Consider the following 42,239-nt stretch of genomic DNA (forward strand, 5'->3'; position numbering starts at 1 on the left):
TACAGCCGCCTCGCGCTGCGCCTCAGACAATGAACTACGTGCATGCATAAAACTGCTCCCCGGAAGTCGGAACTGAATTTCTCAGTCCAACTTCCGGGGAGCAGTTCACCCTCCACAGGAAGGTGATAGAGCGTCCGAGGTTTAGCGACGTTAAGTGAGAGAGCGTCCGTGTTTAAGCGACGTTAAGTGAGAGAGCGTCAGCCGACGGGCCGGTGCATCTCCACAATCTCCTCATGCCGGGGGCTGTCGGGATTCATCAGCGAGTTCTTCTTGCCATAGAAGAAGTAGATGGCAAGGCCGATGACGAGCCAGACGCCGAACCGCGCCCACGTTTCCCAGTGCAGCTGGAACATCAGGAATGCGGAGGCCAGCACGCCGAAGGCCGGGACGAGCGGCATGAACGGGAGGCGGAACGCGCGCGGGGCATCGGGCTTCTTGTAGCGGAACACGATGACCGAGAAACAGACGACGACGAACGCCGCCAGGATGCCGATGTTGGTCAGGTCGGCGACTGCCTTGATCGGGAACACGCCCGCCAGGAGCGCGGAGGCGACGCCCGCGATCCAGGTCACGCGCTGCGGCGTGCCGTGCCGGTCGGTCTTGGAGAACCAGCCGGGCAGCAGCCCGTCGCGGCTCATGGAGAACCAGACGCGGGTAACGCCGAGCAGGAACGTCAGCATCACGGTGAGGATGGACAGCACCGCGAAGACGGAAATGATGGTGGCAATGACCGGCAGCCCCACACCGGTGAAGGCTGACGCGAACCCGGCCTTCGGGTCGATGTCCTTGTAGTTCTGCATGCCCGTGAGGACCAGGGTGGCTGCCACATAGAGCAGCATGGCGATAATGAGCGACAGGATGATGGCCTTGGGCATGTGCTTCTTACCGTCGGTGGCCTCCTCCGCTGCGGTACTCATGGCGTCGTAACCGAAGACCGCGAAGAATACGGTGGCGGAACCGGCAAGAACCGGGCCGAAGCCGGACGGCATGAACGGGTTGTAGTTGTTGGTGTCGATGTAGAAGACACCAAGGCCGATGATGAAGAGGATCAGGACCACCTTGATGGCCACTGCCACCAGTTCGAACCGGCCGAACGCCTTGGTTCCCCGCGACAGGATCCAGGTCACGATCAGGCAGACCACGATGGCGGGGATGTTGACGATTCCGCCCTTGCCCTCATCCGGGGTGGATGTCATCCAGACCGGCATGTGGATGCCGATTCCGGAGAGGAAGGCATCAAAGTAGCCGGAGATGCCGATGGCCACCACGGCCACAATGGCGATGTATTCCAGCAGCAGGTCCCATCCGATGAACCAGCCGATGATCTCGCCCAAGGCCACGTACCCGTAGGTGTAGGCGGACCCGGCGCGCGGAATCATGCCCGCGAACTCCGCGTAGGACAGTGCTGCCGCTGCCGACGCGAGGCCGGCAATCAGGAACGAAATCAGTACCGCGGGCCCCACCCCGGGTGTGGTTTCGCTACCGGCGGCCACCAGCCCCGCGAGGGAGAAGATGCCGACGCCGATAATGCCGCCAACGCCGATTGCCGTCAGCTGCCAAAGCCCGAGTGACTTAAAGAGGCCACTATGTTTGTTCTCTTCTTCAATGTCGTCAATCGGCTTGCGCCGCATGATCGACTGGGTCATGTCTCGTGTGCTCATCAGGAACTCCTGCTTGGGGGGTGCGACCCCGCCACGGCGCGCGAAAAATCGCTTGTGACGGGGGTAACTCGGTCCCAACAGTATGCAAGGGGGCTTGCATTAGATAAAGTGACTACTTCTAACCTATATTCGTTAGTTTCGGTAAGGATTTCCTCATGCTTGACGTCCGCCGGCTGCGCCTGCTCCGGGAATTGAGCATCCGGGGGACGCTCGCGGAGGTGGCTGAAGCACTCCAGTACAGCCCGTCGTCAGTCTCCCAGCAGCTGGCGCTGCTGGAAAAGGAAGTGGGCGTGGAGCTGCTGCGCAAGACGGGACGCCGGGTGCAGCTCACCCCGCAGGCGGAGGTCCTGGTGGCCCACACCGCAAGCCTGCTGCAGACCATGGAACAGGCCGAGGCGGACCTTGCGGCGTCCCTGACCACCGTGACCGGCACAGTGCGGATCGCAGTGTTCCAGTCGGCCGCGCTGGCGCTCATGCCCGAGACCCTGACGCGCATGGCCAGTACGTATCCCGAAGTTCGCATCGAGATGATCCAGCGTGAGCCGGAAACGGCGCTGCACGAGACGTGGGCACGCGACTTCGACCTTGTCATCGCCGAGCAGTACCCCGGGCACGCCGCCCCGCGCTATCCCGAACTGGACCGCGTCAAGCTCACCACCGACGCCATCCGGCTCGCCGTTCCCCCCGCGTCCGACGGCGGTCCCGCCATCTCCTCGATCGAGGACACCGCGGAACTCGCCTGGGTCATGGAACCACGCGGGGCGGCATCCCGCCACTGGGCCGAGCAGGCCTGCCGGAGCGCGGGGTTCGAGCCCGACGTGCGTTTTGAAACCGCGGACCTTCAGGCACAGATCCGCCTCATCGAGTCCGGGAACGCCGTGGCGCTGATGCCGGACCTGGTGTGGACGGGGCGCGGCACCACCGCCCGGCTCCTTGACCTGCCAGGCAAGCCGCACCGCACGGTGTTCACCTCCGTCCGCCGCTCCAGCGCCCAGCGGCCCGCGATCCTCGCCGCGCGGGAGACCCTTGCGGCGACCGCAGCGGCTGTGGCACAGCACGACGGCGGGTGACCGGCCGCCGTCGCGCGTGGCCTTCCAACAGTGGTACCGTCCAGCGCAACGACGCGCTCCGTCACTGCGCAGGAGCCGCCCCGGCGTCACTGTTCCCTGCGTCACTGCGCCGGCGGGCCCCCAACGCTAGACTGATGCCGTTATGAATCGCACAATGTTCAAGTCCAAAATCCACCGGGCCACCGTCACGCACGCCGACCTGCACTACGTAGGGTCGGTCACCGTTGACCTGGACCTGCTCGAGGCCGCCGACATCCTTCCCGGCGAGCTCGTCTCCATCGTGGACGTGACCAACGGCTCGCGGCTTGAGACCTACACCATCGCCGGCGAGCGCGGCTCGGGCGTGATCGGCATCAACGGTGCAGCGGCGCACCTCATGCACGAGAACGACGTCGTCATCCTGATCACCTACGCCCAGATGACCACCGAAGAGGCCAAGGCCTATGAACCGCGGGTGGTCCACGTGGATGAAAACAACCGGGTGATCCAGCTGGGCAATGACCCGGCCGAGGGCCTCACGCCGGGAATGATGCGGCCCCCTTTCGCGCTTAACAACGCCACCCTGTAACCGGAGAGTGCTTTCCGGCAGACCGCTCCCCCGCACCCCCCGGGCTGATCCCCTGCGGATTGTCCCTTGCTAGGGGTACTCGCCGGGTTCTTTGTGGTCTGGTGCATCATCCTGGTGGGCTGGTTCGTGGGCCGGCAGAAAATCCTGGGCGACAACGCCCGGCAGGTCCTCAGCTCCCTCACCTTCTTTGTGGCCAGCCCGGCCCTGCTTTTCGAAACGCTGAGCAAAGCCCGCCTCGCCGAGGTTTTCGCGGCGCCACTGCTGGTCGCTGCGGTCTCGGCAGTGGCCACCGCGGCCATCTTCTTCGCCATCGCCAGGTTCTGGCTCAAACGCTCGCTGCCCGAGTCCCTGATGTCCTCCATGGCCGCGTCACTGGTGAACTCCGCCAACCTGGGCATCCCCATCGCGGTGTACGTCCTGGGCGACGCAAGCTACGTGGCGCCGCTGCTCATCTTCCAGCTCGCCTTCTTCACGCCGCTGTTCCTGATGCTCCTGGATTCAAGCACCAGCTCCCACCGCACCACGCCGCTGAACTTCATCGTGATGATCCTCCGGAACCCCATGATCGTGGGTTCGGCCCTGGGCCTGGCCGTGGCCGGGACGGGCTGGCAGGTCCCGCAACTGGTGATGGAGCCCATCCACCTGATCGGCGGTGCGGCGATTCCGGCCATGCTGATCGCTTTTGGCATGAGCCTGAACGGCACCCGCCCGCTCCAGGCCTCGGCCTGCCGGCGCCTGGACACGCTGCTGGCCAGCGGCTTCAAGCTGGCCGTCCAGCCCGCGCTGGCCTATCTCTTTGCCCGGTTCGTGCTGGGGCTTGAAGGCCATGTCCTGTTCGCCGTGGTGGTCACCGCCGCCCTGCCCACAGCGCAGAATGTTTTTGTGGCTGCCAGCCGGTACAAGACCGGCCTCACCGTGGCGAAAGACACCGTGCTGATCACAACCGTTGTGGCCGTGCCGGCGATGATCGGCGTAGCACTGCTGCTGACCTGACCCGAGTTTGGAGGGCTGATGAATACTGTTCTGGACACCGTGGTGATCGGCGGCGGCGCCATGGGCTCGGCCGCCGCGTGGGCGCTGTCCCGCCGGGGCCGGCATGTGACTTTGGTGGAGCAGTTCGGGCCGGGGCACAAGATCGGGGCCTCGCACGGCACCACCCGCAACCTGAACCCCGGTTACCACCGCCCCGAATATGTGGCCATGCTGGCAGAGGGGCTGGCCCTGTGGGATGAGCTTGAGCAGGAAAGCGGTGAGACGCTGCTGGCGCGGACGGGGGTTGTGAACCACGGCCCGGACCCCCGGCTTCCGGACATCGCCGAGGCATTGACGCAGGCGGGCATCCGCGCGGAGCTCCTGTCCCCGGCGGAGGCCGGGGAGCGCTGGCGCGGCATCCGCTTCGACCAGCAGGCACTGCACATGCCCGACGGCGGCCAGCTCAACCCCGAAGCGGCGCTTCCTGCATTCCAGCGCCTCGCCGCAGCCCGCGGCGCCGAGATCCGGCACCACACCAAGGTGGTGGACCTGCAGGTGACGGACGACGGCGTCCGGCTGGGCCTGGAGTCCGGCGCCGGCATCGAGGTGGTCACCGCTGCGCAGGTTGTGGTCACGGCCGGCGGCTGGACGGACAAGCTCCTGGGCCCGGTGTTCAGCAACAGCACCGGTACGGGGCTGCAGATTCCCAGGCTTCGGGTCACGCAGGAGCAGCCGGCGCACTTCCGGGTGGCGGACGCGCGCGCAGTGTGGCCCGGCTTCAACCACTGCCCCGGCACCGGGGCGGACTATCAGGGCTGGTATTCCCCCGTGTACGGCATGGAGACGCCCGGTGAGGGAATCAAGGCCGGCTGGCACGGAGTGGGACCGCTCGTTGATCCTGACCGGCGCTCCTTCCAGCCCGAACCCCGGCAACTCGCCGCCCTGCAGGACTACGCGCGGAGGTGGCTGCCCGGGGTGGACGCCGATTCCTTCGAGGCCATCAGCTGCACCTACACCACCACCCCGGACGAGGACTTTATCCTGGACCGGATCGGCCCCGTGGTGATCGGCGCCGGGTTCTCCGGGCACGGGTTCAAGTTCACCCCCGTGATTGGCCGCATCCTCGCCGACCTCGCCACAGGCACCCGTCCGGCGCCGGAGATCTTCCGCGCTTCCCGCTAAAAGCGCCTACCGCGTCTTGTCCTCTGCTTCGGCGAGGGCCGGCTCCCCGCCCGTGCCGCCGTCGTCGTCCTTTCGGGAGGCGCCCGCCTTCACCGCCGGCATTGCCAGCACGGCCGCCACGGTGAGGATGCCGCCCACCAGCGCGGCCAGGAACACGGCGCCGGACGCAGCCACGACGGCGGGTGCCGCGCCTTCGCCGGCCGTGGTGGCGTAGACCGCGTTGGCCACCGCGCCGAAGACCGCCACACCCAGCGCGCTCCCAATGGACCGCGCGAACATGTTGCTGCTGGTGACCACGCCGCGCTCATTCCACTCAACACTGGACTGGGCAGAGATCAGGGTGGGAGTGGCAACCAGCCCCAGGCCGAGCCCCACCACGAAACAGCTGGCGGCCACCAGTGCCACGTTGGGGGTGGCGGCCGTGAGGGCCAGTGCCAGGAGTCCCGCCACGGTAACGGAGATCCCGATCAAGGCCGTGGCCTTGAACCCGATCCGCAGGTAGAACCGGCCCGCCTGCGAGGCACTGAGGGGCCAGCCAAGGGTCAGGGCCGCGAGCGCCAGGCCGGCCATAAAGGGCGAAGTGTCCAGCGCCCCCTCCAGGAACGTGGGCACATAGGAGGTCAGCCCGATCATCACCGCCCCGACGCCGAAGGACACCAGCGTGGTGGTGCCCAACAGCCGGCGCGAAACCACCCAGGACGGCAGGACCGGCTCCGCAGCCCGCCGTTCCACCATCAGGAACACCGCCAGCAGCACGGCGCCCACAACAAAGATGCCGATGCTGATCGGGGAATTCCACGCCCAGCCCTGGCCGCCCTGGAGGGCACCAAGGATCAGCAGGCCCAGTGACACCGCCAGCAGGGCAGCCCCGGCGTAGTCCACCCGGTGCTTGGCGCGTTCAACATTTTCGTGCAGGGTCCTGAACAGCATCCACCCGGCAAGGAGGCACAACGGAATGTTGACCAGGAAGATCCCGCGCCAGATTCCCAGCGAGGAGAAGATGCCGCCGAGGCTCGGGCCCACCACCGAGGAGACAGCCCAGACGCTGGCCAGGTAGCCCTGGACCTTTGCCCGCTCCTCGAGCGAGTAGATGTCCCCGGCGATGGTGATGGAAACCGGCAGGACGGCCCCCGCACCGAGGCCCTGCAGGGCGCGGAACGCGATCAGTGCGGGCATGCTCCAGGCGATGCCGCAGAGGACGGACCCGAGCAGGAACAGCCCGATGCCCGCCAGGATGATGGGCTTCCGGCCAAGCATGTCGGACAGTTTGCCGTAGATGGGCACCGAGACGGCCTGGGCCAGCAGGTACGCGGAAAACAGCCAGGGGAAGGACTCGAAACCGCCCACATCCCGGACGATCGACGGGACGGCGGTGGCCACGATCGTGGAATCGATGGCCACCAGGCCGGTGGACAGCATCAGGGCAATGAGGATGGGGCCCCGTTCGGAGCGGAACCCCACCCCTTGGGCGCGCGCGGTCTTCATGAGTCTCGTTTCAGTCTTTTTGGGTCCCTGCTACCTCCACTCTAGGTACCCGCGGCCGACCCCGACTATCGCCTGCCCTGGTGTGCGTCCAGGAGCCGCGCGCAGCGGATGAAGCCCAGGTGCGAGTACGCCTGCGGATGGTTCCCCAGGTGTGTCTCCGTGCCGGGGTCGTACTCCTCCGGCAGCAGCCCGGTGGGACCGAAGAGGTTCACCAGCTGGTCGAACAGGTCCCAGGCCTCATCGATGCGGCCCACGGCCACATACGCTTCGATCAGCCAGGTGGTGCAGATGTGGAACCCGCCCTCCAGGCCCGGCAGGCCGTCGTCGTACCTGTACCGGAAAACGGTGGGACCCACGCGCAGTTCCCGCTCCACCGCGGTGACGGTGTCCAGGAAGCGCTGGTCCGAAACGTCCAGCAGGCCGGAGAGGCCGATGTGCAGGACGGCGGCGTCGAGGTCCGGGCTGTCGTAGGCCACGGTGTAGGACCTCGCCGATTCGTCCCAGCCCTCGCGCAGCACCTCCTCGCGGATGGTGCCTGCCATGGGTGCCCAGGCCGGGTCCGGCTCCCGGCCGTGGCGGGCAGCCGTCCGCAGCGCCCGGTCCAGCGTCACCCAGCACATCACCTTGGAATAGACGTGGTGGCGCGCTGCGCGCCGGGCCTCCCAGATGCCGTGGTCCGGCTCGTGCCAGCGGGCCAGGACGGCCGAGGCCATCTGGACCATCAGCTCCCAATGGTCGTCGGCCAGCGCGCCCTCCCGCTCACTCAGGGCATGGATCAGTTCGGCAACCGGGCCAAAAACGTCCAACTGGACCTGGTGGTCCGCGGCGTTGCCGATCCTGACCGGACGGGAGCCCGCGTACCCCGGGAGGCTGTCGACGACGGCCTCCGTGGAAAGCGGCGCGCCGGTCACCGAGTACAGGGGGTGCAGCCACTCGGGGCCGGGCGCATGTTCGAGGATCCGCCCCAGCCATGCCAGGAAGCCGGCGGCCTCCGCCGTGGAGCCGAGGTCCACCAGCGCGTTGACCGTCATGGACCCGTCCCGCAGCCAGCAGTACCGGTAGTCCCAGTTCCTTGTGCCGCCGATTCCCTCCGGCAGCGACGTCGTGGGGGCCGCGAGGACGGCGCCGGTGGGCTCATGGACCAGGGCGCGGAGCACCAGGGCTGACCGCCGCACCAGGGAGGGTTTGACGGAGGGCAGGGCAAGTTTCTGCACCCACTGGCGGGCATGCAGGGCCACCCCGGCCCGCCGCTCCGTCTCCCCGCCGGGGTTCGCAGGCTGCGGTTCGGTATCGCCGCAGCGCAGGTTGAGCACCACCGGACCGTCCTGCAGGTTCACCGCCGCCGTGGCCGTGGCGTGGCGCCCGTCCGAGGTGATGCTGAAGGTGGCGCCCGGCGCGAACAGGATGATGGGCTCCGAGGTCCCCACCACGTGCAGTTCCCCGCCGCGGGCCTCCATGCTGAACGGGGCGTTGGCGTAGTCCGGCCGGGGAGCAAAAGTAATCCGGGCGGCACCATGGCCGGTCAGCACCCGGACCAAACTGGTGATGCCCTCGGGCGCGGGCTCAAGGTAGTCCGTGACCGTGACGTCCGCCCACCGGGTTTCAACGATCATGGTGCTGTCCACGTACCGCTGCCCCAGCACCTGGGAGGCTTTCACCGGCTCCACGGAGAAGTGGCCTGCCGCGTCTCCGCCCAGGATGTGGGCGAAAAGTGATCCGGAATCCGGCAGCGGATGGCTCATCCAGCAGATCTTCGCGTCCGGCGTCAGCAGTGCGGTGGAGGATCCGTTGCCGATCATCGTGTGCCGTTCAAGGCCCACCGCGTCCTCGCCGAACAGCCAGGCCCGCCGCAGCTCGAAGAGGAGGGCCAGGACCCGGGCGAAGGCTTCGGGGTCGCGGACGCGGTGCGCCGCGGCGGTCTCCCCCGGGCCGACCTTGAGTCCGAGGTCCGGCCCGCGCAGGGTGGCGATGGCCAGTTCGTCGCTGTGGGCGTCTCCGGCGAACATCGCGGCGCTGGCTCCGAGCCGGGACCGGAGGGTTTCCAGCGCCTCGGCCTTGGACGGTTCCACTACGGACAGGTCCAGCACGGAACCGTCCACAATGAAGAACAGTCCGTGGGCGCGGGCAATCTCCCGGGCGGTTTCCGTCACGGATTCCACCACGTCCGGCGGCGCCGGGCGGGTGTGGACGGAAACGGCCACCGGTTTGCGTTCAATCCAGATGCCCTCCTGGAACCCCACGGCTTCATTGAGCGCCGCGTTGACCTTCTGCAGGACTGATTCGGTGGCCAGGGTCTGCGCGTGCGCGAAGCCCATATCCGACTCTGCGCCATGCGAACCGATCAGGTGCACCTCAACGGGCAGCCGCGACACCGCCGCAAGGTCGCGGAGCGAGCGTCCCGAAATGATGGCGGCGTGGGTATTGGGTAGGGCAGCCAGTGCGCGCAGGGCTATCGCCGCATTGCCCAGGGGCAGGATCTCGGTGGAGATGCCTTCGGCGTCGCACAGGGTCCCGCCGTAGTTGCAGGCCACCAGCAATCCCGGAACCCGTGCCAGCACTTTCAGTTCGGCCAGCAGCGCAGGCGTCAGGCCGTTGTCCGCCGCATCCGACTGGATGAAGGCGCGGAGCATATCCAGCGGAAGGGACCGGGTGAGCAGTGCGGAATCCGCCACGCTTTGGTTCAACGGCGTAGGCATGCAGGTACCCCTTTGAGGCCGGACCAGGCCGGGACTACAGCCGCTGGATCGCCTGCGGACTACCGGTTGGTGCCCCTCCCGGGAATCCCAGTAATTCCCGAGGGGGCAGTTCCCATGCTCAGCCCCGGCCGTTTCCCCCGAAAGTCCCCTTTATTGCGTATGTGTAAAAGTCCGACGGACAGCGCCGTTGTCATGGAGAGCCGGCGTCACGCAGGGCAGCTTTCTGGACCACGACGCCGGCGCCTGCCGCCCGGAACCGGGGAACCCGCCGTCGTGCCTCCCCAAAAGGGTGCTGGGCGTGACGCGCAGGACCCCGCCCGCTACACCCGGACCAGCCCGGCAGCCTCTGCCAGGAGTTCCACGGAGCGCAGCCGCGCCTCGGTGCCGGTGCTCTGGTGGGCCACAATGAGTTCGTCGGCGTCGGCGTGCCGCCCGAAACCGTCCAGGTAATCAAGGACCACGTCGGGCGTTCCCACCGCGGAGTACGTCATCATCTGGCTCACGTGCTGGCCCTGCGGGGAGTCGAGGATCATGTCCGCTTCGTCGTCGGTGAACTCGCGGCCGCCGCCGAAGAACAGGGACACGCGGGCGCGCTTGGTGGCCTGCAGCATGGCCTGCGCTTCCGAGGCGGAATCCGCCGCGATGACGTTGACGCCGGCAATGACGTGCGGGGCATCCAGCTGCGCGGAGGGCTTGAACTCGCGGCGGTACAGGGCCACGGCATCCTGCAGGGCGTTCGGCGCAAAGTGGGAGGCAAACGCGTACGGCAGTCCCAGCTGGGCGGCGAGGCGCGCGCCGAACAGGGAGGATCCCAGGATGTACAGCGGCACGTTGGTGCCCTTGCCTGGCGTGGCCTCAACGCCCTGGATGCGGGTGGGACCGGTGAGGTAGCCCTGGAGTTCCAGGACGTCCTGCGGGAAACTGTCCGCGGACATGGGGTCCCGCCGCAGCGCGCGCATGGTGTTCTGGTCACTTCCGGGCGCGCGGCCCAGGCCGAGGTCGATGCGGCCCGGGTGCAGGGTCTCCAGGGTTCCGAACTGTTCCGCGATGGTCAGCGGCGAGTGGTTGGGCAGCATGACGCCGCCGGCACCCAGCCGGATGCTTTCGGTGTGGGCGGCCACATGGGCAATCAGCACGCTCGTGGCGGAGGACGCGATGGAGGACATGTTGTGGTGCTCGGCGTACCAGACCCGCCGGTACCCGAGCTTCTCCGCGCTCTGCGCCATGGCCACGCTGCCCGCGAAGCTCTCCGCCGCCGTCTGGCCCTTGCCGATGGTTGCCAGGTCAAGGATGGAGAGGGGGAGAGTCACGGTAGGTGCCGGCCTTTCGGGAACGTTTCGCAGGGATGTGCCCGCCGGGTCGCGGCGGGCACGAAAGGCATAACGACGGCGGCGCCCGGCTTATTTCTGGAACCTGCGGAATACTCAGCAAACTTATGACGTTGCCGCCCCTATGAGCCTAGAGACAACGAACCAGTTGGAACTGTCCGAAACGATCGATTTGAAGGATCTGGGAACCGTGAACCGGCTCGGCTTCGGTGCCATGCGCATCGTGGGTGACGGCGTCTGGGGTGAGCCCGCGGACCGCCGGGCGGCGGTGGCGGTGGTGCGCCGCGCCGTCGAACTCGGTGTTGACTTCATCGATACGGCAGATTCCTACGGCCCCAACATCAGCGAGGAAATCCTCGCCGAGGCACTGTACCCGTACAAGGACGGGCTGAAGATCGCCACGAAGGTGGGCTTCACCCGCACCGGGCCAGGCAAGTGGATCCCGGTGGGCCGCCCGGAGTACCTCCGCCAGCAAACAGAACTGAGCCTGCGGAAGCTGAAGGTGGACACCCTGGACCTGCTCCAGCTGCACCGGATCGACCCCAAGGTGGACGCCGAGGAGCAGTTCGGCGTGCTGCGCGAGCTCCAGGACGAGGGCAAGGTCCGGGCGCTGGGCCTCTCGCAGGTGAGCGTGGAGGAGCTCGAGGCGGCCGGGAGGCACTTCACCGTTTCCACGGTCCAGAACCGGTACAACCTGACGGACCGGAGCTCCGAGGACGTCCTGCGCTACTCGGAGGAGAACGGCATCGGCTTCATCCCGTGGGCTCCCATTTCCGCGGGTGAGCTGGCGCAGCCGGGAGGGCCGCTGGACGAGGCCGCCAAGCGTTTGGGTGCCACCACTTCCCAGGTTGCACTGGCCTGGCTGCTGCGCCGCTCTCCCGTGATGATGCCGATCCCCGGCACCGGGTCAGTGAAGCACCTGGAGGAAAACATGGCCGCGGCCGGCGTCACCCTGGACGAGGAAACCTACGCTGAACTTGAAGCAGCAGGCGAGTAGAGAAGCACAGACAGGAGCAGCACTATGGCAAACATTCTGATGGTCGTATCGGCCGCCGATTCGCTCACCATGAAGGACGGCAGCCAGCACCCCACCGGCTTCTGGGCGGAGGAACTGGTGGTGGCACACCAGACCCTGCTGGATGCCGGCCACACTGTCCACATCGCGACCCCCGGGGGCGCGAAGCCCACCGTGGACCAGGTGAGCCTGGCTCCCGAGTCAGCAGGCGGCGAGGAACGGGCGCAAGGTTTCCGCGACTACCTCGACTCAATCGACGGCGAGCTCTCGCGGCCGCTGGTGCTGGCCGACGTCGACCCGTCCGGCTACGACGCCGTTGTGATGCCCGGCGGGCACGGGCCCATGGCCGACCTGTACCAGGACGCCGACCTCGGCCGACTCCTGGCGGCGGCGGACAAGGACGGCAAGGTCATCGCTCCCTTCTGCCACGGTCCCGCAGGGCTGCTGAGTGCAACGGACGACGGCGGCGCTTTCGTTTTCGCGGGACGTCGCCTCACGGTGTTCAGCAACGAGGAGGAACTGGGCGGCGGCACCGGCGAGAACACGCCGTGGCTGGTGGAGGACGCCCTGAGGGACAAGGGTGCGGTGATCGAAAATGCTGCCGCCTGGACGTCAAATGTTGTGCGGGACGGCAACCTGATCACGGGCCAGAACCCGCAGTCCAGCGAGGATGTGGCCAAGGAGGTCATCAAGGCGCTGGGCTAGTCCCACACTTCAGGCAGAGAAGGGGGCCGGTCTGGTGACCGGGCCCCTTCTGTGCGGCGCACGTCCTTGGGCGCCGCCGCCGTTGGCGCTACTTCAGCTTGAAGTTGGCGCTGATCGAGGTACCGTCCTTTGCTGTCATCGTGAGCTGGTAGCAGCTGCCGGGGCTTGCAGGCGTCTTCCAGTTGTAGATGAACTGGCCGGCGATGGCGTCATAGCGGACAACGGTGCTGCCGGCCGCCGCTGTCGTCTCGATAGCATCGGTCTGGGCGTTCGGTGCACAGACGATGGTTCCCATGGTGAACTTCATCAGGTTGGGGTCCGTGATCTCGGTTTCGCCCGCAAAAACCTCGAACTTGGCCGGTACAGCGCTGCCGCCCTTGACCGTGTTCAGGACACCGCCCATGTCGATCGGCTGGTAGAAGCCCTTCATGGTCCAGGCCTTGACTTCGTAGGAGTGGGTAACGGTGGTGGTGTTGCCGGCGAGGTCCGTGGCCGTGGCCCTGAGGGTGTATTTCCCAACTCCCGTGCCGTAACCGGTAACCTCGCAGGTCCCAAGCACTCCGGACAGTGAATCGGAGGCCGAGCAGGTCGGCTCCGCGGGCGTCGACCCGTAGTAGCCGTCCGCGATGACCGAATCGAAGGTCACCGTGGGGGCCGTCTTGTCGATCTTGAGCGTGGTGGAGGTTGCGCCCGCAGCACGGACGTTGCCGGCGCGGTCCTTGAACTCGGGGCTTTGGACCGTCACCGTGTCCCCTTCGTCCGACGCTGTCACGCTCTTCGTCGCGTCAACCGGTCCGGACACGAGATCGGTGGCGCCGAAGGTGACCTCGACGTCCGTGTTGTACCAGCCGTCGTGGTTGGCTGCGGGGCTCGTGCCCACGTAACCTACCGTCGGCGCCGTCTTATCGATCTTGAAGGACTGCGACGTAGTCCCGGCTGGGGTGATGTTGCCTGCGTTGTCTACGAAAACCGGGCTGGGCACCTTGACTTCAGCTCCCTCCCCGCTGGAGTACACCGTCTGCGAGGACGTCAGCAGTCCCGACGTCGCATCCGTTGCCGTAAAGCGGGCCCCGACGTCGGTCACGTACCAGTTGTTCTCCCCCAGCGTGCCTGATGCGACCCCGTCGTAGCCAACGGACGGCGCCGTCTTGTCGATCTTGAATTGCTGGGAAGCGGCGCCGGCAGGTGTGGTGTTGCCGGCGTTGTCCGAGAATGCAGGACTCTGGACAGTCACGGCTTCGCCTTCCCCGGACGAGGTCACCGTCTGCGTTGCGCTGAGGGGCCCGGAGGTGAGGTCCGTTCCTTTGAAGCTGGCCTGGACATCGGAGGTGTACCAGCCGCCAAAGCCTGCGGTTCCGGTTGCAGCGTCATAGGTGACGCTGGGGGCTGTCTTGTCGATCTTGAACGACTGGGAAATGGTTCCGTCGGGCACGGTATTGCCCGCGTTGTCCGTGAACGCAGGGCTCAGGACCCTTACATCGGCACCCTCGCCGCTGGAGGACACCTCCTGGGAGGACGGGGCCAGTCCGGATGTGGCATCTGTTGCAATGAAGCGGGCCAGTACGTCGGAGGTGTACCAGTTGTCGTTGCCGGCCTTTCCTGTCGCGTCGGCGTAGCTCACCGTCGGCGCCGTGCCGTCTTTCTTGATGGGGACGGTGACTGTGCCGGCCGAGCCGCCGCTGCTGCTCGCGGAGCATGAGTAGTCAGCAGGCAGCTGGTCCAGCGCCACCGTCACGTCGTTGCAGCCGACCTTGTTCAGGGTGCTGGTCGAGTCGCCCTCGGTGACGGTCCACTTCAGCGTGACGGCGTTCCGGTACCACCCGTTCAAGCCGTCCGGCTGCGCCGCGTCGAGGGTATAGCTGATCCCGGGGGCCGTGCCGTCAACGATGTTGTACGTTACCGAACTCGCGGCGGTGAGCCCACCCTTGTCGGTGTAGCTGCAGGACGCTGTCTGGGAGCCGAGGCCGTTGGCGGCGTCCGGTCCGGAGAGCGCACCAAGCGTGGCGTTGAAGGAACTGGCGCCATCTTCCTTATCCGCCACCTGGCAGACAACGGTGGGGGCTGACCCCTTCGTGTAGGAGGTACCGGGCGTTACGCCGGACATGGTGAGGACAGGAGCTGTGTTTGAAGGGGCTGGAGCCACCACCGTCACGCCAAAGTTGACCGGCGTGACGTCGTAGGGTTCGCCCGTAGTGTTGGTCCCGGGCGTGGCAACGATGTTGGTGGTGCCAAGTCCCTTGGGCGTAACGGTGAGAGTGGTCTCCGCTCCACAGCTCCCGAAAGTCGCGGTGGCCGGAGATACTGTTGCCACGTCCGGATCGCTTGATACCAGGCTGAGGCTAATGGCTTCCCCGCCCTGGATCGTGCAGCCATTCGTACCGTAATCCGGGAGTTTGACCACGTACAGCTGGGTTGTGCCGTTAGAGCCACCGAGGTTCAACGTCATGGCTTCCGCGACGGTGTCCACCGTGGTATCCAGCCTGTTCGCGATCGCGTCTGCCCAAGCGACGCCGCCTCCAGCCAGCACCAGCCCCGCAGCCGCAACCGCCGCGGCCACCCGGGTGCCCGTCCGCCCCAGCAGGCTCCTATCCCCAGCAGCAGTCGTCCTACCTGGCGAATTCATCATGTGCGTCTCCCTAAGACCATGTGCCCACTGCGGGCGCAACGTACTTCAAGGTATGGGCTGAGGGGGCAACAGCACACGCGTAGTCGCACACCTGTCTTTGCTCTTTGAGTACTCGTTTTCTGAAGCGCACGCTGACCGGCACTACTTGGTTTTGGGCCTGCGGCCGGCCCGACGGCGACCGCAGAAAGGGCCAGGCCAGCCCCACGGCGTGAACCTCAAAGTGCACTCGTGAAGGGTTTGGCAATAGTCTGGCCAGATGGGGACAACCACCGTGAACAATGGCGAACAGATCGACAGGCAGTCCCGCATCCTCGAAGCAGCGCTCGATCTGCTGTCCCGTCACGGTATCTCAGGGGTGAGCATGCGTGCGGTGGCGCGTGAAGCCGGGGTGGCCCTGGGCCTGGTGAACTACTACTACGACGACAAGACCAGCCTGATCCGCGCGGCCCTGCGCCGGGTGGACGAGCACGATCTCCTGCTGGTCGCGCAGGATCCGTCGTCTCCCCCGGACGAGCAGCTGCGCAAGTCCCTGCGGCGGGTAGCGGGCGCCGACCTGCTGACCACCCGCTACCTGTCCCTGCGCCTGCACCTTTGGGCCCTCGCCCAGGCAGACGAGGACTATGCACAGATCAATGCTGCCGCCTTCGACCGCTATATCGACGGCCTGGCGGCGCTGGTGTCCAATGCCCTGCCCGGGCTCTCCTGGGAGGAATGCCGCGCGCGGTCATCCGACATCGTGGTCATACAAAACGGCATGTGGTTGACGTCGCTCCTTGGCGTGGACAAGGAATCCATCCAGCGGAGCATCGCACGCACGGAGCAGATCGCCTTCGCCCCGCCGGGCGACGCCAGCAGCAGCCGGGACGCGCTCCAGGGGCAGTAAGGCACATCCCATCCCGGCGGCTTCCGCCTCCTCCGTAATCTTGAACGCCTGTTCAAGTTAGGTATTGAACACTCGTTCAACCTCCGCTACTGTCCTCCGTATGACTTACGCCACACCGTCTAACGACGAGACAGCATCCACCCTCTTCATCAACGGCGCGTGGGAGCCGGCAGCCTCCGGCGCAGTACGCCAAATCCACAACCCCGCCGACGGTGAACTGGCCGCCACGGTCTCCGAGGCCGGCCGGGAAGACACCGAACGGGCCATCGCGGCGGCCCGGGCTGCCTTCGACTCCGGAGTCTGGTCAAGTGTTCCGGCGCCCGGGCGCGGAACCTTCCTGCTCCGGGTCGCCGCGGAACTCCGTGAGCGGCGGGAGAAGTTCGCCCGCGCCGAGTCACTGGACACCGGGAAGCGGATCGCTGAAAGCCGCATCGACATGGACGATGTCGCCGCCTGCTTCGAATACTTCGGCCGGCTCGCCGGGCAGCAGTCCGGCCGCGTGGTGGACGCCGGGGACCCCGCCGTCGTGAGCAAAATCGTCTACGAGCCCGTGGGCGTCTGCGGCCTCATCACTCCGTGGAACTACCCGTTGCTCCAGGCCGCGTGGAAGATTGCGCCCGCACTGGCCGCCGGCTGCACCTTCGTCCTCAAGCCGTCCGAGCTGACGCCGTCCACCGCCATCCTGGCCATGCAGCTGCTGCAGGACCTCGGCCTGCCGGACGGCGTGGCCAACCTCGTCACCGGCCCCGGCGCGGAGGCGGGTGCACCGCTTTCGGAACATCCCGCCGTCGACCTTGTCTCCTTCACCGGCGGCCTGGAAACCGGCAAGCGGATTGCCGCAGCTGCTGCCGGCACCGTCAAGAAGGTGGCGCTGGAGCTGGGCGGCAAGAACCCCAACGTGGTGTTTGCTGACGCGGACTTCGATGCCGCCGTGGACAACGCCCTCAACGGCGCCTTCGTCCACTCCGGGCAGGTCTGCTCGGCCGGCGCCCGGCTGCTGGTGGAGGAATCCATCGCCGAACGCTTCGTGGACGAGCTGGTCCGGCGCGCACAGGACATCCGGCTGGGCGGCCCGTTCGACGAGACCGCAGAAACCGGGCCGCTGATCTCCGCAGCCCACCGGGACAAGGTCCACGCCTACGTCCAGCGCGGCATCAAGGAGGGTGCCCGGCTGCGGTGCGGCGGCGCGGCGCCGGCGGGGGAAAAGTACGACGGCGGCTTCTACTACCAGCCCACCGTCCTGGACCGCGTGACAAGGGGAATGTCCGTGGTCGTGGACGAGGCCTTCGGCCCGGTGGTGACCGTGGAGACTTTCCGCACGGAGGACGAAGCCGTGGCCACCGCGAACGACACCATCTACGGACTGGCCGGCGCCGTCTGGACCCAGGATGCCGGAAAGGCGCAGCGCGTGGCGTCCCGGCTGCGGCACGGCACCATCTGGATCAACGACTACCACCCCTACCTCCCCCAGGCCGAGTGGGGCGGCTTCGGCCAGTCCGGCGTCGGCCGCGAGCTGGGCCCCACCGGCCTGGCGGAATACCAGGAAGCCAAGCACATCTACCAGAACACCAGCCCCCAGGTCACCGGCTGGTTCGCTGGCCACGGCAAGGAGAACTAGATGCACTTCGACAACATCGAGGACCTCCGCGAGCGCGGATTCGACTACGTCGTCATCGGCGGCGGATCCGCCGGCGCCGCCGTCGCCGCCCGGCTGAGCGAGGACCCGGACGTGACCGTGGCCCTCGTGGAGGCCGGCCCGGACGACCGCAACATCCCCGAGATCCTGCAGCTGGACCGCTGGATGGAGCTGCTGGAATCCGGCTACGACTGGGACTACCCGGTGGAACCGCAGGAAAACGGCAACTCCTTCATGCGCCACGCCCGCGCCAAGGTCATGGGCGGCTGCTCCAGCCACAACTCGTGCATCGCCTTCTGGGCTCCACGGGAGGACCTGGACGAGTGGGAGTCCAAGTACGGCGCCGCCGGCTGGAACGCCGACGCGGCCTGGCCGCTCTACCGGCGGCTGGAAACCAACGAGGACGCCGGCCCGGACGCCCCGCACCACGGGGACTCCGGCCCCGTGCACCTGATGAACGTGCCCCCGGTGGATCCTGCCGGCGTCGCGCTCCTCGATGCCTGCGAACAGGCTGGCATTCCCCGCGCCAAATTCAACACCAGGACCACCGTGGTCAACGGCGCCAACTTCTTCCAGATCAACCGCCGCGCGGACGGCACCCGGTCCTCCAGCTCAGTCTCCTACATCCACCCGATTATCGAGCGCGAAAACTTCACGCTCCTGACCGGCCTCCGCGCCCGCCAGCTGGTATTCGACGCGGACAAGCGCTGCACCGGCGTGGACGTGGTGGACTCGGCGTTCGGCCGGACCCACCGGCTCTCCGCGCACCGCGAGGTCATCCTGTCCACCGGCGCCATCGACTCCCCCAAGCTGCTGATGCTCTCCGGCATCGGCCCCGCAGCGCACCTCGCCCACCATGGGATCGAGGTCCTGGTGGACTCCCCCGGCGTGGGTGAGCACCTGCAGGACCACCCCGAAGGCGTCGTGCAGTTCGAGGCCAAACAGCCGATGGTGCAGACGTCCACGCAGTGGTGGGAGATCGGCATCTTCACCCCCACCGAGGACGGCCTGGACCGCCCGGACCTGATGATGCACTACGGCTCCGTCCCGTTCGACATGAACACCCTGCGGCACGGCTACCCCACCACGGAGAACGGCTTCAGCCTCACCCCGAACGTCACGCACGCCCGTTCCCGCGGCACCGTCCGGCTGCGCAGCCGCGACTTCCGCGACAAGCCGATGGTGGACCCCCGCTATTTCACGGACCCCGACGGCCACGACATGCGCGTCATGGTGGCCGGCATCCGCAAGGCCCGCGAAATCGCCGGGCAGCCCGCCATGGCGGAATGGACCGGGCGTGAGCTTTCGCCCGGCATCGAGGCACAGACCGACGAGGAACTGCGGGAGTACATCCGCAAGACCCACAACACCGTCTACCACCCGGTGGGCACCGTCCGGATGGGCCCTTCCGACGACGACATGTCACCGCTGGATCCCGAGCTGCGGGTCAAGGGCGTCACCGGCCTGCGCGTCGCCGATGCGTCGGTCATGCCGGAACACGTCACCGTCAACCCCAACATCACCGTCATGATGATCGGCGAGCGCTGCGCGGACCTCATCCGCGCCGGCCGGTCCGGCGACACCATGACCATGGAAGAAATGGAGCTCACCGCGTCCCTCGCCTAAGCGGCAAGGTCCCGGCGGCGGGCATCAGCCTTCCATGCGCCACAGCCGGCCGGTCATCATCATCGTGCTTTTCTGATTTAGGAGTCCACATGGCGGAACCCAGCAAGAGTATTGATTCAAGCGGCATGGACGAGTTTGGCTACACGCAGACCCTGGACCGGAGCATCGGCAAGTTTGCCAGCTTCGCGGCAGGCGTCAGCTACATCTCCATCCTCACCGGCGTATTTCAACTGTTCTACTTTGGCTTTTCCATGGCCGGCCCGGCGTACGCCTGGTCCTGGCCCCTCGTCTTCGCGGGCCAGCTGATGGTGGCATTGTGCTTTGCCGAACTGGCGGGCCGCTACCCGGTGGCCGGATCGGTGTATAACTGGGCCAAGCGGCTCGCCTCCGGGACCTGGTCCTGGCTGGCGGGCTGGCTGCTGCTCATCTCGTCCATCGTGGCGCTCGGCGCCGTGGCCCTTGCCCTGCAGCTCACCCTGCCCCAGCTCTGGTCCGGCTTCCAGTTCGTCGGTGATGGCACCGGCCCGTACGATTTCGCCATGAACGGTGTGGTGCTGGCCAGCATCATGATCGGCATTTCCACAATGATCAACGCCTTCGGCGTGAAGCTGATGACCAGGATCAACAGCATCGGCGTCTTCGTGGAACTGATCGCCGCCGTACTCCTGATCCTCGCACTGGGCTGGCACGTGATGCGTGGGCCTGAGGTCTTCTTCGACACCGCAGGCTTCGGGGAGAGCCACGACCTTGGCTTCTTCGGCGTGTTCCTGATCGGCGCCATGGCCTCCGGCTACGTTATGTACGGTTTCGACACAGCCAGCTCCCTCGGAGAGGAAACCAAGGACCCCAAACGCACGGCACCCAAGGCCATCCTGCGTGCCGTCACTGCATCCTTCGTGCTGGGCGGGCTGATCCTGCTCTTTGGCATCCTCGCGGCTCCGGACCTGGCCGACCCCAAGCTCGGGGCGGCCGACGGCGGGCTGCAGTACCTGGTGCTCTCCGTCCTCGGGGGCCCCTTCGGCAAGGCATTCCTCGCCTGCATCGTGGTGGCCGTGGTGGTTTGCACCCTCGCCGTCCACGCCGCCGCGATCCGCATGATGTTCGCCATGGCGCGGGACAACAACCTGCCGTTCAGCCGGCAGCTCGGCAAGGTGTGCCCGGTCCGCCGGACCCCCACCGTCGCTGCCATCGTGATCGGCGTTATGGCCGTCATCCCGCTGCTGGTCAATGTGATGCAGCCGGCAATCTTCACCATCATGTCCAGCATCAGCATCGTCCTGATCTACCTGTCCTACCTGCTGGTCACCGTTCCCTTGCTGCGCAACCGGCTCCTGAAGAAGTGGCCGCTTGCTGAGGACGGCTCCGAGCCCGGCTTCAGCCTGGGCACGTGGGGACTGCCCGTGAACATCCTCGCGGTCCTGTGGGGCGGCGCCATGACGGTGAACCTGGTGTGGCCGCGCCAGGAGATCTACAACTCGGTGCCGCCGTTCGAGTGGTACCTGCAGTGGGGCGGGGTGCTCTTCGTGGCGGCGGTCGCCGGAGGCGGGGCCCTGCTGTACCGGCTGAAGATCCGCCATCAGACCGGGGTGCTGGCGGAGCACGCCGCGGCAGTCGCGGCGCACCCGTCGTCAGGTCCGGTAGTTCCGGCGGCTCCGGAAGAACTGGACGTGGTGGACGCCAAAGTGCATTAGGGCAAGTGTCCTAAACCGTCAGCTGACGGTCTTCAAGGAAGGGGCGACGACGGCACTCACCTCAGTGCCGCCGTCGCCCCTTCCTTTAGCGTTCCGCCAAGGCCTCCATTGATAGGCGAACCACCGTCACACGGATCGCTACCCCTGCCAGGATTCTGTCCTAGTCCAGTAACAATGCAANCCCTTCCTTTAGCGTTCCGCCAAGGCCTCCATTGATAGGCGAACCACCGTCACACGGATCGCTACCCCTGCCAGGATTCTGTCCTAGTCCAGTAACAATGCAAAGGCGTGGTCAAGCGCGACCCGGACTGCCCCGCGGAGGGCCGCATGGTCAGTGAGTGTCGAGGCGGCGAGGCGTGGGTGAGCGGAATTAAGCCCTTTCAGCTTTTCGTCGAGCGACGGGATGAGGACATCCCCCGCCCCTGCCGGGCCGCCGGAGAGTACGATCAGCTGGGGATCCAGGAGGGTAGCTACAACAGCAATGGCACGGGCTGTGCGCTCCGTGACTATATCGATCACTTCGGATGCTGCGGGGTCGCCCTTCCGGGCCGCCTCGATCACCATCTCGGCGTTCACCGCGGCCGGAACTCCGCCGCAGAGACGCAGCAGCTCGCTGCTGTTCGGGGATCCCGGCCGCTCGCCGTCCAGTATGTCTGCGGCAGCAATAGCCCCCAGTTCCCGGCACATGCCGCCAATGGCGTCTGTATTCCCTACGCCTTCCACCAGTTCGAGGAACCGCATTTCACCGGCTGACCCTCCGCCGCGAATGAGCCGGCCGCCAATGTAGATCCCGGCACCCAACCGCTCGCCGGAGAGGAGCACCACGACGTCATCGAGGTCCTGGGCTACGCCGATCCAGCGCTCGGCGATGACAGCGAGGTTGGCGTCATTGTCGACGATCAGTGGCCAGTTGAAGTCCGGTCGGAGGGCTAGGCGGAGGTCCAGGGAGGAAAGCCCCGGCAGGTATGACTCCAGCGCAACCGCATGTCCGTTTGGCCTGACGGGGGCAGGCACTGCCATCCCGGCCGCCATCACCTTGGACGGATCCACGCCGGACCGGGCCAGGACTTCCCGTGTGGCCTTCCGTGCGACCAGTAGGCGTTCAGGCGCCCCGAGGTGCTCGTCGCGCCACTTTTCTGACCATTCGGCGACGATGGTGCCAGCGAGGTCGGACAAGCACAGCTGCAGTTTTGTGGCTCCGAGGTCGATCCCCAGCACGTAGCCGGCCCTGGCATTCAGCCCGAACCGTCGTGATGGGCGTCCGCTTCGCGTGGGCAATCCCGGGCGGGTCCCGTCTTCGGTCAGCCATCCCAGCTTGAGCAGTTCGTCGCAGACGGCCAGGACGGTAGGCCGTGAAAGGCCGGTCGCTTCCATGAGGCCGCTGGCATCCAGTTTGGCGCCGGAAACGAGGGCTCCCATCACGGCCGAGGCGGAGATCTTGCGGAGCACGGGGAGCGTGGCCTCCGTTTTTCTTGTGCTGTTTTTCAACGCCATCCCTTGACCGGCTTATCTACTGCTCACCATACTAGGGGTGCGTTTATTAACGGCTTTTATATATTCGTCCCGAGAGCACTGATGGGGATACCAGGTGCTCAAGAACCGAGGAGAGCAATGAAGCATCACCTTAGAACGGGCTGCGCCGCCGTCGCCCTTGCAGTTGCGGCGTCGACTGTCGCCTTTTCCCCTGCCAGCGCAGAAGCAGAACCCGCGCCGGGGGCGCCGGGGGCTTCCGCGACGTGGACAAAAGGCGACAAGGAGGGCGTTGGCTCGTCCGTCAGCACAGCTTCGAAGGTCTGGTACACCCTGACAGAGGGGACCCTCAGCGAGGTGTACTACCCGCGCGCAGACACCCCCAATACCCGCGAACTCCAGTTTGCCGTCAGCGACGGATCCCGCACCCAGCGTGAGAATGAGGACACGACCCGGCGGGTGGAGCTCGCTGACCCGCAGGCGCTGAGCTACCGGCAGATCACTGAAGACAGTGCCAGTCGCTGGCGGTTGACGAAAACCTATGTGACAGACCCGCAGCGCTCTGCTGTGATGCTCGGGGTTACCTTCGAGGTGCTCGACGGCGGGAATTACCAGCTCCATGCCCTGTTCGATCCTTCCCTGGCCGGCACTTCCGGCGGGGACTCCGGCAGGACTGTCGGTAATGCCCTGGTGGCAGAAGACCTTTCCATTCCGGACACCCCGGTTGCCTCCGCAGTGGTTTCAAGCTCAGGATTCAGCGCCACCAGCACCGGATATGTCGGCACCAGCGACGGCGGAACGGACCTTGGTGCAGATGGCAGGCTCGACGGCGCCTACACCGGCGCCGGGCCCGGGAATATCGCCCAGACGGGAACGATCGCGCTGACGGGAGCAAAGACGGAATTCTCCCTTGCCCTGGGCTTTGGCGCGAATGCGCAGGAGGCCCTCGAGACCGCAAACGCGAGCGTGAAGCAAGGCTTCCCCAGAGTGTCGAAGGAGTACACCAAAGAATGGAAGCAGTACCTGCAATCCCTGGACAAGCCGGCCAAGGCCCTGGACGGTGATCTTCTGACGCAGTACAACGTCTCCCTGATGACGGTCAAAGCCCATGAAGACAAGACCTTCCCGGGGGCCTTCATCGCATCGCTGACCACGCCGTGGGGGCAGGTAGCGAACGCCGAGCAACACCGTGAGGGATACCACGCGGTGTGGGCACGTGACATGTACCAATCGGTGACTGCCCTGCTCGCTGCCGGGGACGAGGAAGCTGCCCGCCGCGGCGTTGAGTGGCTGTTCAAGTATCAGCAGTTGCCGGACGGACATTTCCCGCAGACGTCGAAGGTTGACGGAACCGTGGGCCAGAACGGGATCCAGTTGGATGAAACAGCGTTTCCCATCCTGCTAGCGAGCCAAATTGGACGCACAGATGCTGACTTCTACGCCAAAGAACTCAAGCCCGCAGCGGACTATCTTGTTGCCGCCGGCCCCAAGACCCCGCAGGAACGCTGGGAGGAAACAGGCGGATATTCAACGTCGACCCTGGCGTCGCAGATCGCCGCCCTGGCGGCTGCCGGAGACATAGCAAAAGGGAATGGTGACGCCGGTTCCGCTGCGATTTATCGGGCCACTGCGGACGAGTGGCAGCGCAACACGGAAAAGTGGATGTTCACGACCAACGGACCGGTAGGTGACGGCAACTACTACTTGCGCATCAGCGGAAGCGGCGACCCCAACGATGGCGCTGTCCGCGACTGGGGCAACGGTGCAGGCATCCATCCGGAGAACGCCGTGCTGGACGCCGGCTTCCTGGAGTTTGTCCGGCTTGGCGTGAAGCCGCCCGCCGATGCGCACGTCGCGGATTCCCTTGCCGAGACAGACGCCTCCATTTCACAGGACACCCCAGGCGGCCGCATGTGGCATCGCTACACGTACGACGGCTACGGGGAAAAGGCCGACGGTTCGCCATGGGACGGGACCGGAATCGGACGACTCTGGCCGCTGCTGACCGGTGAGCGGGGCGAATACGCGCTGGCTAACGGTCAGGATGCGCTCCCGTACCTGGCAACCATGCACTCCGCAGCCAACGACGGATTCATGATTCCCGAGCAGGTTTGGGACCAGGATGAACCGACAACTTACCGCCACGAACTGGGTCGCAGCACCGGCTCCGCCTCGCCGCTCTCGTGGGCAATGGCACAGTACGTGCGGCTTGCTGCGGGCATGGAAAACGGATCACCGGTTGAGACACCGCAGAACGTTGCTCGGCGGTACGGTTCAGGCGCTGTCGCCGAACCCGCACTTACGGTCGAATCACCTGCCCAGCTCAGCACTTCCGACTCCCCCAGCACCACTGTCGCTGGCATCACGGCTGCAGCCAAGGTATACGTTTCCGTCAACGGTAATGTTGCCGAGGCCCCGCTTACCCCGACGGGCGACGGCACATCCAAGTTCTCATTGGACGTATCCCTTACCGGCACCAAGAACACAGTGACCGTAGCCGCCGTGGGAGCCGACGGCGGCACTGCCGTCGAGGACCGGACCGTCCTGCATTACGGCACCCGCATCGGCGGACTGCAGGACCCGTCTGGAGATGACAACGGTCCTGGAAGCTACACCTACCCGAGCAACCCGGCCTACGTCCCCGGCGCCTTCGACCTCACTGGCGTCGACGTCTATGATGCCGACGATAACTACGCGTTTGTCACCACCATTGCAGGCGAGGTCACCAACCCTTGGGGCGGTCAGGGCATCTCACACCAGCGGATCAACGTCTACCTCAGCAACGGCGATACGACCCCCACCCCGGCCCTGCCGGGCACAAACATGAACGTCGAAGATGCCTGGGATTCCGTCGTTGTCACCGACGGTCGCTTCGACGGGGCGGGCGTTTATGCTCCTGACGGAACCCGCACGTCAGCCGTGACACTGCTGACGGTGCCGGAAGCCCGCCAGATCGTCACCATGGTGCCCAAGGCTGGCTTGGGCAACCTGAATCCTGCCTCCGCAAAATTCGCCGTTGCCATGTTTGGAAACGCCGAACCAGGTGAGGGCATCGGCAACGTACGTCCCGTCTACGACGGCGGATACTGGGCGGCCGGAGATCCGTCCTGGATCAAGGAGTGGCGCTTCGGCGGCGGCGCCGGCGTATTCGACGGCAGCACACCTTCACGGGATACCGACACCAGCGATCCAAATGCCCTGGATGTGGTTGTCCGCGAGGGCCAAAGCCAGGCCGCGGTTCTTGACTGGCAAGCAGCATCACCCGTTGTGGTTCCCATGGTCGGGCTGAAACCATAAGTCCTAATCTCAAGGCGGGGCCGGAAAACTCCGGCCCCGCCTTCCTCATTCGGCATACCGGTTTCACTGGAGTTTGCCCCGCAGCTCTTCAGGAACGGGCGGCCGCGGGAGGAACGCGCCAGGTTCGTGCTTGATCCGTGTCAAAGCGGACTCGATGGCGCCTTTGACCACCACCTCCGCTCCCAATGTGCTCGCAACGAGTTCCGGCAGCGGCAGGTCCGAATCCGTGCGCAGCAGGGTGCGTGCGTGTTCGAGGACAGGTTCGATGGCCCGTGAAATCCCTCCTGCGATGATGACGCGTTCAACGTCCAGAAGGCTGGAGAGCACAACCGCAATCCGCGCCAGTCGGTCGCCGAGCCGGGCGATGATGTCCGCCGCGAACGGATCTCCCTCGCGGGCTGCCTGGAAGACGTCCTCCGCGGTGATTTCCCCCTCGGGGATGTGCCGCAGCATGGTTTTGCCCTCGTATGAGTGAACGCGCGAGCGTGCCCATTTCCGCGCTAGTGCGCCAAACCCGTCCGTGCCCCCTTCGTCGGGCACGAACTTGCCGGCGGTAAGAGTGTCGAGGAATCGCATCTCGCCTGCGCCGCCCCGCGGTCCTCGCAGCAAGTGCCCATCGACGATCAGGCCGGCGCCGAATCGCTCGCCTGTCAGCAACGTTGCTTGATTAGCTGACGGGTCGTGGGCGCGTTCGGCAATAGCGGCGAGGTTGGCGTCATTCTCGACGATGACCATGCCCGGCAGATGGGAGGCGAAGCCGGAATTCATCAGATGCCAGAAGTCGCCTTCGGGGGACATGCCATGAGCGTCGATCGGCGCGGGAACGCCGACGACGGTGAGTAAGACGTCGTCGAGGGTGCGTCCGATGTCGCGGAGGGTCAGACGGATCATCTCCCGTGCACTCGCACCGCGGCCGGCACGCCCCAGCGCATGCGAGTCAATACTTTGTCGACGCGTGTTCAGCTCGCGGCCGCGCAGGTCGGCGACGATCGCCGTGAAGTAGGACTCCCCCGCGTCCAGCCCAACAACAACACCGGCAGCCTCACGCACTTGGTAGCGGCGGGCCGGCCGGCCTTTGTGAGTACGGCCATCGGACTGCCCGTCCTCCACTTCCTCAAGCCAGCCAATGTCGACCAGACCGTCGCAGACGCCGAGTACCGTGGCGCGTGTCAGCCCGGTCGCGGCCATGGCCTCTCCGGCTGTGAACACCTGTTCCTCGAGGGCGAAGCGAAGCAGTGCATCGGAGTTGATTTGCCGCAACAGCTGCGTTGAGCTCGCCGACGTCGTATTCATCCCTTGACGATATCGCCCGCATCCCCCATCCTCATATAGGACCTAAATATAAGATCCAAATAAATTCGACTTAGGAGCCGATGTTGCCACCTTTGACGTTCGCCGGGACGCGAGTCTCCCGTCGCACCTTCCTTGCCGCTTCCGGGGGGGCGCTGGCCGCTTTCGCCCTGGCCGGTTGTGCACCGGGAGGCACACGCCCCACCGTCACGTTCCACCAGTCCAAACCTGAAGCTGTCCCATACTTCCGCGATCTGGCGGCAAAGTTTTCCGCGTCGCAGGACCAGGTCCGCGTCCTGCATGACATGGCGACGAATCTTTCTGCCAGCTTTGTGCGCAGCAGTCCGCCGGATCTCGGTTGCCTCAACTACAACCTTGAGATGGCCAGGTTCATGGAGCGCGGGGCGCTCTCGGACCTTTCGGATCTTCCTGCAGCAGCTTCCATCCGGGACGACGTCCTCGACCTTACGAACTGGTATCCCACCTACCCGGGCCGTACGAGCGTCATCCCCTACTCGGTCATGGCTGCCTCAGTCATCTACAACCGCCGCATCTTCGAACAGAACGGGCTGTCCGTCCCGACAACCTGGGATGAACTGATCGAGGTCTGCGAGGTGCTCAAGGCAGCCGGCATCACACCGATCTACGGCACTTTCCGCGACCCCTGGACGATTGCCCAGGGCCTGTTCGACTACACGGTCGGCGGCATGGTCGACGTGCGCGACTTCTACAAGGCAATGCACCGGATCGGCGAGAAGGTCGGACCGGATTCCGAGGTGTCGTTCCAGAAAACGCTGCTTGAGCCAGTGAAGCGCATGGTCCAGCTGACGTCGTACGTCAACCCCGATGCGTCCAGCCGCGGCTACGGGGACGGCAACACTGCCATGGCGCAGGGGCAGGCAGCGATGTACTTCCAGGGGCCGTGGGCCTTCGGAGAGATTGAAAAGGCCGGCACAGACATGGATCTCGGCACCTTTCCGCTGCCGATGACCGGCGACCCCGCCGATCTGAAGGTCCGCGTTAACATCGACCTTTCGCTCTGGGTTCCCGAAGTCGCCAACGCCCAGGAGGGCGCCCGGGACTTCCTTCAATACCTCATGGAGCCGGAGATCCAGAACTCCTACAACGCCGAATTCCTGGGCTTCGGCACCACCAAGGACGCGCCGGCGGTGACCGACCCCCGGATCGTTGAGATGCAGAAGTACTACGACGACGGCCGCTTCTACATGGGAGCCTCACAGTTCATTCCGAACTCCATTCCCGCCGCGAACTATCTTCAGGCGATCATCGGCGGCGCCGACGTCGAGAGCACGCTGCGCCGGCTTGACGCCGACTGGGCGCGCCTGGCTTTCCGCGCGTGACCACCACTTCCGTTCTAATGCACGAAACGAGGACCATTCATGTCATCGACGACTAAGCCTTCCACTAGAGCGGTGGTGACGGCCCCGGCAGCGACCAGGGCGACGGTTGCGCGAAAGCGCCGCCTCGATCCGATCTACTACTTCTTCCTGTTCCCGGCGCTGGCGATTTTCACCCTCGCCGTCACGCTGCCGGCTGTACTCGGATTCGTCTACAGCTTCACGAACTCCGTCGGCTTCGGCGACTTCGACTTCATCGGCATCCGGAACTTCATAGCGGTTTTCCAGGATGAAGGGGTCCTCAGCGCCTACGGCTTCACGCTCGCCTTTGCGCTCGTGACCGTCATCGCCGTCAACGCCGTGGCCTTCCTCCTGGCGCTGGGACTCACGTCCCGTGTCCGCTTCCGCGCTGCACTGCGCACGGTATTCGTTATCCCCATGGTGATTTCGGGCATCGTCATCGCGTTCGTCTTCCAGTACCTCTTCTCGAACTCGCTGCCGCTTGTGGGCCAAAGCATGGGAATCGAACCGCTGGCGACGAGCATCCTCGCCAACCCCGATCTGGCGTGGCTGGCGATCGTCTTCGTCGCGGCGTGGCAGTCCATTCCGAGTGCGATGCTGATTTACATCGCAGGGCTTCTCACGGTTCCTGCCGAGGTCTACGAGGCAAGCTCCATCGACGGAGCTTCGCCCTGGCACAACCTGCGGCACATCACCCTGCCGCTGGTCGCCGGATATGCGGTCATCAATATGGTCCTTGGCTTCAAGAACTACCTCAACGCCTACGACATCATCGTTGGCCTTACCGACGGCGGCCCCGGAGTCGCCACACGCAGCGTCGCGATGTCGATCTTCCGTGGCTTCGAAGGCGGCGACTACGCGTACCAGATGGCCAATGCCGTGATCTTCTTCCTCATCAGCATCGTCATCGCACTCATCCAGCTTCGCTTCACTCGTGGCAAAGGAGGGGTCGCAGCATGAGCAGCGCACCCAGCACCATCACAGCAGGACCCACGCCCGCCGGGAAGAAACATCCGATCCGCGCCGGCAAAAAACGCAGCAACTGGCCTGCAACCATCGTCCTCATCGTCTGCACGCTCAGCGTGCTCGTCCCGCTGTACGTCACGATCTGCATGGCGTTCAAAACCACCGGCCAGGCGGTGGACGGCAACGCCTTCTCGCTGCCGAGCCCCCTGACCTTCGACAGTTTCGTCCAGGCATGGACGCTCACGAACTTCCCGCGCGGCTTCGGAATCTCGGTGTTCGTGTCCGTGACCGCCGTCGCGGGGGAAATCATCGTGTCGGCGCTGGCAGCCTACGCGATCGTCCGCAACTGGGACCGCCGGCTCTTCCGCTGGTCCTTCTTCTACCTGCTCGCGGCGATGTTCATCCCGTTCCCCGTGGTGGCGCTGCCGCAGATCCAGCTTACGGGCCTTGTCGGACTGGACAATCCACTCGGCGTCGCGATCCTGCACATCGTGTTTGCCCTGGCGTTCAACACGATGCTTTTTACAGCCTTCCTGCGCTCCATCCCGCTGGAGCTGGAGGAAAGCATGCGCATTGACGGCGCCGGCACGTGGCAGGTGTTCTGGAAGCTCATCTTCCCCCTGCTCGGGCCGATGAGCGCAACGGTGGGCATCTTCGCCTTCATCGCGTCATGGAACGACTTCATGATGCCGTCACTCATCATTTCCGACCCGGAACTGCAGACGATCCCGGTGCTGCAGAAGATCTTCCAGACGCAGTTCAGCAACAGCTACAACGTCGCCTTCGCCTCGTACCTGATGGCGATGGCGCCGGCGATCGTCGTCTACCTCTTTACCCAGCGCTGGGTAATGTCCGGCCTGACCCAGGGCGCAGTCAAGTGACCCCAGCCGCCAAACCGACCACAGACCCAAAAGTAAAGGACCAAGTCTTGCCCTCCATCGCCACCAAGGCAACCAGCACCGGGCCCAAGCAGATGACCGACCCCGACTGGTGGCGCCAGGCCTCGGTCTACCAGATCTACCCCCGCAGCTTCGCCGACTCCAACGGCGACGGTATCGGTGACATCAACGGCATCACCGCCAAGGTCCCTTACCTGAAGGCTCTGGGAATCGATGCGGTCTGGCTGAGCCCGTTCTACCCTTCAGCCCTCGCCGACGGCGGCTATGACGTGGACGACTACCGTAACGTTGACCCGCGGCTCGGCACTCTCGAGGACTTCAACGACATGGCCTCCGCCCTGCACGCCGCCGGCATCAAGCTGATCGTGGACATCGTGCCCAACCACTCCTCGAACCGCCACGAGTGGTTCCAGGAAGCCCTCGCCTCCCCGAAGGGATCCCCCGCCCGCGACCGCTACATCTTCCGTGACGGACTCGGCGACAACGGTGAACTTCCGCCGTCAGACTGGGACTCCGTGTTCGGCGGTCCCGCCTGGGAACGCATCACAGAACCCGACGGAACTCCGGGCCAGTGGTACATGCACATCTTCGCCAAGGAACAGCCGGACTTCAACTGGGACAACCGCGAGGTTCGCGAAGACTTCCTGAAGACCTTGCGCTTCTGGTCCGACCGGGGCGTGGACGGTTTCCGGATTGACGTCGCCCATGCCCTGACCAAGAACCTCGAAGAGTCCCTGCCCACCAAGGCAGACCTCGAAACCCAGGGCGAGGCGCTGTACCTTGCCGGTGCGCATCCGTACTGGGACCGCGACGAAGTCCACGAGATCTATGCCGAGTGGCGCAAGCTCTTCAACGAGTACAACCCGCCGCGCACCGCTGTTGCCGAAGCCTGGGTGCACTCGGACCGCCGGGCACGTTACGCCAGCCCGGAGGGCCTTGGCCAGGCCTTCAATTTCGACCTGCTGCAGGCAGACTTTGACGGCGCCCAGTACCGGAAGATCATCACCAAGAACCTCGCCGAGGCCCAGGCTTCCGGCGCTTCCTCCACGTGGGTTTTCTCCAACCACGACGTCGTACGGCACGCCACACGCTACGGGCTGCCGGTCTCCGGACCTTCGGCCGAGGGCGGGATCATGGCCGGCGAGGCCGGCAAGCAGTGGCTGCTGGCCGGCGGCAAGCAGGAAGACGTCGACGTGGAACTCGGCCTGCGCCGCGCCCGTGCCGCATCGTTGCTGATGTTCGCCCTTCCAGGCTCCGCGTACCTCTACCAGGGCGAGGAACTGGGCCTGCAGGAAGTCGGCAGCGAAATCCCCGACGCAGAACGCCAGGACCCGGCCTTCTTCCGCAACAAAGGCGTGGAAATCGGCCGCGACGGCTGCCGCGTGCCGCTGCCTTGGACAGGCTCGGGCACCTCGTTCGGTTTCGGGACGGGCGGTGCCCACCTGCCGCAACCGGAATGGTTCGCAGGCTACTCAGTGGAAGCCCAGGAGGCCCGGGAAGAGTCAACCCTGTCCCTCTACCGCAGGGCGCTGGCCCTGCGGTCACGGCTGCAGACCACTGAAGCGCTGGAATGGCTGGAAACCGGCCGGCCTGACGTCCTGGCCTTCCGGCGCCCCAACGGCTGGACCTCCGTAACGAACTTCGGCACGGAAGCCTTCGAACTGCCCGCCGGCAAGGTACTGGTCTCCAGTTCGCCCCTCCCGGCAGGTTCCCTGCCCGGAGCGGCCACGGCCTGGCTCCAGGAAGCGTGATGACAGGACCCTCGGCCAATACCACGGACGTGCCGTCCGAACTGGATTTCGGGATCGGCATCGATGTCGGCGGGACGTGGATCAAGGGCGCAATCATCAACATGGGCAGCGGCACCCCGGTCGGCGGCGTCCGTCGCCTCCGGACACCTGCCTGCGGCACGGTTGATGAAGTCGCAAACACCCTGGACCAGCTCATCGATGAGCTCGAATCCGAAAGCCCCGGCCATAGCGCCCCTGCTGTCGGCGTCGCCATCCCCTCGATAGTCCAGCACGGAGTGGCCAGGTCGGCAGCCAACATGGACGCCGGCTGGATCGGACTGGATGTTCAAGCCTACTTGCGGGAACGGCTTGGCCGGCCCGTTTGCGTGGTGAATGACGCCGACGCCGCTGGTATGGCAGAGGCCCATTACGGCGTCGGGAAGGACAAACGCGGCGTTGTCCTGGTCCTCACGTTGGGAACGGGCATCGGATCAGCACTCATCGTTGATGGAAAGCTGATACCCAATTTCGAGCTGGGGCATCTGGAAATCGGCGGGCACAAGGCAGAATCCCGGGCATCGGCCGTCGCCCGCGAAAATGCAGGCCTGGACTGGATTGAGTACGCGGACCGGCTCCAGCTCTACCTGTCACATGTGGAGTTCCTCTTCTCGCCCGACCTGATCATCATCGGTGGGGGAATTTCGGAATGCAGCAACGAATACCTGCCTCGCCTGTCACTGCGCGCCCCGGTCATCCCGGCCAGCCTGGAAAACTCTGCGGGCGTCGTGGGTGCTGCCCTGCAGGCAGCTGCAGCCTGAGGGCACCCGACGAAACCGTCCCCAAAAAGGGCCGACGGCGGCACACACCACGCCGCCGTCGGCCCTTCCAACGAAGCTGCCACCCGCCCAAGCGGTCCTTAGCCACGAGGGGCGGACCGGTGCGGGGTTGCGGCCGCCGCTAAGCTAACGCCATGGCCAACAAAACCACAGCAGAGAAGCTTGCCACCCTCCAGAAGGGCTACACGCTGGAAGGCGCCACCATAGAGCTGGGAGCCGCGATCGTGGACGGCGAGCTCCACAAGGACGCGCCGGTGCGGCTGCCGCTTTCCATGATGAACCGGCACGGCCTCGTGGCAGGTGCCACCGGCACGGGCAAGACCGTCACACTGCACATGATGGCCGAACAGCTCTCCACCGCCGGCGTGCCGGTCTTCCTGGCGGACATCAAAGGCGACCTCTCCGGGCTGGCCACCGCCGCCGTCGGCAGTGAAAAACTCACCGCACGCACGGAGGGCATCGGGCAGCCATGGCAGGGCAAGACGTTCCCGGTGGAGTTCCTGGCCCTGGGCGGCGATGGCAACGGCGTCCCCGTGCGGGCCACGGTGTCCTCCTTCGGGCCCATCCTGCTCTCGCGGATCATGGAACTGAACGACACGCAGGAATCGAGCCTGCAGCTGGTCTTCTATTTTGCGGACAAGAACGGCCTGGAACTCATTGACCTGAAGGACCTCCGTGCCGTCATCCAGTTCCTCACCTCGGACGAGGGCAAAGACCAGCTCGAGGAACTCGGCGGCCTGTCCAAGGCGACCGCCGGGGTGATCCTGCGCGAGCTTGTGAGCCTCGAGGCGCAGGGACTGGAGAGGTTTTTCGGGGAACCCGAGTTCGATACCGCGGAGCTGCTGCGGACCGCCCCGGACGGCCGCGGGGTCATCACGTGCCTGGAGCTGCCCACGCTGCAGACCAAGCCCATGCTGTTTTCCACCTTCCTGATGTGGCTGCTGGCCGACCTGTTCGAGGACCTCCCCGAGGCCGGCGACCTGGACAAACCCAAGCTGGTGTTCTTCCTCGATGAAGCCCACCTCCTCTTCAACGACGCCTCCAAGGCTTTCCTGGAGGCCATCACCACCACGGTCCGGCTCATCCGCTCCAAGGGCGTGGGGATCTTCTTCGTCACGCAGACCCCCAAGGACGTCCCGGCCGAGGTCCTGGGCCAGCTCGCCAACCGGGTGCAGCATGCCCTCCGCGCGTTCACCCCGGAGGACGCCAAGGCATTGAAGGCCACGGTCTCCACCTTTCCGCTCAGCGACTACGACCTGGAGGAAACCCTGACGTCCGCCGGCATCGGCGAGGCCGTCATCACCGTCATGAATGAGAAGGGTGCCCCCACCCCCGTGGCGCTGACCCGCCTGCGGGCGCCCGAGTCCGTGATGGGTCCGAGCGACGAGGCTTTGGTCCGCAGCACCGTGGCGGCGTCAGCCCTGCTGGCCAGGTACGGAACGGCGGTGGACAATCCGTCGGCCTTCGAAAAGCTTTCCGGGAAGGCTGCCGCTCCCACGGGGCCGGCCGCCGATGGCCGGGTGGCCGTCCCCGGCAGGGCTGCCGGCGGAACTACCGACATCGACGCCGAGGCACGCCGGATCGAGGAGGAGATCCTCGGCCGCCCCAGCAGCCGGCCGGCAGCTTCCGGGGATGGAACGCGCCGCTCCCGGACGGAAGAACCGCGGGAACCACGGCCCGAGACGCGTGATTCGATGATGGGGGATCTGGGTGGCGTGCTGGGCGGAGCCCTGGGCGGCGGGCTGAAGAGCATGGCGAGGTCCATCGGCACGCAGCTTGGGCGGGAGCTGCTGCGCGGGGTGTTCGGCACGTCGTCCCGGCGGCGCCGCCGCTGACCAGGTACCGCATCCGCCATGCCCGACTGCCGTCGTCGGCCGCTTGGCAGGTAACGTAATGACAGTGCAGATGAGTCAAGCGTTGGTGAGGATCGCGGCCGGATGGCTGCTGGGACTCATGCTTGCCGTCGCCGGAGCCGTCGTTGCGGTGAACCTGGTCAACAATACGGTGGCTGGCCCGCAGCAGCCGGTCCGGGAGTATCTGGAGGCACTGCAAAGCGGCGACGGCGGCAAGGCACTGGGGCTGCTTAGGGCAACCGTGCCGCCCAGCAACGCCGCCATGCTGGACGGAACCGCCCTGCAGACTGCAACGTCCCGGTTCACGAACGTGGATATCGGTGACGCGGTGGAGCTCCCGGACAACCAGGTCATGGTGCCCATGCAATACACCATTGACGGCAGCCGGCTCCGCACCGAGTTCCTGCTGGAGAAAACCGGAACCGAGTGGATCTTCTTCAACACGTGGGCCTTTGTTCCGTCGAGGCTTCCCACTCTTGACATCACGGTGGTCAACGCCAGCGAGGCCACCGTCAACGGCGTGGCGGTGAACATGCCGAACGGCCGGAACTCCTTTGCGGTGTTCTATCCGGGCGAGTACGAGGCCACCGTGAACGGCCAGTACTTTTCGGCATCACCCACCAGGGCCACCGTGACGGCGCGGGACGCCCCGGTAGCACCGCTCAACCTCCTCACCCAGGCCACGGACACCCTGAAGAAGGACGTCTCGGCGAAGGTCAAGGAATTCCTGGACAGCTGCGCAGCCGAAGCAGCCAAGGAGCAGAAGCTCCAGCCCGACTGCCCGTTCTACTACGCCAGCAACAACAGGGTGCAGGACGGCACCATCAAGTGGACCGTGACGGAGTACCCCAACGTGTCCATCGAGCCCTTCGACGGGCGCTGGGTGGTGGCTCCCCTCGACGGCAAGGCCAAGGTTGAGGCCCTCCAGCAGAACCTGTTCACCGGCGCCTGGTACCCCCTCAGCGAAGAGGTGGACTTCAGCTTCACCACCCGGCTGGACGTCTCAGGAGACACAGTCAAGGTCACGCCGGTGCTGAGCTTCTAGCCCCTGCTCCCCTAACCAACCAGAGTGGCCTGTTTGCGTCACGCAGGGCACGATTTTGGGCTTAGCTTCCCTCCGCTTCCGCGGAATCCCGCGGGCCCCGTCCCGGCAGGATTCCAGAACCGTGTTCCCCATGACGCTGCGCCTTTCTAGCGCCGTCGGCCCAGGACCGCCAGAACCTGGGCAACCATGGCGGCGGGGTTGTACACCACGTCCGAGTAGTAGTACCGCAGCACTGTATATCCCTGGAGCACGGACTCGTTGTTCCGCCGGTGGTCCTTCTTGACCTGGTTCCACTCGGTGTGGTGCCTCCCGTCCAGTTCCACCGCCAGCCATCCATCCAGCAGCAGGTCGACGTACCCCACCCGTTCCAGGTAGGCCTGAGGCTGAACCGTGATGCCCGCCTGGCGGAAGTAGGTCCGCGCCAGCGTCTCGAGGAGTGAGTCCGCGCCCCGGTCCACCCACTGCAGGACCGCCCGCGCTTTGCCGTTGCGCTTGCCGGGGAGGCGCTGCCGGAGGAATTCGACCGTCATGTCGCCCCTGGACACGGCGCTCTCCACCATGACCAGTGATTCAGCGAACGGAAGGCATCGCAAGGCGTGAATGAGGACATCAGCGAGGGCTGCAACCGGCCGGTTGGAGCACGGCGGCAGCAGCAATCCCGCGTGGTGGATCGCGTCGCCCCGGACGGCGGCTTCCCTCCGATGGTAAACGTGGCGGGGTCCCGCCGACGGCAGGGACCAGAGGCTGTGGTGGCCGGCGGCGCTGGAACAGGTCAGCAGCTCCCGGTTCTGCAGCAGGGCAACGAGTCCGGCAGGCGCCGTCGGAAGCGCATAAAGTCCACGCGCCGGCTGCAGGACCCCGCCGCGGACGGCGCGGCGAAGGGCGGCATCGTCCACGCCGAGCCGGGCAAGCGCGGGCCGGCGGGCAGCTCCGCCGCAACGATCCAAGGCTTTTGACACGTCCATGGGGCCATGGTGGCCGCTTTGAGAAGTGTTCGGCAGCGGCACCCTCCGTTATGTGGACAGCCAAGCCGGCAGCGCCGTCACAGCAAGCACCATTTTACGACCCTCGCGGCCACACACCCCTGCAAAATCAGGGTTGACGTAAGGCCCAATGCCAAAAGGCTGCCGTCCGTGACGTGTCAGTCCCGGACGGCAGCCTTCAGCTAAATTACGACGGCGGCGCGTCAGTCCATCCCGCGGAGGTCCAGGACCAGCTCACGGTCGCCGTCGCGCTGCAGCACCACGGGGATGCCCCAGTCCTGCTGGTAGAGGTGGCAGGCGGCGTGGTCCGGGATTTCGCCGTCCTCGGTCTCGGGGCCGTCACAGGCAGCAGCCCGGGCCGTGATGTGCAGGACGCCCTCGGCCACCTCAGGTGAAAGCTCCAGCGTCCGCAGCAGCCCCACGGACGTTCCGCCGCCGGACACCAGAAGCTCCGGCGGGGTGGAGGAGATCTTCAGCTGCGTGGGATCGCCCCAGCGGTCATCGAGCTTCTGCCCGGTGGGGGCGGTGAAGCGGACGGCCAGTTCAACGGGTCCTGGCGCCACAGGGCTCTTGGGCCGGTGGGTCTGGACCGCTCCCTCATCCACCTGCTGGGCTTCCTTGGGGATGGGAATGAAAACCACCTGGTGCTTGTTGGCCTCAACCACCACCAGCAGGGGCTCGGAACCGGCCGAATGCGTGTGGTCCACAATCACGTCGGACGGCTCCAGGAGGCCGCGCGCGAGCGTTGACACCGTGCCCGAGGCGGGGTCGTAGCGGCGGACGGCACCGTTGTAGGTGTCCGCGATCGCCACTGATCCGTCCGGCAGGACTGTCACACCCAGGGGGTGCTGCAGCCGGGCTTCCGCGGCGGGGCCGTCCCGGAAGCCGAAGTCGAACAGTCCCTTGCCGATGGCGGACTCCACCGTGACGCTGCCGTCGTCGTCAATCACCAGTTTGCGGAGGGCGGACGTCTCGGAGTCTGCCACCCAAATGTTCCCGTCCGCGTCCTCGGCCAGGCCGGAGGGCTGGGCGAACCAGGCCTCGTGCGGGGCGCCGTCCAGCAGGCCCTCCAGCCCGTTGCCGGCCACAATGGCAACAGAGCCGGTAACGGGATCGAAGCTGAAGATCTGGTGCGTCCCGGCCATGGCGATCACCACGGCGTTGAGCTTGCGCGACCAGACAACATCCCACGGCGAACTCAGGGCAACGTCCAGCGGGTGCCCGCCGAGCTCGCCGGTGAATCCCGCCGCATCCTCATCCACGCGCGCGGGTCCCGCCTCCAGCAGCCGCTGGACGCCGCTGCCGGCCAGGGTTGAGGCCTTGCCGTCCGCGAGGGACAGCCCGCGGAGCCGGTGGTTGACGGAGTCGGCAATGACGACGTCGTAACCCGCCTTGGCTGCCACGTCTTCCGGCAGCAGGACCAGGCCCTGGGGTTCGTTGAACCGGGCCGCGGCTGTGTCACCGGCGGCCGGGCCGTCGGAGTAGCCCCGGCTGCCGGAGCCAAAGGTGCCCAGGACAGTGTGGAAGTCGGTGGCAAGCTCCACCAGCCGGTGGTGGCCGGTATCGGTGACCAGCCACGAGCCCTTACTTGCTGGGGAACCGGCGGCCGCGGCACCCGCCGCGGTACCGCCGTCGGACGTTCCCTCCGAGGCGGTGGAACCGCGGCCCGGCGGGAGGAAGAGCGCCTTGCCCGGGAAGCGCAGGGTGCCGGACGTGGGCTCGGGCGCCACGTACGGGCCGGAACCGCGGTGCAGCGTCCCCTTGGCCTCATGTTGTGCGATCAGCTCGGGAATCAGCACGGCCAGGCCGTCCGCGTGGCCTTCGCCGGAGAGGTGCGCCACGATGTAGCCCTCGGGATCGATGACCACCAGGGTGGGCCAGGCCCGGGCGGTATAGGCCTTCCAGGTCTCCAGCTCCGGGTCGTCCAGGACCGGGTGGTGGATCTCGTAGCGCTCCACGGCGGCAGCCAGCGCTACGGGATCGGCCTCGTGCTCGAACTTGGGCGAGTGGACGCCCACCGTCACCAGGACATCGGAGTACTGTTCCTCCAGCGGCCGCAGCTCGTCCAGGACGTGGAGGCAGTTGATGCAGCAGAAGGTCCAGAAGTCCAGCAGCACGATCTTGCCGCGGAGGGCTTCAAGGTCCAGTGATTTGCCGCCGGTGTTCAACCAGTTACGGCCCACCAGTTCGGAAGCCCGGACCCGGGCATGCGTGCGTACGGTTTTGCTCATCAGCGTCCTTCCAGCTTGTTTCGTTCAGCCAGCTTGGCATCGCGTTCAGCCAACTTGGCAAACATATCGTTGTAAGCGGTGAGATCGGCGTCGTTATTCCTGTCCGCCGCCCGGTCCACGCGTTTGGTCTCCCGCGCGTCCGACCGGGACCACATGATGGCGACGCCGATCGCCACCAGGAGCGTGGGCACCTCGCCGATGCCCCAGGCCACGGCGCCGCCGGTCTGCTGGTCTGCGAGTGCCGACTGGCCCCAGGCCCTGCCCAGGTTCCCGAAGTAGTCCGCGGCCAGCAGGTTGGTCCCGCCCATGATGGCCACGCCGAAGAACGCGTGGAAGCCCATGGTGGCCAGGAGCAGGACGAGCCGCATGGGGTACGGCGCCCGGAGCGGAAGCGGGTCGGTGCCGATCATGCTCAGGATGAAGATGTAGCCGGTCAGCAGGAAGTGCACGGTCATCAGCTCGTGGCCCACATGCTCGCGCATGGCGAAGCCGAACAGGTCCGAGTAGTAGAACAGCACAATCGAGCCGGCGAAGTTCGCGGCGGCGAAGAGCGGGTGCGTGACCAGCTGCGAGAACTTCGAGTGGACGAACACCAGCAGCCACTCACGCGCCCCGCGGGAACCGTCTCCACGGGCAGGCAGGGCCCGCAGTGCGAGGGTCACAGGCGCCCCCAGCACCAGGAAGATCGGCGCCACCATGGTCAGCGCCATGTGGTCCACCATGTGGGCGGAGAACAGCACGCGGCCGTAGACCGACGGCGGCCCGGAGGTGATGTAGGTGAGCACCAGCAGGCCAATGACCCAGTTCACGGTGCGGAACCACTGCCACTTGTCGCCGCGCCGGTAGATCTTGGCCACGCCAAGGAAGTAGGACACAAGCCCGAACAGCGCCGCGGCGATCCAGAGCCAGTCCAGGCGCCACTCTGTCAGCCAGCGTTCGGGGGTCAGCTCCGGGGGAAGCTCGTACCCGGTGAGGATGAAGGCGGGCGTGGCATCGGGCGCGAAGGCTGTGGGCTCCGGCGGGGCGGACCGCCCCAGTGCGACGGCGACACCCGACGTTGCTCCCATCACCAGGAATTCCGCCAGGACCAGCTGCCAGAGGACCCGCCGCGAGGACATGGTGGAGCCCTTGCGGCTCAGCTGCGGGATCACCCACTGCCGGTGCATGAACCCGATCCCGCCCAGGACCAGCGTGGCCATCGCCTTGGCCAGGATGAGCTGGCCATAGGGGGAACCGAAGAGGTCACCCCAGTTGGTGACCCGGATGCTGGCGTTGATGATGCCGGACGCGAGAACGAGCACGAAGGCAAAACCGGCCAGCGACGAGAACCGGCGGAGCGTCGGCTCGGTGATGTCGGTGGCGGTTGCGGCTTTGGGGCCGGTCAGGATTCCGGACAGCAGGGCCAGCATGATGATGCCGCCCACCCAGGTGCTGACCCCTACCAGGTGCAGGCCCAGGGAGTTGATGGCGCCTTCGTGGTCCGAGGAGCTTGAAGAATGGCCGATCAGTGCTGTGGGTACCAGGCCGGCCAGGGTGAGGATCAGGGTCAGCGCCAGGCCGCCGAGGGACCGCACTCCGAACAGGGCCGTTGTCACGACGGCGGCGATGATGGTGACGGCCAGCCAGGCCCGCCCCGTCTCGATATCCGTCATGAAGTAGACCAGGGCCTGGGTGAACTCGGCATCGCCGGAGAGTCCCTGTCCGGCAACATCAGAGTAGGTGAGGACCAGGACCGCGATGGCCGACAACGTCCACGTCGCACCTGCTGCGGCCGCTACGGCCAGGGCGCGGCTGAAGGCAGGGTGTTCGGGCGCCTCACTGCTCTCTTTGCTCCGGCTGCGGGGCCCCGCATTCCTGGGCAGGATGCCGACGGCGAAGACGAGGCCGCCGATGACGGTGGCCAGCGACACGTTGTGGATTGCCTTGCTGACGGGGAGCCCCCAACGGACAAGCGCTCCAGGATCAGAGACTGCCCTGGCGCCGGCAGCCCCGGAGAAGATGAGCGCAGCTGCCAGGCCCAGGAAGAGGGCGGCCAGCCCGGCCACTTGCCATGTCCGGGAGATCCCCAAGGCACCGCTGTCCCCCGCCGGCGCACCGTTGCCCCGAACTCCCTTGCCGGGAACGGACGGGGGCTGGGTGGAACGTGGTTTTGCGGCAGAAGACACCATTCCATTGTCCGCTACGCCTGCCCGGGCCGCGAATCGGCTTAAAGACAAAAGGAGCGGCAACCTGGTGGTTGCCGCTCCTTTTCCGCGCCGGCTGCGTGCCGGGGAGGAAGAAGCCTACTTCTTGTTGGAAACTGCAGCCTTCAGCTTGGAGCCGGCGGTCAGCTTGACGCTGTGGCCTGCCGCGATCTGGATGGTCTCACCCGTCTGCGGGTTGCGGCCGGTGCGTGCTGCGCGGTCGGTACGCTCGACGGCGAGCCAGCCCGGAATGGTGATCTTCTCGCCCGCTGCGACAGAAGTCTCGAAAACCTCGAACAGTGCGTCGAGGACGGAGTTGACGGCTGCCTGGCTGGTGCCGGCCTTGCCAGCTACCTCTGCAACAAGTTCACTACGGTTCTTAGCCATTTATGTCCTCCTGGACGGTCATGATTCTGGAGCCTATACGCGGCATGCGTACAAGCCACTGTTCGAAAACTTACCAGCTTGGGCCTCCGCGTTCCGCAAATTCCGCGTGTTTCCGCGACTTTTTGAGGTTAATCACCGGTTTTTCAGGGTTTTTCACCCCGGATTCAGCCGCCAGCGGACGCTCTCTCAGTTGATGCGGGTTTTTCGGCGATGCTCTCTCGGTTGATGCGGGGTTTCCTGGGGTGCTCTCGCAGTTTGGCGCTGGCGGTCGACGGCGGGCCGGCCGGGCAGTGCGGCAGGGTCCCGCCGGGAGGGTGCGTTAAGTGAGAGAGGGTCCCCCGGGGAGGGGGCGTTAAGTGAGAGAGGGTCCCGCCGGGAGGGCGCATCAAGTGAGAGAGGGTCCCAGGGAGGGCGCGTTAAGTGAGAGAGGGAACCCCGGGGGCGTTAAATGCGGGAGGCCCCAACCTGGTGGTTGGGGCCTCGACCTAATGGTTGTCCGGCGGTGACCTACTCTCCCACACCCTCCCGGGTGCAGTACCATCGGCG

At 65.9% G+C, this 42,239-nt stretch carries 29 protein-coding genes; 18 read left to right on the forward strand and 11 right to left on the reverse strand.

Annotated elements, in window-relative coordinates; translation table 11 throughout:
- Nucleotides 1-197: 197 nt before the first annotated feature.
- Complete coding sequence (locus tag U7114_RS18835) at nucleotides 198-1,661, reverse strand: amino acid permease (protein WP_321214680.1); 1,464 nt, start codon at nucleotides 1,659-1,661, stop codon at nucleotides 198-200.
- Nucleotides 1,662-1,816: 155 nt separating this feature from the next.
- Here U7114_RS18835 and U7114_RS18840 point away from each other — a divergent pair, with 155 nt between their 5' ends.
- From U7114_RS18840 to U7114_RS18855, 4 genes are all read left to right on the forward strand, one after another.
- Nucleotides 1,817-2,731 carry a LysR family transcriptional regulator gene (locus U7114_RS18840; RefSeq protein ID WP_157240456.1) on the forward strand — a complete coding sequence of 305 codons (915 nt, stop codon included), beginning with the start codon at nucleotides 1,817-1,819 and terminating at the stop codon, nucleotides 2,729-2,731.
- A 142-nt stretch (nucleotides 2,732-2,873) separates the two neighbouring features.
- Nucleotides 2,874-3,299 (forward strand): aspartate 1-decarboxylase, encoded by a 426-nt coding sequence (gene panD / locus U7114_RS18845; protein WP_197432448.1) that lies wholly within the window; start codon nucleotides 2,874-2,876, stop codon nucleotides 3,297-3,299.
- A gap of 66 nt (nucleotides 3,300-3,365) precedes the next feature.
- Nucleotides 3,366-4,292 (forward strand): AEC family transporter, encoded by a 927-nt coding sequence (locus U7114_RS18850; RefSeq protein ID WP_157240454.1) that lies wholly within the window; start codon nucleotides 3,366-3,368, stop codon nucleotides 4,290-4,292.
- Between the two features lie 18 nt (nucleotides 4,293-4,310).
- Nucleotides 4,311-5,453, forward strand: a complete 1,143-nt coding sequence (locus tag U7114_RS18855) for an FAD-dependent oxidoreductase (RefSeq protein ID WP_323058203.1) — start codon at nucleotides 4,311-4,313, stop codon at nucleotides 5,451-5,453.
- Between the two features lie 6 nt (nucleotides 5,454-5,459).
- Here U7114_RS18855 and U7114_RS18860 read toward each other — a convergent pair whose 3' ends face one another.
- The 3 genes from U7114_RS18860 to U7114_RS18870 form a co-directional block, all read right to left on the reverse strand.
- Nucleotides 5,460-6,938, reverse strand: a complete 1,479-nt coding sequence (locus U7114_RS18860) for an MFS transporter (protein WP_323058204.1) — start codon at nucleotides 6,936-6,938, stop codon at nucleotides 5,460-5,462.
- A gap of 65 nt (nucleotides 6,939-7,003) precedes the next feature.
- Nucleotides 7,004-9,634: a trehalase-like domain-containing protein gene (locus tag U7114_RS18865; protein ID WP_323058205.1), complete on the reverse strand. Its 2,631-nt coding sequence runs from the start codon at nucleotides 9,632-9,634 to the stop codon at nucleotides 7,004-7,006.
- Nucleotides 9,635-9,954: 320 nt separating this feature from the next.
- A complete protein-coding gene (locus tag U7114_RS18870; protein ID WP_321214685.1) occupies nucleotides 9,955-10,944 on the reverse strand; it encodes an LLM class flavin-dependent oxidoreductase in 990 nt (329 codons plus the stop codon).
- A gap of 142 nt (nucleotides 10,945-11,086) precedes the next feature.
- Here U7114_RS18870 and U7114_RS18875 point away from each other — a divergent pair, with 142 nt between their 5' ends.
- Nucleotides 11,087-11,959, forward strand: a complete 873-nt coding sequence (locus U7114_RS18875; protein WP_323058206.1) for an aldo/keto reductase — start codon at nucleotides 11,087-11,089, stop codon at nucleotides 11,957-11,959.
- A 24-nt stretch (nucleotides 11,960-11,983) separates the two neighbouring features.
- A complete protein-coding gene (locus U7114_RS18880; RefSeq protein ID WP_157240446.1) occupies nucleotides 11,984-12,682 on the forward strand; it encodes a type 1 glutamine amidotransferase domain-containing protein in 699 nt (232 codons plus the stop codon).
- A gap of 88 nt (nucleotides 12,683-12,770) precedes the next feature.
- On the opposite strand, the gene U7114_RS18885 is transcribed toward U7114_RS18880, so the two are convergent.
- The gene (locus U7114_RS18885; RefSeq protein ID WP_323058207.1) at nucleotides 12,771-15,308 is read right to left on the reverse strand and encodes a PxKF domain-containing protein; all 2,538 of its coding nucleotides are present in this window, start codon (nucleotides 15,306-15,308) and stop codon (nucleotides 12,771-12,773) included.
- Nucleotides 15,309-15,564: 256 nt separating this feature from the next.
- On the opposite strand from U7114_RS18885, the gene U7114_RS18890 reads away from it, so the two are divergent.
- The 4 genes from U7114_RS18890 (at nucleotide 15,565) to U7114_RS18905 (ending at nucleotide 21,144) form a co-directional block, all read left to right on the forward strand.
- Complete coding sequence (locus U7114_RS18890) at nucleotides 15,565-16,191, forward strand: TetR/AcrR family transcriptional regulator (RefSeq protein WP_157240442.1); 627 nt, start codon at nucleotides 15,565-15,567, stop codon at nucleotides 16,189-16,191.
- A 100-nt stretch (nucleotides 16,192-16,291) separates the two neighbouring features.
- Nucleotides 16,292-17,809, forward strand: a complete 1,518-nt coding sequence (locus tag U7114_RS18895) for an aldehyde dehydrogenase family protein (protein ID WP_323058208.1) — start codon at nucleotides 16,292-16,294, stop codon at nucleotides 17,807-17,809.
- Nucleotides 17,810-19,453 carry a GMC family oxidoreductase gene (locus U7114_RS18900; RefSeq protein WP_323058209.1) on the forward strand — a complete coding sequence of 548 codons (1,644 nt, stop codon included), beginning with the start codon at nucleotides 17,810-17,812 and terminating at the stop codon, nucleotides 19,451-19,453.
- A gap of 89 nt (nucleotides 19,454-19,542) precedes the next feature.
- A complete protein-coding gene (locus tag U7114_RS18905) occupies nucleotides 19,543-21,144 on the forward strand; it encodes an APC family permease (protein WP_157240437.1) in 1,602 nt (533 codons plus the stop codon).
- A 264-nt stretch (nucleotides 21,145-21,408) separates the two neighbouring features.
- Here the strand turns inward: U7114_RS18905 and U7114_RS18910 are convergent, their stop codons facing one another.
- Nucleotides 21,409-22,632: an ROK family protein gene (locus U7114_RS18910; RefSeq protein ID WP_323058210.1), complete on the reverse strand. Its 1,224-nt coding sequence runs from the start codon at nucleotides 22,630-22,632 to the stop codon at nucleotides 21,409-21,411.
- A 123-nt stretch (nucleotides 22,633-22,755) separates the two neighbouring features.
- Between U7114_RS18910 and U7114_RS18915 the strand changes: the two genes are divergently transcribed.
- Complete coding sequence (locus tag U7114_RS18915) at nucleotides 22,756-25,911, forward strand: glucan 1,4-alpha-glucosidase (RefSeq protein WP_323058211.1); 3,156 nt, start codon at nucleotides 22,756-22,758, stop codon at nucleotides 25,909-25,911.
- Nucleotides 25,912-25,974: 63 nt separating this feature from the next.
- Here U7114_RS18915 and U7114_RS18920 read toward each other — a convergent pair whose 3' ends face one another.
- On the reverse strand, nucleotides 25,975-27,204 hold the full coding sequence (locus U7114_RS18920; protein WP_323058212.1) for an ROK family protein: 1,230 nt from the start codon (nucleotides 27,202-27,204) through the stop codon (nucleotides 25,975-25,977).
- An 80-nt stretch (nucleotides 27,205-27,284) separates the two neighbouring features.
- Here U7114_RS18920 and U7114_RS18925 point away from each other — a divergent pair, with 80 nt between their 5' ends.
- The 7 genes from U7114_RS18925 to U7114_RS18955 all read left to right on the forward strand — a co-directional run bounded on the left by U7114_RS18925 (nucleotide 27,285) and on the right by U7114_RS18955 (nucleotide 35,909).
- Nucleotides 27,285-28,562 (forward strand): ABC transporter substrate-binding protein, encoded by a 1,278-nt coding sequence (locus U7114_RS18925; protein WP_323058213.1) that lies wholly within the window; start codon nucleotides 27,285-27,287, stop codon nucleotides 28,560-28,562.
- Nucleotides 28,563-28,601: 39 nt separating this feature from the next.
- On the forward strand, nucleotides 28,602-29,540 hold the full coding sequence (locus tag U7114_RS18930; protein ID WP_323058214.1) for a sugar ABC transporter permease: 939 nt from the start codon (nucleotides 28,602-28,604) through the stop codon (nucleotides 29,538-29,540).
- A complete protein-coding gene (locus U7114_RS18935; protein WP_323058215.1) occupies nucleotides 29,537-30,427 on the forward strand; it encodes a carbohydrate ABC transporter permease in 891 nt (296 codons plus the stop codon). Before U7114_RS18930 ends, U7114_RS18935 begins: the two co-directional genes overlap by 4 nt.
- Nucleotides 30,428-30,519: 92 nt before the next feature.
- The gene (locus tag U7114_RS18940) at nucleotides 30,520-32,196 is read left to right on the forward strand and encodes an alpha-amylase family glycosyl hydrolase (protein ID WP_157242865.1); all 1,677 of its coding nucleotides are present in this window, start codon (nucleotides 30,520-30,522) and stop codon (nucleotides 32,194-32,196) included.
- Nucleotides 32,196-32,993: a polyphosphate--glucose phosphotransferase gene (ppgK, locus tag U7114_RS18945; protein ID WP_323058216.1), complete on the forward strand. Its 798-nt coding sequence runs from the start codon at nucleotides 32,196-32,198 to the stop codon at nucleotides 32,991-32,993. Before U7114_RS18940 ends, ppgK begins: the two co-directional genes overlap by 1 nt.
- A gap of 152 nt (nucleotides 32,994-33,145) precedes the next feature.
- A complete protein-coding gene (locus tag U7114_RS18950) occupies nucleotides 33,146-34,846 on the forward strand; it encodes a helicase HerA-like domain-containing protein (protein ID WP_323058217.1) in 1,701 nt (566 codons plus the stop codon).
- Nucleotides 34,847-34,916: 70 nt separating this feature from the next.
- Complete coding sequence (locus U7114_RS18955) at nucleotides 34,917-35,909, forward strand: hypothetical protein (protein WP_323058218.1); 993 nt, start codon at nucleotides 34,917-34,919, stop codon at nucleotides 35,907-35,909.
- Between the two features lie 146 nt (nucleotides 35,910-36,055).
- Here U7114_RS18955 and U7114_RS18960 read toward each other — a convergent pair whose 3' ends face one another.
- The 4 genes from U7114_RS18960 to U7114_RS18975 all read right to left on the reverse strand — a co-directional run bounded on the left by U7114_RS18960 (nucleotide 36,056) and on the right by U7114_RS18975 (nucleotide 41,693).
- On the reverse strand, nucleotides 36,056-36,874 hold the full coding sequence (locus tag U7114_RS18960; protein WP_323058219.1) for a DUF559 domain-containing protein: 819 nt from the start codon (nucleotides 36,872-36,874) through the stop codon (nucleotides 36,056-36,058).
- Nucleotides 36,875-37,095: 221 nt separating this feature from the next.
- A complete protein-coding gene (locus U7114_RS18965) occupies nucleotides 37,096-39,123 on the reverse strand; it encodes an NHL domain-containing thioredoxin family protein (RefSeq protein WP_323058220.1) in 2,028 nt (675 codons plus the stop codon).
- On the reverse strand, nucleotides 39,123-41,291 hold the full coding sequence (locus tag U7114_RS18970; protein WP_323058221.1) for a cytochrome c oxidase assembly protein: 2,169 nt from the start codon (nucleotides 41,289-41,291) through the stop codon (nucleotides 39,123-39,125). Before U7114_RS18970 ends, U7114_RS18965 begins: the two co-directional genes overlap by 1 nt.
- A gap of 114 nt (nucleotides 41,292-41,405) precedes the next feature.
- The gene (locus U7114_RS18975; protein WP_009358243.1) at nucleotides 41,406-41,693 is read right to left on the reverse strand and encodes an HU family DNA-binding protein; all 288 of its coding nucleotides are present in this window, start codon (nucleotides 41,691-41,693) and stop codon (nucleotides 41,406-41,408) included.
- Nucleotides 41,694-42,239: the final 546 nt, after the last annotated feature.

It is taken from the genome of Pseudarthrobacter sp. C1 (genome assembly GCF_034720455.1).
Lineage (GTDB): Bacteria > Actinomycetota > Actinomycetes > Actinomycetales > Micrococcaceae > Arthrobacter.

Bases quoted from the DNA above. Each gene is read 5' to 3' on its own strand.
- panD (WP_197432448.1), top strand. From the start codon at position 2,874: ATGAATCGCACAATGTTCAAGTCCAAAATCCACCGGGCCACCGTCACG.
- U7114_RS18885 (WP_323058207.1), bottom strand. From the start codon at position 15,308: ATGATGAATTCGCCAGGTAGGACGACTGCTGCTGGGGATAGGAGCCTG.
- U7114_RS18920 (WP_323058212.1), bottom strand. From the start codon at position 27,204: ATGAATACGACGTCGGCGAGCTCAACGCAGCTGTTGCGGCAAATCAAC.
- U7114_RS18840 (WP_157240456.1), top strand. From the start codon at position 1,817: ATGCTTGACGTCCGCCGGCTGCGCCTGCTCCGGGAATTGAGCATCCGG.
- U7114_RS18905 (WP_157240437.1), top strand. From the start codon at position 19,543: ATGGCGGAACCCAGCAAGAGTATTGATTCAAGCGGCATGGACGAGTTT.
- ppgK (WP_323058216.1), top strand. From the start codon at position 32,196: ATGACAGGACCCTCGGCCAATACCACGGACGTGCCGTCCGAACTGGAT.
- U7114_RS18940 (WP_157242865.1), top strand. From the start codon at position 30,520: ATGACCGACCCCGACTGGTGGCGCCAGGCCTCGGTCTACCAGATCTAC.
- U7114_RS18835 (WP_321214680.1), bottom strand. From the start codon at position 1,661: ATGAGCACACGAGACATGACCCAGTCGATCATGCGGCGCAAGCCGATT.
- U7114_RS18900 (WP_323058209.1), top strand. From the start codon at position 17,810: ATGCACTTCGACAACATCGAGGACCTCCGCGAGCGCGGATTCGACTAC.
- U7114_RS18880 (WP_157240446.1), top strand. From the start codon at position 11,984: ATGGCAAACATTCTGATGGTCGTATCGGCCGCCGATTCGCTCACCATG.
- U7114_RS18930 (WP_323058214.1), top strand. From the start codon at position 28,602: ATGTCATCGACGACTAAGCCTTCCACTAGAGCGGTGGTGACGGCCCCG.
- U7114_RS18925 (WP_323058213.1), top strand. From the start codon at position 27,285: ATGTTGCCACCTTTGACGTTCGCCGGGACGCGAGTCTCCCGTCGCACC.
- U7114_RS18970 (WP_323058221.1), bottom strand. From the start codon at position 41,291: ATGGTGTCTTCTGCCGCAAAACCACGTTCCACCCAGCCCCCGTCCGTT.
- U7114_RS18875 (WP_323058206.1), top strand. From the start codon at position 11,087: ATGAGCCTAGAGACAACGAACCAGTTGGAACTGTCCGAAACGATCGAT.
- U7114_RS18855 (WP_323058203.1), top strand. From the start codon at position 4,311: ATGAATACTGTTCTGGACACCGTGGTGATCGGCGGCGGCGCCATGGGC.
- U7114_RS18975 (WP_009358243.1), bottom strand. From the start codon at position 41,693: ATGGCTAAGAACCGTAGTGAACTTGTTGCAGAGGTAGCTGGCAAGGCC.
- U7114_RS18950 (WP_323058217.1), top strand. From the start codon at position 33,146: ATGGCCAACAAAACCACAGCAGAGAAGCTTGCCACCCTCCAGAAGGGC.
- U7114_RS18915 (WP_323058211.1), top strand. From the start codon at position 22,756: ATGAAGCATCACCTTAGAACGGGCTGCGCCGCCGTCGCCCTTGCAGTT.
- U7114_RS18860 (WP_323058204.1), bottom strand. From the start codon at position 6,938: ATGAAGACCGCGCGCGCCCAAGGGGTGGGGTTCCGCTCCGAACGGGGC.
- U7114_RS18935 (WP_323058215.1), top strand. From the start codon at position 29,537: ATGAGCAGCGCACCCAGCACCATCACAGCAGGACCCACGCCCGCCGGG.
- U7114_RS18955 (WP_323058218.1), top strand. From the start codon at position 34,917: ATGAGTCAAGCGTTGGTGAGGATCGCGGCCGGATGGCTGCTGGGACTC.
- U7114_RS18965 (WP_323058220.1), bottom strand. From the start codon at position 39,123: ATGAGCAAAACCGTACGCACGCATGCCCGGGTCCGGGCTTCCGAACTG.
- U7114_RS18890 (WP_157240442.1), top strand. From the start codon at position 15,565: ATGGGGACAACCACCGTGAACAATGGCGAACAGATCGACAGGCAGTCC.
- U7114_RS18960 (WP_323058219.1), bottom strand. From the start codon at position 36,874: ATGGACGTGTCAAAAGCCTTGGATCGTTGCGGCGGAGCTGCCCGCCGG.
- U7114_RS18865 (WP_323058205.1), bottom strand. From the start codon at position 9,634: ATGCCTACGCCGTTGAACCAAAGCGTGGCGGATTCCGCACTGCTCACC.
- U7114_RS18895 (WP_323058208.1), top strand. From the start codon at position 16,292: ATGACTTACGCCACACCGTCTAACGACGAGACAGCATCCACCCTCTTC.